Source organism: Candidatus Eisenbacteria bacterium (assembly GCA_026388185.1).
Lineage (GTDB): Bacteria > Eisenbacteria > RBG-16-71-46 > JAFGJU01 > JAFGJU01 > JAPLKG01.
The window spans coordinates 230,686-288,356 of the sequence record JAPLKG010000008.1; the positions used below are offsets into that span (position 1 = coordinate 230,686).

49 protein-coding genes and 2 tRNA genes (2 of these 51 only partly in view) are annotated in these 57,671 nt (G+C 56.8%); 46 read left to right on the top strand and 5 right to left on the bottom strand.

Going from position 1 to position 57,671, the window contains the following annotated elements; genetic code table 11:
• Nucleotides 1–825, bottom strand: partial view of a GAF domain-containing sensor histidine kinase gene (locus NTX17_03820; protein MCX5800495.1) — the 5' portion only. The gene continues 792 nt to the left of window position 1, outside the view; the window shows 825 of its 1,617 coding nt (coding positions 1–825); its start codon is at nt 823–825; the stop codon falls past the left edge of the window.
• Nucleotides 826–1,246: 421 nt separating this feature from the next.
• On the opposite strand from NTX17_03820, the gene NTX17_03825 reads away from it, so the two are divergent.
• The 5 genes from NTX17_03825 to NTX17_03845 all read left to right on the top strand — a co-directional run bounded on the left by NTX17_03825 (nt 1,247) and on the right by NTX17_03845 (nt 10,079).
• Nucleotides 1,247–2,797, top strand: a complete 1,551-nt coding sequence (locus NTX17_03825; protein MCX5800496.1) for a hypothetical protein — start codon at nt 1,247–1,249, stop codon at nt 2,795–2,797.
• Nucleotides 2,798–3,057: 260 nt separating this feature from the next.
• Nucleotides 3,058–8,160 (top strand): C25 family cysteine peptidase, encoded by a 5,103-nt coding sequence (locus NTX17_03830; protein MCX5800497.1) that lies wholly within the window; start codon nt 3,058–3,060, stop codon nt 8,158–8,160.
• A 162-nt stretch (nt 8,161–8,322) separates the two neighbouring features.
• The gene (gltX, locus tag NTX17_03835; protein MCX5800498.1) at nt 8,323–9,822 is read left to right on the top strand and encodes a glutamate--tRNA ligase; all 1,500 of its coding nucleotides are present in this window, start codon (nt 8,323–8,325) and stop codon (nt 9,820–9,822) included.
• A gap of 84 nt (nt 9,823–9,906) precedes the next feature.
• Nucleotides 9,907–9,980: transfer RNA gene (locus tag NTX17_03840), tRNA-Gln, on the top strand.
• A gap of 24 nt (nt 9,981–10,004) precedes the next feature.
• Nucleotides 10,005–10,079, top strand: a tRNA-Glu gene (locus NTX17_03845).
• A 41-nt stretch (nt 10,080–10,120) separates the two neighbouring features.
• Here the strand turns inward: NTX17_03845 and NTX17_03850 are convergent.
• The gene (locus NTX17_03850) at nt 10,121–11,587 is read right to left on the bottom strand and encodes a PEGA domain-containing protein (GenBank protein MCX5800499.1); all 1,467 of its coding nucleotides are present in this window, start codon (nt 11,585–11,587) and stop codon (nt 10,121–10,123) included.
• Between the two features lie 193 nt (nt 11,588–11,780).
• Here NTX17_03850 and NTX17_03855 point away from each other — a divergent pair, with 193 nt between their 5' ends.
• From NTX17_03855 to NTX17_03865, 3 genes are read left to right on the top strand one after another with little or no spacing between them, the layout of a single operon-like run.
• Nucleotides 11,781–12,392 (top strand): queuosine precursor transporter, encoded by a 612-nt coding sequence (locus NTX17_03855; GenBank protein MCX5800500.1) that lies wholly within the window; start codon nt 11,781–11,783, stop codon nt 12,390–12,392.
• Complete coding sequence (locus NTX17_03860; protein ID MCX5800501.1) at nt 12,392–13,120, top strand: hypothetical protein; 729 nt, start codon at nt 12,392–12,394, stop codon at nt 13,118–13,120. The genes NTX17_03855 and NTX17_03860 overlap by 1 nt, the downstream gene beginning before the upstream one ends.
• Complete coding sequence (locus NTX17_03865; protein MCX5800502.1) at nt 13,117–13,815, top strand: ATPase; 699 nt, start codon at nt 13,117–13,119, stop codon at nt 13,813–13,815. The genes NTX17_03860 and NTX17_03865 overlap by 4 nt, the downstream gene beginning before the upstream one ends.
• Here NTX17_03865 and NTX17_03870 read toward each other — a convergent pair.
• Both NTX17_03870 and NTX17_03875 read right to left on the bottom strand, forming a co-directional pair.
• The gene (locus NTX17_03870; GenBank protein ID MCX5800503.1) at nt 13,812–14,342 is read right to left on the bottom strand and encodes a hypothetical protein; all 531 of its coding nucleotides are present in this window, start codon (nt 14,340–14,342) and stop codon (nt 13,812–13,814) included. The genes NTX17_03865 and NTX17_03870 overlap by 4 nt on opposite strands.
• 78 nt (nt 14,343–14,420) lie before the next feature.
• Nucleotides 14,421–15,158, bottom strand: a complete 738-nt coding sequence (locus NTX17_03875) for a hypothetical protein (protein ID MCX5800504.1) — start codon at nt 15,156–15,158, stop codon at nt 14,421–14,423.
• Nucleotides 15,159–15,408: 250 nt separating this feature from the next.
• On the opposite strand from NTX17_03875, the gene NTX17_03880 reads away from it, so the two are divergent.
• From NTX17_03880 to NTX17_03890, 3 genes are all read left to right on the top strand, one after another.
• Nucleotides 15,409–16,704, top strand: a complete 1,296-nt coding sequence (locus NTX17_03880; GenBank protein ID MCX5800505.1) for a GWxTD domain-containing protein — start codon at nt 15,409–15,411, stop codon at nt 16,702–16,704.
• Nucleotides 16,705–17,801: 1,097 nt separating this feature from the next.
• Complete coding sequence (locus NTX17_03885) at nt 17,802–19,115, top strand: hypothetical protein (GenBank protein MCX5800506.1); 1,314 nt, start codon at nt 17,802–17,804, stop codon at nt 19,113–19,115.
• 18 nt (nt 19,116–19,133) lie between these two features.
• A complete protein-coding gene (locus NTX17_03890) occupies nt 19,134–20,480 on the top strand; it encodes a rhomboid family intramembrane serine protease (protein ID MCX5800507.1) in 1,347 nt (448 codons plus the stop codon).
• Between the two features lie 85 nt (nt 20,481–20,565).
• On the opposite strand, the gene NTX17_03895 is transcribed toward NTX17_03890, so the two are convergent.
• On the bottom strand, nt 20,566–21,099 hold the full coding sequence (locus tag NTX17_03895; GenBank protein ID MCX5800508.1) for a hypothetical protein: 534 nt from the start codon (nt 21,097–21,099) through the stop codon (nt 20,566–20,568).
• Between the two features lie 266 nt (nt 21,100–21,365).
• On the opposite strand from NTX17_03895, the gene NTX17_03900 reads away from it, so the two are divergent.
• The 35 genes from NTX17_03900 to ptsP form a co-directional block, all read left to right on the top strand.
• Nucleotides 21,366–22,403: a rod shape-determining protein gene (locus NTX17_03900; protein MCX5800509.1), complete on the top strand. Its 1,038-nt coding sequence runs from the start codon at nt 21,366–21,368 to the stop codon at nt 22,401–22,403.
• A gap of 7 nt (nt 22,404–22,410) precedes the next feature.
• Nucleotides 22,411–23,265, top strand: coding sequence for a rod shape-determining protein MreC (mreC, locus tag NTX17_03905; GenBank protein ID MCX5800510.1), 855 nt, complete (start codon nt 22,411–22,413; stop codon nt 23,263–23,265).
• Nucleotides 23,266–23,322: 57 nt separating this feature from the next.
• Nucleotides 23,323–23,868 (top strand): rod shape-determining protein MreD, encoded by a 546-nt coding sequence (mreD, locus tag NTX17_03910; protein MCX5800511.1) that lies wholly within the window; start codon nt 23,323–23,325, stop codon nt 23,866–23,868.
• Nucleotides 23,828–25,705, top strand: a complete 1,878-nt coding sequence (gene mrdA / locus NTX17_03915; protein ID MCX5800512.1) for a penicillin-binding protein 2 — start codon at nt 23,828–23,830, stop codon at nt 25,703–25,705. Before mreD ends, mrdA begins: the two co-directional genes overlap by 41 nt.
• Nucleotides 25,692–26,918 (top strand): rod shape-determining protein RodA, encoded by a 1,227-nt coding sequence (gene rodA / locus NTX17_03920; protein ID MCX5800513.1) that lies wholly within the window; start codon nt 25,692–25,694, stop codon nt 26,916–26,918. The genes mrdA and rodA overlap by 14 nt, the downstream gene beginning before the upstream one ends.
• Before the next feature lie 66 nt (nt 26,919–26,984).
• Entirely contained in the window at nt 26,985–27,764 is a 780-nt protein-coding gene (gene lgt, locus NTX17_03925) for a prolipoprotein diacylglyceryl transferase (GenBank protein ID MCX5800514.1), read from the top strand.
• Between the two features lie 56 nt (nt 27,765–27,820).
• A complete protein-coding gene (locus tag NTX17_03930; GenBank protein MCX5800515.1) occupies nt 27,821–28,558 on the top strand; it encodes a ComF family protein in 738 nt (245 codons plus the stop codon).
• 298 nt (nt 28,559–28,856) lie between these two features.
• Nucleotides 28,857–31,478, top strand: coding sequence for a TIGR03960 family B12-binding radical SAM protein (locus NTX17_03935; GenBank protein MCX5800516.1), 2,622 nt, complete (start codon nt 28,857–28,859; stop codon nt 31,476–31,478).
• 46 nt (nt 31,479–31,524) lie between these two features.
• On the top strand, nt 31,525–33,063 hold the full coding sequence (locus NTX17_03940) for an Rne/Rng family ribonuclease (protein ID MCX5800517.1): 1,539 nt from the start codon (nt 31,525–31,527) through the stop codon (nt 33,061–33,063).
• A 74-nt stretch (nt 33,064–33,137) separates the two neighbouring features.
• Nucleotides 33,138–35,426: a glycosyltransferase family 4 protein gene (locus NTX17_03945; protein MCX5800518.1), complete on the top strand. Its 2,289-nt coding sequence runs from the start codon at nt 33,138–33,140 to the stop codon at nt 35,424–35,426.
• Nucleotides 35,423–36,403, top strand: a complete 981-nt coding sequence (locus NTX17_03950; GenBank protein MCX5800519.1) for a glycosidase — start codon at nt 35,423–35,425, stop codon at nt 36,401–36,403. Before NTX17_03945 ends, NTX17_03950 begins: the two co-directional genes overlap by 4 nt.
• A gap of 59 nt (nt 36,404–36,462) precedes the next feature.
• Complete coding sequence (gene rplU / locus NTX17_03955; protein ID MCX5800520.1) at nt 36,463–36,777, top strand: 50S ribosomal protein L21; 315 nt, start codon at nt 36,463–36,465, stop codon at nt 36,775–36,777.
• A 128-nt stretch (nt 36,778–36,905) separates the two neighbouring features.
• Entirely contained in the window at nt 36,906–37,160 is a 255-nt protein-coding gene (gene rpmA / locus NTX17_03960) for a 50S ribosomal protein L27 (GenBank protein MCX5800521.1), read from the top strand.
• Nucleotides 37,161–37,316: 156 nt separating this feature from the next.
• Nucleotides 37,317–38,168, top strand: a complete 852-nt coding sequence (locus NTX17_03965; protein MCX5800522.1) for a fumarate hydratase — start codon at nt 37,317–37,319, stop codon at nt 38,166–38,168.
• Nucleotides 38,169–38,257: 89 nt separating this feature from the next.
• A complete protein-coding gene (locus NTX17_03970; GenBank protein MCX5800523.1) occupies nt 38,258–38,815 on the top strand; it encodes a Fe-S-containing hydro-lyase in 558 nt (185 codons plus the stop codon).
• 102 nt (nt 38,816–38,917) lie between these two features.
• Nucleotides 38,918–39,709 (top strand): 3-deoxy-manno-octulosonate cytidylyltransferase, encoded by a 792-nt coding sequence (gene kdsB, locus NTX17_03975; GenBank protein ID MCX5800524.1) that lies wholly within the window; start codon nt 38,918–38,920, stop codon nt 39,707–39,709.
• 10 nt (nt 39,710–39,719) lie between these two features.
• Complete coding sequence (locus NTX17_03980) at nt 39,720–41,354, top strand: CTP synthase (GenBank protein ID MCX5800525.1); 1,635 nt, start codon at nt 39,720–39,722, stop codon at nt 41,352–41,354.
• A gap of 53 nt (nt 41,355–41,407) precedes the next feature.
• The gene (gene kdsA / locus NTX17_03985; GenBank protein ID MCX5800526.1) at nt 41,408–42,214 is read left to right on the top strand and encodes a 3-deoxy-8-phosphooctulonate synthase; all 807 of its coding nucleotides are present in this window, start codon (nt 41,408–41,410) and stop codon (nt 42,212–42,214) included.
• Nucleotides 42,215–42,358: 144 nt separating this feature from the next.
• A complete protein-coding gene (locus NTX17_03990; protein MCX5800527.1) occupies nt 42,359–42,907 on the top strand; it encodes an HAD hydrolase family protein in 549 nt (182 codons plus the stop codon).
• An 11-nt stretch (nt 42,908–42,918) separates the two neighbouring features.
• On the top strand, nt 42,919–43,893 hold the full coding sequence (locus tag NTX17_03995) for a KpsF/GutQ family sugar-phosphate isomerase (GenBank protein MCX5800528.1): 975 nt from the start codon (nt 42,919–42,921) through the stop codon (nt 43,891–43,893).
• 120 nt (nt 43,894–44,013) lie between these two features.
• Nucleotides 44,014–44,961 carry a lysophospholipid acyltransferase family protein gene (locus NTX17_04000; GenBank protein ID MCX5800529.1) on the top strand — a complete coding sequence of 316 codons (948 nt, stop codon included), beginning with the start codon at nt 44,014–44,016 and terminating at the stop codon, nt 44,959–44,961.
• On the top strand, nt 44,943–45,518 hold the full coding sequence (gene lptC / locus NTX17_04005) for an LPS export ABC transporter periplasmic protein LptC (GenBank protein MCX5800530.1): 576 nt from the start codon (nt 44,943–44,945) through the stop codon (nt 45,516–45,518). The genes NTX17_04000 and lptC overlap by 19 nt, the downstream gene beginning before the upstream one ends.
• Before the next feature lie 25 nt (nt 45,519–45,543).
• The gene (gene lptB, locus NTX17_04010; GenBank protein ID MCX5800531.1) at nt 45,544–46,266 is read left to right on the top strand and encodes an LPS export ABC transporter ATP-binding protein; all 723 of its coding nucleotides are present in this window, start codon (nt 45,544–45,546) and stop codon (nt 46,264–46,266) included.
• A 20-nt stretch (nt 46,267–46,286) separates the two neighbouring features.
• The gene (gene rpoN, locus NTX17_04015; GenBank protein MCX5800532.1) at nt 46,287–47,696 is read left to right on the top strand and encodes an RNA polymerase factor sigma-54; all 1,410 of its coding nucleotides are present in this window, start codon (nt 46,287–46,289) and stop codon (nt 47,694–47,696) included.
• 38 nt (nt 47,697–47,734) lie between these two features.
• Nucleotides 47,735–48,616 carry a lipoyl synthase gene (lipA, locus tag NTX17_04020; GenBank protein ID MCX5800533.1) on the top strand — a complete coding sequence of 294 codons (882 nt, stop codon included), beginning with the start codon at nt 47,735–47,737 and terminating at the stop codon, nt 48,614–48,616.
• Entirely contained in the window at nt 48,594–49,112 is a 519-nt protein-coding gene (gene raiA, locus NTX17_04025) for a ribosome-associated translation inhibitor RaiA (GenBank protein MCX5800534.1), read from the top strand. Before lipA ends, raiA begins: the two co-directional genes overlap by 23 nt.
• 1 nt (nt 49,113) lies before the next feature.
• On the top strand, nt 49,114–50,082 hold the full coding sequence (hprK, locus tag NTX17_04030; protein ID MCX5800535.1) for an HPr(Ser) kinase/phosphatase: 969 nt from the start codon (nt 49,114–49,116) through the stop codon (nt 50,080–50,082).
• A complete protein-coding gene (rapZ, locus tag NTX17_04035; protein ID MCX5800536.1) occupies nt 50,079–50,990 on the top strand; it encodes an RNase adapter RapZ in 912 nt (303 codons plus the stop codon). Before hprK ends, rapZ begins: the two co-directional genes overlap by 4 nt.
• Nucleotides 50,991–51,090: 100 nt before the next feature.
• Complete coding sequence (locus tag NTX17_04040; GenBank protein ID MCX5800537.1) at nt 51,091–51,468, top strand: hypothetical protein; 378 nt, start codon at nt 51,091–51,093, stop codon at nt 51,466–51,468.
• 22 nt (nt 51,469–51,490) lie between these two features.
• Nucleotides 51,491–51,973, top strand: coding sequence for a PTS sugar transporter subunit IIB (locus NTX17_04045; protein ID MCX5800538.1), 483 nt, complete (start codon nt 51,491–51,493; stop codon nt 51,971–51,973).
• The gene (locus NTX17_04050; GenBank protein ID MCX5800539.1) at nt 51,960–54,173 is read left to right on the top strand and encodes a DUF1926 domain-containing protein; all 2,214 of its coding nucleotides are present in this window, start codon (nt 51,960–51,962) and stop codon (nt 54,171–54,173) included. Before NTX17_04045 ends, NTX17_04050 begins: the two co-directional genes overlap by 14 nt.
• A 3-nt stretch (nt 54,174–54,176) precedes the next feature.
• Nucleotides 54,177–54,878, top strand: a complete 702-nt coding sequence (locus tag NTX17_04055; protein ID MCX5800540.1) for a PTS sugar transporter subunit IIC — start codon at nt 54,177–54,179, stop codon at nt 54,876–54,878.
• A gap of 8 nt (nt 54,879–54,886) precedes the next feature.
• A complete protein-coding gene (locus NTX17_04060) occupies nt 54,887–55,648 on the top strand; it encodes a PTS system mannose/fructose/sorbose family transporter subunit IID (GenBank protein ID MCX5800541.1) in 762 nt (253 codons plus the stop codon).
• 29 nt (nt 55,649–55,677) lie between these two features.
• Nucleotides 55,678–55,947: an HPr family phosphocarrier protein gene (locus NTX17_04065; protein ID MCX5800542.1), complete on the top strand. Its 270-nt coding sequence runs from the start codon at nt 55,678–55,680 to the stop codon at nt 55,945–55,947.
• A gap of 12 nt (nt 55,948–55,959) precedes the next feature.
• Nucleotides 55,960–57,671, top strand: partial view of a phosphoenolpyruvate--protein phosphotransferase gene (ptsP, locus tag NTX17_04070; GenBank protein ID MCX5800543.1) — the 5' portion only. The gene runs 49 nt beyond the window's last position; only the first 1,712 of its 1,761 coding nucleotides appear in the window; its start codon is at nt 55,960–55,962; the stop codon falls past the right edge of the window.

Consider the following 57,671-nt stretch of genomic DNA (forward strand, 5'->3'; position numbering starts at 1 on the left):
GAAGAACAGTTTTCTCGCGTCCACCTTCTCGTACACGAGAGCCTTTCGGATGACGCCCGCGATGTTCTCACCGAAAGCACAGAGCAGGCGCAACTGCGATCGCTTGAAGCGTTCGTTCGAACCGACGCGGGTGACGTTGAGCACGCCGACGGTCGTCTTTCTTAGCTTTATCGGCACGCTCATCGCGGAACATATATCGTTGTCTGCTTTTGTGTAGGGCAGGAACCTCCCGAGCTCGTGTCCGTGCAGCAAGAGAGGCTTTCCGTTGGCCGCCACCCAACCTGCGATTCCCTCTCCCACGGCGACTCTGTGGTTCTGCATTCTCTCGCTGTCGAGGCCCCAGGCAGCCTTGCACTCGAGCATACCCGTGGACGGGTTCACTATCATGAGCGAGGCCCTGTCGGCGCCCAGGCAATTCGGGAGCCTGCGCACGACTATCTTGATGATGCCGTCGAGCTTCAATCTCATGTTTATGGCGGTGCCGACCTCGAAGAGCGCCGAAAGCTCGGACAACTGAGCCTGCAGGGTCGCGGCGTTGACCTTCTCGTTGAAAAGCCTGGTCCTCAATTGTGCCAGGTTCGTCTGGCCCTGAAGCATGTACAGGCAGAAGAGAACGACAAGGCCCGCCAGGCCCAGAATCACCGTGCTGCCGCCCTGAAGAACCGGAACCGTCGAGTCGGTCAAATCCTCAGTAGCCGACAAGTAGAGGAGTCCAGTGGCCGTGGCAAACGCACTCAGAAGAAGAAACACAACGATCCAGTGTCGAATGTTGGATTTCTCGACCGGACCGAATGGTTTCCTGCTGCCTCTCTCCTTTGATTCCATCACTAAAGAAGATCCTCCATGGGAAGGGGATTCCATTTCTTGTCCGCACGGCGTACACGAACAATCACCAGCGACAAGCGGATCACGCTGTCGCCCCGGACGGGCTTTCTACGTATGCTATCGTCAGGCTCTCGGTGATACTTTAGACAATACTGGTCACAGGATGGAGGCCTGCGGTTGTCTCCTTGCGGCAAGCGAAATGCGCAGTCACACTATACGAGCCTCCCCGTAACCGTGTGCGGCGGGGCCGGGCCCTAACGGCCGGGAGTGTGTTGACTCGGCCGTCCTCAAGCCTTAGACTCGCCGTGTCCGAACGTGAAGTCACAGTACCCCCGTGTGCGAGCGTAAGCTGTGCAGGCCGTGGACCCAGACCGATCGCGCCGGGGATCGTTGCGTGCGAGGACCACTCCGTGAGGCGCTTGTGAGAGACAGATACTTCATTCTACTCATTGTTCTTCTTATCGCCCTGGTTGAACTCCCCTTCGTGGAGTACATAACCGACGACACTTTCATCCACCTTCAATTCGCCAAGAATCTGGTCGCCGGAAGGGGGTTCTCCTTCAATCCTGGAGAGCCGACCTACGGGTTCACGAGTCCGCTCTGGATACTCCTTATTTCTGCCGGCGGCCTTGCAGGTGCGGAACTCCTTGCGATTGCGAAATTGCTTGGCCTCGCTGCACTGATCCTCTCAGGAGTCTTTTTCTACCTTCTCTTTCTTCGCGTATCGTCCGATCGCCATCTATCTCGGGCGGCTACCCTGGTCTGGATTCTGAACGGCTGGTCAGTCAGATGGGCTCTTTCCGGAATGGAGACCAGTCTCATGACGGCGTGGGTGATCTTGTCGCTCTACTATTTCCATAGAGACACAGAGTCCGGAGTGCCTCGCCACTCCGTGTGGATTCTTGCTCTCGCGAGTATCGTGAGGCCGGAGGCCATCGCACTTCTCTTGATCTGTGTAGTGGCTTCCTTGCTCCCGAGTGTGTGGAGCAGGGTGCCGGGCGGGCGGGCCGGTGGACGAAAAGTGGGCTTCTCGATTCTTCTCTCCGGTGGTGCTGTCTCTCTCGCCTGGTTCGCTTTCGCGCTGATGCAGTTCGGCCGAATGTCGCCGAGCACCGTTGCGGTCAAGGCGGGGAGATTCATATCGCCGGAAGGTCTCTGGAAGAGCGTGATCGTGGTCGGCAAGATCGTGGGCTCCACGAACGGATTAGAAATGGCACTGATGGCGATGGTGCTGATGACGGCGTTGGTCAAGAAAAGCCTCCCCGGTCGTCTAAGCAGTTTTCATGTGGCTGCGGTCGGATGGCTCGTGGCTCTACCTGCTCTCTACGTAGTGCGCGACGTTCAGGTCGTGTCGCGCTACCTCGTTCCCGTCCTTCCGGTGGCTGTTCTCTACGGTTTTCTATCTCTTCGCCGGATATGTGAGGCGGCAAAGCTGACCCCGCGCTCTTTCCGCTTGAGCGTATCAGCGGTTTCCGCCGTTTGCATCGCGCTGAACGTTTTGGTGCTGACGCTGGTGGCCTATCCGCACACCCACAGTTTCAGCAGAGACATGAGAGGTTCGCTCGTGTACCTCGGCGAGTGGTTCTCGGCGAATACTCCCGCGGCCACTTCGGTGGCAATCCCGGACGTAGGCGCGTTTGCTTACTACTCTGACAGAAAGGTCGTGGACCTGGGAGGACTCGCGACTCCGGCGATGATCCCGATCCTTCGTGAGCACGACCTTGATGAAATTCTCACGCATTTTCTCTTCGCGCAGGTGGCGCGTCCCGACTACGTCGTTGACAGAGCCAGGTCGCCCAGGAGACTTCTTCGCGTGGAAGGACTGCGAGACGCCGTCACGCCGGTCGTTACGACCAGCGTGAGTAATCTGGGCATCACGAGGCCGGGAACGTTCTACTACACCGCCTACAGAATTGAGTGGGATAAGATCGCGCCCGGAATTACGGCCGGAGAAGGGACAGCCAGCAAGTGAGCAAGCATGAAGGAGTGGGCGATAACCCAATCACAGCCGAGACAAGTGGTTAGACGGCACTCGCAATCCCGACAAGTCCTCATAATTGTGTTGACATGGCCTCATTCTTCTGGTATCATTGTCTCGATGGTAATTCGTTCCTTGGTGTGGTGTTGAGTGGTGTCCGCAGCGCTGCTGAAACTCCCCTTTTCAGTCCAGAAGGTGGGGTTTTTGTGTTTTGAGGGCCACTTCCTGAGGCGACTTTCCGCGGAAGGTGAACGATGAGGAACATGCATCTGTTCTGCTGCCTATTGGTCATTTCTCTTGCAATGCTCTCTGCACAAACAGGGTACGGGGCAACCGGCGGACCCACCGTAAGCGTTTCGAGCGGTACAAGCTACGTCAAGGTGGGCATCTCATTTGCCGGTAGCTTACCCGCAGTCGTGGACGCCAGCGGCGGAGCTCGCGTTACCCTCACAGGGTGCCTTTCTGGTTCTGCCCCCGGCTATCCCGATCTCCCCGTATATCTGCTGAGGGTAGAGATTCCCACGGACATGAGAGTGGACAAGATTGATTATGAGGCCGTAGAGAGTATTGGCCTTGAAGGCGCCCGAGAGCTCTCTTTGACTCCCTTCCCGCTTTCCACGGCCCCCGAGGAGAAAAGGCCCGTGGCAGGCGAAGCCACATTCGACAAGAATGAGTGGTATCCCGTGACGCCTGTCAAGGCCACGGGTGAAGGTTTCCTCGCTGACCATCGAATCGCCACTTTTCTGGTCTATCCAGTTCAGTACAAGGATGCCGAGGGAAGGCTGAGATTCGACAAGAGCATGAGCGTCACAATCGAGCTTGCCTCCGACACGGAACGCCCGCTCGAGAGGAAACGCATTCTCCCTACCTCCGAGCGCGAGATCGCCGCTGTCGTGAGTAAGCTCGTCGTCAATCCGCGTCTCACGAAGATCGCGAACGCCGGGGTCTTCCAGACAACCTCGAGCCAACCGTTCCAGCCGTCGTTTTGTCCCTCGCTGGACGGAAGTCCGGTGCAATATGTGATCATTACCAACGAGGCGATGGAGTCTAAATTCCAAGTGCTCGCCGATTGGAAAACAAAGAGTGGCACTCCCACTGTCGTCAGAACCGTTTCCTGGATACGCGAGAACTATCCCGACGGGTGCGATGTTGCCGAGACCATACGAAAATTCATTCGAGACGCCTACACGAACTGGGGGACGACTTGGGTTCTGTTGGGAGGGGACAGCGATGTGATCCCGGCCCGGTACGGATGGTCAACCTATACCGGCGGCGAGGGCATTCCCACCGACCTATACTATCAGTGCCTCGATGGCAACTGGAACGACGACGGCGATAACTATTTCGGAGAAGGATGGCTGGCGGAGTCTTACCCCGGCGATTACGCGGACCTCTATCCCGAAGTCTGGGTGGGACGAGCGCCGGTGAACACTGCAGAAGAGGCACAGTTATTCGTCGACAAGACGCTGGGCTACACCAAGAACCCACCCGCAAACTTCGCGACCCATTCTCTCTTCTTTTCGGAAGTACTCTTTCCCAAGACATACGTTCCGAGCGGGACAAAATGCGACACGGTGTCACTGGACGGCACAGCGCTTTCGGAGACGGCCGTCTCATACCTGCCCTCGTCCTTTCACGTTGCAAAGCTCTACGAGAACTATCTCTGTTTCCCGGGAGCCTATTTGGAGACGAAGCAGGCCGTGAAGGACTCGCTCAATGTCGGATATGGATTGGCCGAGCACGTGGGACATGGTTACAGAAACACCCTTTCCGTGGCAAACGGCACCTTCGTGAACGCTGATGCCGATGCGCTTACTAACGGTAGCAGGGTTGGGATCTTGATTGCCGAGAACTGCACGTCTGCGGCCTTTGACTTCAACTGCATTGGAGAGAGTTTCATTCTCAACGAGAACGGGGGGTCGGTCTGCTATCTGGGTTCCACCAGATTTGATTATCCGACCACGGCTTGGGTGTTTCAGGATGAACTCTTCAGGCTCATCTTCCAAGAGGGCGTTACGTGCATCGGTCAAGCCTTGGCCGTCTCGAAGGTTCCATTCATCTCCCTTTCGCAGTCCGACGCCTCGTATAGGTGGACGCAGTTCGTCCTGACTCTGTTGGGTGACCCTCAACTGTCCGTCTGGACCGCCGAGCCCGACACCATGACCGTGGCGTACGACGCGGAGATGGTGGCCGGTTCTCCTTACTTCGAGGTGGAAGTTATGTCGCACGGCTCGCCCGTGGACAGCGCGCTCGTCTGCCTTTCGAAGGCCGATGAGGATTACAAGACGGGCTACACGGACGCCGATGGAATCGCGCAGATTCCGTTCGCTCCGGACACTCAAGGTACCTTTACGGTCACCGCGACGAAGCAGGATTTCAGACCGTTCGAAGGGGCGGCCCAGGTCGTGCTGCCGTCAGCGCCCTACGTGCGCAAGTATGCGGACGGAATTGATGACGACACTGCCGGTCTAAGCGTGGGAAACGGTGACGGCTACGTGGACGCGGGCGAGACAATCGAGTATTCGTTACTTCTCAAGAACAGGGGCGGCTCCACTGCCGAGTCGGTCACCGCCGTCGTCGGGAGCACTGACAGTTTTGTGACTTTCCTCGACGAGGCCGCGAGCTACGGAGACATGGCGTCCGGAGCAGTTGCGCCTCCGGACACGGTATTCCTGCTGCAGGTTTCGCGTGACTGTCCGGACCAACGCGAAATCGTGTGCACTGTCGAAGCTCGCGATTCTGCCGACAGCGTTTGGACCGACGTGTTTGTTCTCAACGTGCGTGCGCCCGAACTCTGGCACGCCTCTCATACGACCGTGGACACTTTGAGCGGTGGAGACGGGGATGGGCGGATCGACTCCGGCGAACAGATAGAGTTCTTCGTGACGCTGAGAAATCTCGGCGCCGGCAGCGCCAACCAGGTGGTGGGTCATCTCAGTACTCCTGATGCCAACATCACGATACTTGACAGTCTTGCGGTTTTCGGGAGCATCCCTGCGTGCTCCTCGAGAACTGGCGACGAGTTCAGATTCGTTTGTAGTGACTACGAGGATCATTTCTTCTACCTCAGACTTACGGACACGCTCGGGCTCAATCAAGTCTCGCTGTTTGAGCTCAGTGCTCCGGCGGGGCCTTACTATCTCCAGGCTACCGGTAGCTCCTCTTCCGTGAGCCTTGTGTGGACGCCCAACGCCGAAACGGATCTACGCGGGTACAACGTGTATCGTAGCGGCAGCGTCTCCGGGCCCTACGAGAAGGTGAACGAATACATCGTCGAACGGACTTCCTACTTCCTTGACGACGGGCTTCTCCCGTACCAGAAGTACTATTACAAAGTCGCGGCCCAGGATTCCTCCGGTAATGAAAGCGAGCTGAGCCAGTACGTTTCGGTGACCACGAACCCGCCGCTCCACGCGGGTGCGCCGTTCGAGTTGGGCGCGCAGCTCACGTCCTCTTCGCCTGCCATCGTGGACCTCGACAAGAGCGGAACGCTCGAGATAGTCGCCGGCTCGGACAAGATCTACGCGTTTGAGCACGACGGCGCCGAGTACATTAACGGCGACGACGACTTGTTGACGTGGGGAGTCTTCGCGTCCGAGGGAGAGAAGTTCTCTTGTTCCGTGACCGCCGGCGACCTGGAGCGGAACGGCTCCACCGAGATCGTCTGCGTTGACTGGAATCTGCAGAAGGTTTACGTGTGGAATTCAGACGGTACGCTCAGGCAAGGGTGGCCGCAGACCGTCGGGATGAACCCGTGGTCCACTGCGGCGCTCGGCGACATAGACAATGACAATTCCCTGGAGATAGTCGTCGGAAACGCCGACGGGAAGGTCTACGCGTGGAATCCCGATGGGAGCGAAGTCATCGACGGCGATCAGAACCCGAGTACAACCGGAGTGTTCGCAGTGACTGGAAGCGCGTGGCTTTACGGCTCTGCCGCCATGGCGGACATAGACGGAGACCAGGTCCCGGAGATCATCATAGGCGGCAGGGACGGCAAGCTGTACGCCTGGAATGGTGACGGAAGCTTGGTTCCGCACTTCCCGTACGTAACGAGCGGGTTCATAACGAGCTCTCCCGCGGTCGCTGATCTAGACAACGACGGCGCACCTGAGATAGTGTTCGGTTCGGGAAACTACAAGGTCTACGCAATCAATACAGACAGCACGCTCGTCATGGGTTGGCCGAAGACGGGCATCAATCTGTCGGGAGACATGCAACCCTCTCCCGCGCTAGGCGACATGGACGGCGACGGGCAACTTGACGTCGTCATTGGAACGTCCAACGGCTACGTCTTTGCGTGGAGGGGATACGACGGTGTGGCGTTGTCCGGTTGGCCGGTGTTTGCGACCAGCTTGGGTAGTCAGTGTTCGCCCGTGCTCGGAGACATAGACGGTGACGACAGACTCGAGGTGTTGTTCGGGGCCGAAGATGGTCGTCTCTACGGGTGGAATCACGACGGGACCGAGGCGGCGGGCTTTCCCATCCAGATGAGCGGTGAGGTGAGGGGACCGGCAATCATATGGGACATAGACGGTGACGGATACGTGAACGTGATCTGTCAGAATTGGGACAGGACGTTGTACATTTGGGACATGCCCGGCGAGTTCAACTACAGTAGGGCAAGCTACCCGTGGCCCATGTTCAGACACGACGTCGGAAGAACCGGCTATTTCGTCAACTCCATCCTGACCGCCGTGGAACTCTCTTCCTTTGCGGTCACGCCTTCACCGATCGGCGTGGTGCTCGAGTGGTACACGAACCTGGACGACACCCTCAAGGCTCAGTGGAACGTGTATCGCAAGGAAGTGGATCAATCCGATCCCGTGACGACAAGCGGGAGCAGCGGCGTGGCTGCTCTCTCCGGCAGCATTCCCGCAGGGTACGTTCAGGTGAACAGCGAACCGGTCGAGCCGGTGGCTCCGCACCGCTACAGTTTCACCGATCCGACCGCCGAGGGTGGTCATTCGTATTTGTACCTGCTTGCGAAAGTCACGCAGAACGGCGAGATCGTCTTCGGACCGTACGCCGTCCTTGTTCCGGCGTCTTCGGTTCCTCTTGCGCCTGCCCTGGCGCAGAATTTTCCCAATCCCTTCCAGCCTCACACAGTTATCGCGTTCAACGTTCCTGCCGGTAAGGCGGGTTCTTCTGCACCGACGCACGTTGCGGTGAGAATATTCGATGTGACCGGAAGGTGCGTGAAGACACTCGTGGATGGGCCAAAGACTCCAGGCTTTTATTCCGTTCACTGGAATGCCACAGGGGATGGTGGCGAGAGAGTTGCTGGAGGAGTGTACTTTGTGAGAGCGACGATAGGAGAGTACGCAGCCTCCAGAAAAATGGTGGTGTTGGACTAGAGGGGCTTGTGTCATTTCCGCTGAAGTGAGCCACTGGTGGTCGCCAGTGGCTCACTTTTTGGAGAGCTTTGGACTGGACAAGAGGTCAGGTGAGATGTAGCTTCACTTGAACTCAGCTAGATCACGCTAACTCTGAGTGAGTACCGGTCCCCACGCGCGAGGATGCCACACGTGTCCGATCTTCCGAGAGTGAGATTTGCACCAAGTCCGACAGGATATCTTCATGTGGGCGGTGCGAGGACGGCGCTCTTCAACTGGTTGTTTGCCCGTTCCAAGTGCGGCACGTTCATTCTCAGAATCGAAGACACGGACTCGGCGCGTTCCACGGAAGAATCTCTGGGCACGATCCTGAAGACCATGCTCTGGTTGGGACTAGACTGGGACGAAGGGCCTGGCAAGGAAGGTGCAGCGGGTCCTTACTTCCAATCCAGGAGGATGGATACCTACCTTAGGTTCGCGTCCGTGCTCCTGGCGTCTGGACATGCTTACAAGTGTTTCTGTTCGCTCGAGGAGCTCAAAGAGAGAAAAGCAGAGCTGCTGGCACAGAAGCACGCCTCCCACTACGACGGAAGGTGCAGCGCACTCTCGGCAAGTGAAATCGCTTCTCGAGAGAAAAGGGGAGAGCCCTGCGTTTTGAGGTTTCGGGTGAGGGCAGGCTCGACGGCTTGGGAGGATGCTGTCAAAGGTCGAATAGAGTTCGCCAACACCGAGCTCGATGATTTCGTCATCCTGCGTTCGGACGGCACCCCCACGTACAACTTTGCCGCCGCGGCGGACGACATTTCCATGCGAATCACGCACGTCATCAGGGGTGACGAACACGTCTCGAATACTCCCCGGCAGCTTCTTCTCTACGAGGCCCTCGGCGAAACCCAACCCATTTTTGCCCACATTCCTATGATTCTGGGGCCGGACGGGACAAAGTTGAGCAAGAGGCACGGAGCGGTTGCCCTTTCGCACTACGAGAGACAGGGTTTCCTTCCCGAGGCAATGGTGAACTTCCTTGCCTTGTTGGGTTGGTCTTACGACGGAAAACAGGAGATCTTCAGCACGAGTGAACTAGTGGAGAAATTCTCTCTGGAACGGGTGGGTTCAAACCCGTCGGTTTTCGACCAGGAGAAACTCCTGTGGTTGAATGGGCAATACATGAAGAGACTCTCGCTCTCCGAGAGGACCGACTTGGTGACGCGCTATCTGCGCGAAGTAGAAGGAATGAATGGGGTGGATGAGACGAAAGACTGGATTGCCGGCATAACTCAAGCGTTGGGAGAAAGGCTCAGGGTCGCTTCACAGATAACCGAGCAAGCGGATTTCTTCTTCCTCGAAAGGGTGCAATACGATGAGAAGGCGAGAGAGCTACTCCTATCAGGAGAGGGAACTCGAGAACTCCTGATTGCAGTGGCCGATGCGCTGGAATGTCTCGGAGACTACAACGCCGGCTCCATCGAACAAGCGGTGCGAAGTCTGGCGGGAAGGATGAACCTCAAGGCGGGTGAGCTCATCCATCCAGCAAGGGCAGCTCTCACCGGCAAGACAACAAGTCCTGGAATCTTCGAGATCATGGAGCTTCTTGGAAGGGAACGATCGGTATCTCGCTTGAGGGAGGCCGCGCTCTTCGCGGGCGCCAATTCTGCTCCCAGCGAGCCGGGCGAACACGCGTGAGCGCCGTAGGTTACTGCCCGCGCAGCGAGCGCACAAAGAGGTTGAAAAGGGCCGGGCCGTGTGCTAGGTTACGCAGGACGACACTGGGGAGTCGTCCAGTGGTAGGACGGCAGACTCTGGATCTGCTTACTGGGGTTCGAATCCTCACTCCCCAGCCAAGATCGCATCGGAAGACCTTCATTGGCGCCATCGTCTAGTGGTTAGGACAGGTGGTTCTCAGCCATCAGACCGGGGTTCGACTCCCCGTGGCGCTACCAAGCTTGCCGGGCATCCGGGCCCGGCGTATTCTTTTGAGGCGCTAAAACGGGAAGTTCGTGGCAAGCCAGAGAGAGTAGCACTCCTCCTCGGCATCGGGCACGGTGAAGCACAGAGCCGTGCCGTCAGGTCTCCACGCAGGCCAGTTCGCGCCGGTGCTCGTCAGTTGGCCCTCGACCGGTGTGGGAGTGGCATCCAGGAATAGAATCCAGACGTTTTCCGTTCCATCTTGCGAAGAAACGTAGGCCACCTTATTTCCGTCCGGCGACCAACTCGGATGTACACCGGCGACTTGAGAAACCTGCGCCGGAGTTCCTCCCGCAGAGGGAACTGTGAAAAGATACGGCTCGCCCCCCACGGTCTTCGAGAAAACGATTTGGTCTCCGTCCGGCGACCATGATGGTCTATCCTCCACGACGTCCGTTGCAATCGGCGTCGCAGATCCGCCTAAACTCGACATGACCTTCAACGAAAAGCTTCCGGCTTCGTCAGCCACGAAGGCGATTTGGTTGCCGTCCGGGGACCAGACCGGGTAGTTGGCCGTTCCCGTGTAGACGAGCTCCGCCTCCCCTCCGTAGGGATAGCCGCATATCGGCACTTTGTAGATTAGGCTCACGCCCGTGCGCGATGAAGCAAAGAGAACCGCACAATCGGCGGGGCGCCAAGACGGGCCCCAGCTTTGCTGGGCGCCAGTGCCTGTCTGTATCACGTCCTCCACGGCGTCCGGCCAGGACGATTCGAATATGGCCAGAACGCGGTAACCCAGAGCGACGTTTTCTGTGCCGCAGGCCACTTTTTCCCCGTCGGCCGACCACGAGCTCTGCGTAACGCAGTCATTGCCGGTCATCTGCGTCATCGACATCGCTTCTTCGTTCAACTTGAAGCGCACGCGGACGATGCTTCCGTCAGTCACCTCCACGCTGCTCGCATTCGGGGAGTAGACGTAGGGTGACCTCTCTACTTCCAGAAGGTAGCTTCCCGCAGGGGCGTCGGACATTGTGAAAGGCGTTGAGTACGGGGTGGGTTCAGAGTCGATCAGTATCGTCGCGCCTTGGGGAAAGCTCTCTATCACGAGATACCCAACGCCCACGGGGACCGCGCGCGTCATCGAGACCTCGTTTGCCTCGTCGCTGATGTGAACCGTCAACGTACACGTCGCGGCCACAGAAGGCGCTATCCACTCGACCGATTGACCGAGGGAATCTATCAACGTGCCGGCGCTCGCCCTCCACAGGAAAGTGAGCGGTTGGCCCTCCGGATCGCCGGCGATTGCAGCAGCCGTGATGGTGTCCCCCGGCGCCGCTCTTGGTGGAGTGAGCTGGATCGCGTTTATCGAGGGAGGAAGGTTTTGAGGGGCGACCGTCTTTTCGTTACCGGAGCAGCCCGCCAGCATCGTGGCCGTGACGAACACGGCGGCTGCAACAAGCAAGATAACAAAACCACGCAGCATGTGTTGTGCGGACGATTGTGAACGGAAACCGAACATTCTGGGACCTGCAGCGTACCTCATTCTTTCTCCCGCGTTCTCGGTCTTGCACTCGCCTCCCAAGGCAATTGCGAAACAACGTTACCACATATCCGAGCTTCGTTCAACGCTACCCGTTCCCCGGCATGGCGCGTGCACCGTCCTTGAGTGACCGGCCGAGGCATGTTGCCTGACTCGGATCTTTCTGATAGCATACGGTAGCGAGAAGAGGAGGCACATGATACTGATTATTGCTCTGTACGTCGCGTGCGAGCTCACGGCCAACGTTACGGCTTCGAAGCCGGTTGCACTGGGTCGCATCGTCGTCCCTTCTGCAGTCTTCATCTACACGATGACCTTTACTCTCATAGACCTGATAAACGAGAAGCTGGGGAAGAAACGCGCGCGGCAGGTGATTTACAGTACGTTCGCCGCAAACATTTTGCTTGCGCTCTACTTTCAACTCGCGATTTCGCTACCCTCTGCCTCGTTTTACTCCAACCAGAGAGCCTTTGCCTCCGTGCTCGGAGCAACGCCGAGGATCGTCGCTGCGAGCCTCACGGCTTACCTGATGAGTTCCCTCATCGATACACAGGTATTTGCGTGGTGGAGGGAGAAAATAGGTGGGGCCAGATGGTTGAGGGTGCTCATAAGCAATTCGATCTCGACCGCCGTCGACAGCGCGTTGTTCATTACTCTTGCTTTCTACGGCCTCATGCCGTTGCTTGCTCTAATTGAAGGCCAGTACCTTGTCAAGATGACCGTCACTGTGGTGAGTCTTCCGTTGATATATCTGGTGAAGAGCAGAAGGACCGGCGCGGAAGGGAGTGGAGTGTCCTGGGACGCGTAGTGGGAATAGTGGGAGTTCCTCCCATCGAAATAATCGAGAGACTCGTCAAAGGAAGGGACGAGATCGTCGACCTCGACGCCACCGTTTCTCTTGTCGACGTGGAGGCAGAGGCGAGGCTGATCCCTCGTTACTACTGTGCGATATTGAGAACTGTGCTCTCCAATGCGCTCAGACTCGAACTTGACGAAATCTTCGTGGACGTCGGCCACGGTAAATGCGATGGCGCTCGTCACATAAAGGAAATTCTTGAAAGAGAGCTTCCGATTCCCATCACGGAAACTGAAAACGACGACGGCGACAGACGCGGCAATCCCATCTGCGTTTCTTCGATGTCACTCGCTCAGAAGTTTGAGAAGATTGTTGAGAGCGTGAAACATCCGGGTGGGCTGAAAGGCGACTTTTTTCCGTCCAAAGCCACGTGCGGGTTCTGGGGAGTGCCGCCGAGAGACTTTGGCTTGCTCGAGCTCTTTCCGCCGGAGACTCACGTTTTCGGATGGACGCGATGCATGGAAAACAAGACCCCCGCTGACAGAGAACTCGAACTCACGTTCGATCCTTCAATACCGACCGTCTTTTTTGCCCAATCCTTCTGCGCGAAGAACTCTATCGCGTATTATCTTGCGCGCGCACACCCCAGAGGATTCTACGTGGATGGAGACTTCGACATCAGCGCGAGCACCAGAGCAAAGGTGGAGGCTTTTCTCGAACTCAACGGAGTCAGACGTTGATAATAGGGGATTTCGGAACTTCCTATACGAAACTCTGGGAACCAGGTTCGACCCGGGGCCCTCAGGTGATCAGAAGCACGGAACTTGCCCCCCACGTGAGAGCGGATTACGGAACCGGTCACAACGCGGCTTTGAGAGCGGATCGAGTGGTGAACGAGCTCGTAGCACTTGCGACCGGAGCGAGGAAGCGCATCGAAGCTCCCGACTTCCTCGTTCTTGACTGTGGCAGCAGAGACGTCAAATTTGTGGTTTTCGAGAAGGGCAGATTTGAGAGAGCCGGCTGGAATTCTGAATGCGGATCTTCCATGGGGTTCTCGATCGAGCTTCTCGAGATGCACTTCAAGCTTGACTACAAGGACATCCCCGTGCCGTACGAACATCTGCCGGTAGCCTGTGGAGTCTTGGGCGTGAGCGCTGTCTTTGACGCCGTATCGAGGGGAGAGGAAGTCGAGCAAGCGGTGGCCAAGTTTGTCAAGGGGATAGCGGTGAATGCTCACAGATTTGCTGGCTGTCCCAGGACGGTTTACCTGTGCGGAGGCCTCTGCGAGAATCCACTCTTTGTGAGAAGTATGCCCGCCCGCGTGGTGTCACTGGGAAGATTCCTGCTTCTGGAAGGATTGGTCGAGCTGGTGAAACGGGAAAAGGGTCCAGACGCGCGTCGGGCGAGAAACGGGGCTGCCGACAAAGGCTGCTAATCCAGGAGGAGCGACAGGCCGGCTCGAAGCGTCGTCGTGCTCACGTCGGGGGTCGCGAATTCTCGCGTGTAGCGCAGCTCCAAACGGACGAGGCCCGACTCCGTGACGGGCAACCTCAACCCTGCCCCCAGGTTCAACATTCCGTTTGTCTCATCTCCTTCGTATTCAAGACCGCCCCTTTCCCATTCGCTGTGAGACCTGGCAAACCCGAACCCGGCGAGCATGAAGGGGTAGGGAGCAGAAACCGTCTCAAAGTTGTAGATGAAATCAGCAAGAAACGCGAGCCTGGAATTGGAGAGCCCGTCCGACGTTCGTGAATACCCCATCTCGAACTCCAACTCGGACCCGGGAGCGATAACTACGCCGAAGCGCGGTCCCAGGTAAATGGAGGAGCCGTCTTCTGGAAACGCAATCTCGGCGCTGCCTCCCAATTCGTGCGTTCCGGGAGGCAGGATGTCTGCACTCGCACAGAGAGAGAACGAAACCGACAGGAAGCACACACCCAGAAGTGCAAGTTTCTTTCGCAAATTGCACCTCCAATCAACGAGTGGGCTTTGCTTGAGCAGACCCAAGACGAAGGCCGATCTGGTCATCCAGTTCATCTATTACAAATGGAATCTGATGCAGGAGTTGAAGCAGATCCCGCTGAAGTCCAGGCTCATCTTTTGTCCGTTGCTCATGAGCACAGGCGCACCGTTGTCGTTGTAAGTCAGCTCGGAGATCTTTGCGTGTCTGTAGAGAAGTTCTCCGCCAACCGAAACCCACGGTCTGACGAAGTATTCCACGCCGCCGCTTGCCTGCAAGCCAATGCCGTCCCCATCGGCCGTTCGCAAGTAGGGGCTGGGGAAATAGACGGGGATTGTCTCGGCAGACTCTGTCTTGAGTCTACCCAGCCAGAGATAGGATATGCCTGCGCCCACCGTGTAGACGAGTTTCGGATTCTTGGCGTTGCTCACTACGTAGAGCACGCGACCGGTAACAGGGACAGTGCTTGCATGTATCTCCAGTTCCCTGAATGTCTCGCCCACTATCTCGAGACCCACTTTGGTGGACTCGTAGAGATACTCAATCGTGGCTGAGAGGGCAATATTCGGCAGCGCTCTTATGCGGAGCTCCCCTCCGCCGGAAGGACCGCTTCCAAAGTCGTTGAGCTCGTCGAAGTTCCGGGGCGCCAGCACGTCGTTTACCTCGTTTACGGCCACGTTCATGTCGCTCATCGTGTAGGTGCTAAAGCCTCCCCTGATGCCGATGGAGATTGGAGGAATAACAGACTCGGCTACTGCCAAAGCCTGGCAAGAGAGAAGCATCGAGAAGAGCAAAGATGCAGCTACAACGTACTTCATGATTTCCTCCTGTATCCTCTCAAAACACCCCGCAGGAGTTGACACACACGACTCTCAGAGGGCCACACTCTTCAAAGAGCTAAAATTTATACCAAACCGGCCGCCGTTGCAACGAATTTGTTTGAATCTGAATGTGCTACCCGACGAGCGCGACCGGCGCGCCGGAACTGGGGCGTTGAATCCACGCATTCTTTGTGTTAGATTCCGCATGAGTTTCTTGCAATCAGCTTGCGAGTAGGAGACATTGCTCATGAGGTTGAACCACTCTCTTCTTGTGGCGATTCTCGCCTCGACGGTTGCTGGTCTCTGCTTGGTTGCCCTTCCGCCTCCGCTCCTTGCGTCGGACTTCGGGTTCGATTCTCAAAGAGCAAGAGAGTCACCCCACTTTTACGCAGATGCGACCTTTTTTCCGTCTCTGGAGAAGGAAGGGACGCTGGAGATTCATTACGACATCTCGTACAGCCAGCTCAAGTTCCTGAAGAGGACGGACGGATTCCTCGCCCGCTTCGAGGTTCAAGCGGTGCTGTACGATACCAAGGGCAAACAGGTGGGAGGCGACTCGTGGCGAAGGAACGTGGCGTGCTCCTCATACAAGGAGACGATTTCTCCGGAGGGCTCCTACCAGGAAACGTTCAGGCTCGAGGTGGCCGCGGGCAGATACAACCTCTTGGTGAGAACGGAGAATCTCGACGCCGAGGAAAGATCTTCGGTCTTGCTCAAACTCGATCTTGAACCCTTCAAGTTTCTTCCTGCGATAAGCGATCTCCTCATCGGCAGGTGCCGCGCTGACTCAGCAGATTCAGGCCAGCTGCGTTCGAGGCTCGTTCCTTTTCCCAGGGCCAGGTTTGGCGAGAGGTTTCCCACTGTCTGCGTCTACGGGAATCTCTACGATACTCCCGCGGAAGGGGACACCGGGGTCGCTCGGATCGCGTGGAGGGTCTTGGATGAGGAGGGTACCGTCAAATTGCAGGACACCCTCAACGTCACAAGAAAGGGCAGGATCTCGCCCTTTCTTGTGACGTATTCGGTAGACAACCTCACCATGGGAAGGCACACGCTTGAGCTCTTTCTCGGCCGCATGAAAGGAACGCCCAGCGCACGTAGAACGTTTGAAGTGGATGAGAGCAAGTTCGATCTTGACAAGAAGATCGATGACACTCTCGCCCTTCTCAGCTACATCGCGCCTCGCTCGGAGACAGAGGCTATCAAACAAGCCGCCGGCGCAGAAAGGAAGCGTCTGTGGATCGAGTTCTGGAAGAAGAAGGACCCGTACCCTGAGACACCGGAAAACGAGTTCCTCATGGAGTTCTTCGACAGAGTTGGATATGCGAATGAAAATTTTTCCTCCATACAACGAGGTTGGAAGACTGACCGGGGAAGAATCTACATAAGAAGGGGGGCGCCGGACCAGATCGACAGCAGGCCCTTCAATGCCGCGGGGCCTGCCTACGAGGTGTGGTACTACTACCAGCAGAACCTGGCGTTTGTATTTGTCGACAGGATGGGATTGGGCGACTACGAACTTGTGGGGCCAAATCGCGAATGAACGCAGGGAAGCTTCTAGTCTGCGTCAGCCTGGCGGATGTAAGACGCCGAAGTTCACACAGTTCTGAGCTTCTGACGCAGGCCGTCCTCGGGGTCGAGCTGGAGGTGATACGCACGACTCGGGACCGCACTTGGCACTTGGTCAGGTTACCGGACGGCTACGGTGGCTGGGTCAGGAGTTGGTCGGTCGTCCCGGTATCGGATTCGGAGCTACTCAAGTGGAAGGTCGGAGCCCGCTTCCATGTAAGCGCCAGAAGCCTTGCGCTCAGGCAGGAACCTTCGCGTCGCTCGATGGTGCTTTGCGAGCTCGCGTTGGGAACCCGTGTTCCGCGAGTGGCCAGTCGTGGGAGGTGGGTCAAAACCACTCTCCCGGACGCTACGCAAGGGTGGCTCGAACGCTCGGGACTTGAGCCGGTCCGTTCTCCTTCGCAGACCCCTTCGTCCGTCGTCAAGACTGCTCTTCGCTTCATGGGCGCTCCCTACCTATGGGGTGGGACGACTCCGTGGGGTTGCGATTGCTCGGGCCTTGTTCAGAGTGTCTACTCGTTCAACGGGGTAGCACTACCCCGTGATGCCATAGATCAGCTTCGGGCCACGCGAGACTGCGCCGTGGATGTCGGGGCTGGACGATTTCGTGCAGGTGACGTGCTCTTTTTCGGAAGTAGCCTCGGTGACATTTCACACGTGGCCATCTCGACCGGGGGCTTCTCCTTCGTTCACTCCCGTGGTTGCGTCCGCCAGGGTAGTCTTGAGAAAGGCGAACTGGGTTATTCACATGAGCTTTCAAGGCTTCTGCGTGCCGTGGCCAGACCCCTCGAGGCGGCCAAAAAAGATGTTGACAAAAAAAAGGGGTTACAATAGAGTGTGCCGCCGAGTGCTATAACGCTCTGTTCTGCTTTCCGTTATTCGGGAAGTAGAGCTTTTCTATCGCGACGGCACTCAACAGTTAGACGGATTGAGATGACCGAGCATGAAAGGGGGTGTGGAACAAGAATCTCTAACCTCTTCTCTATGTGGATAGTCCGGGGTGGTGCCAGAGGGGAGGGCGCAGAGTCCAAAGTCATTTAAGAAAGAGAGTGGAAAAAGGAGGCTTTCTCAATGCATACCAGAAGAATCTTACTGTTTACGGTGTTGCTTCTGATGACTCCCGTTCTTGCAACGGCTTCTACTGCAAGACTGGAAGGTCTCGGGGTAATTCCGGACTTTGTCGAAGACTACGCCAACATGTTTGCTTATCCTGTTTCGATAGCCAGATACCCAGGCGTAGTGATTGGTGAGCTGGGTGTGTACGGCTCCTATGATCGCGGTTTTGGTGCGACCATGGGGCTCGGGCAGGACTACAAGTACGGTGTGTTTGGCATCATGCTCAGGGAAAACAGCGGCTTTGCTCCCGTTCCTGGGTGGACGGGATCATACGGCAGCCAGTTTGACCTTCTCTGGGGCATGAACTTCGGCAGGGCTGCTTTCGGCGTCCGCGTTGACAATAGCTCCAGCGAGTTCGGATACAAGGTGGGCGACGACTATAGCTACACGATCAGTCCTCTCTATTTCCTCTATATGTATATGGAGGATATTGTCCCGAGCGATGAGAACAACACGGGAATCACACTCAGCGCAGGGTTTGACGTTCGCGAGACCGACAAGGTCGAAGCCGCGTTTGAGTACAGGACGCTCAATTTCGAGATAGATGCGAGGAGCGGTGCCTCCCACGAGAAGATCCAGGACGCCGGGAACGCCTCGTACGGCTTTAGGGGTCGTGGGTTCTTCAACGTCGCCGAGAACATAACTCTCGTTCCCATGGTCGGATACAGCAAGTATGATTGGGGTTGGGAGATTACGAGTACAGTTCCGGATGATGAGGATTCTGGCGACCAGGCGCTCACTACCATGACTGGCGGCCTGGGCGTGAAGGTGGACGTAGGCAGCATGTTCATGATCGGTGTGGGATTCTCCCAGACCAAGGCCACGACCGACTTCACATACGCGGAAGCCGCACCGGCTGCAAGCTATCCCGAGACGTTCGAGTTCACCAGCACCGCGGCCCCGTTCCTGTTCGGCTGTCTCGAGACACCGATAAGGGACTGGTTGACCGTCAGGTTCGGCGCACAGAAGAAGCTCGTCAACGAGAAAATGACGCTCGAATTCGTGGGACCCGGCTATGAAAAGTGGGATTTCACGACCAAGAACGGCGTGATTCCGTCCGAGTTTCGTACCTACGTCTATGAGGACGGCGGCGTGACAATGCCGTACTTCAACGAGCCGTTCACATTCTCGTTGGGCGTCGGATTCAAGTTCGGCAACCTTGACATCGATGCCACGATGAACGACTACTATCCGTTCACCGGCATGTACTGGTTGAGTGGCGTTGCGAGCACTCCGTTCTCGAGGATCAGCGCGACCTACCACTACTAGAAGATTCGCTGAGGCTCTTTGAGCCGCAGAGTGGGAAGGGGGAGCAGCGAAAACTGCTCCCCCTTTGTATTCCCTGTCCAGCAAGCCCTTCCAGGTAGACTCATGTACTACTTCTATTTTCTGCCGGTCGGTACCGAGATCAGGCTACGCAAGGTTCCTCTCGTGACGCTGGCTCTCTTGGGGGGTAACGTTGCCGTCTTTGTCGCCCTCCGCCTTCTTGGTACGGATAGCCGCTTCCTCCTGCGGCTCGCCTTTGTCCCGGCACGTTTTGAGATCCATGCGCTGTTCACTTCGTGTTTCGTCCACCTGGATTACCTACACATAATTCCGAACCTCTTGTACTTGTGGATATTCGGCTCCGTCCTGGAGGATCGCATGGGACGGCTCCACTACCTCGGGGCCTATCTGGTGTGCGGCGCGCTTTCCATGATGGCCCAGGCCGTCGCCGTAGCGAATCTCGTGCCCCAAAATTTGACATTCCCTATCATCGGTGCCTCGGGCGCCATCTCGGGACTTCTCGGCCTGTTCCTTGTGAGGTTCTACTACGCTCGCATAAAGGTGGCGTCGCTGACCCTTCTCTTCTTCCAGGGAGTCTACCGCGCCTCAATCTCCAGGCTCAACGCCGGAGGGGCAATGCTATTGTGGATTCTCATCCAGCTTGCCTACGGTCTGTCTTCCTCTTCGAATCCGGTTTCCACGACCGCTTACTGGTCGCATGTGTCGGGCTTTCTGTTCGGTCTTCTCCTGGGCATCACCGGCGGACTCGGGAAGGAGGCGAGCCTGGAGAGGAAGCTTCTCAAGGGCAGGAGGTACTTCGAGGAGGGCAAGTGGTTTGCCGCAATGGGCGAGTTGATAGAGTTCCTGCAAACGAGGCCCCTTGATGCCGAAGCGAGGGCACTTCTCGCGAGGACGTTCTTGCTGACTGGGCAGAGGACCAAGGCAGTGGCCGAATATTCAAAGGCCGTCGTCGGTGAACTCAGCGCCGGCGGCTTCAGAGTCGCGGCGGAACTCTACGAGGAAATGAAGAGGGTCTCCGACGAGGCGAAGCTTCCTTCGTCTTTTCAGTTGTTGATGGCCAGGCACCTCGAGGAGAGCAATCGTCTTGACCTGTCTGCGGAAGCCTACGCCACGTTTGGCGGCGCGAACCCGGGAATGGACAAGGCGCCGGCCTCGCTGCTGAAGGCGGCAGGAATCTACGCAACCAAACTCAATGACCTCGACAAAGCAGGTGAACTTTACCAGAGAGTGAGAGGTCTATATCCGCAGACCCGCTGGGCTCAGATTGCAAGGAAAAAACTGGCAGAGATAGGGAGAATCGCGGCCAGGAGAAGCGCCTTCCCACAGAACGGCTTCGTCTCATCTTGAAGTCTAGACCTGCCCGGCGTTTTTCGGTAGGCGGCCGGGCGCACGTCGCACGGGCGAAAATGCCCTCATGGAGCCGCGGAGGCTCTTACTCGGAGACTTGCGTCCCTGAAAGACATTCAGACTGCGCGATTTGCCTATTCCTCGTCGCAACATCAACCATCTGCACGTTGAATTCCAGGAATGGCTTCACCTGCACTCTCGGGATGCAAGGAGAAATCAGGTGTGAAGCAAGAGAGGCCTTACTCTCATGAAGCACGACGGTTTTTGATACCCACTCGGTCCCCGGCGCCACGTACCAAAGCATGATGGTCTTGTCCTTGCCGATGTCGATGATGTACTTCATGTTGTAGGCGCCGACCCCGTCGGTCTGAGTAGAGGCAACGACGACGCCCTCGATGGACAGCTTGACCATCACGTCCTTGAGCGGTTTCTGGTTCTGGTCCCTCACCGCGCCGCTTATTGAAGTCTCGCCTTGAACCGTACGGACCAACTCGGGCGGTCCTGGCTGCTTCTTGTCCTCTGGAGGCCTCGGCGGGCCAGCGGGCGGGATAGCAGATGCAGTCCACGTCATAGTAAGGGCAAGCGCGACTGCTACGAAGGTCACACACAGCTTTTTCATTAGAACTACCTCCTTCAAACAGGTAGCCTCGCAACGCCGAGTCGAACCTATCAATCCGCGGAGTCAATGTCAAGGATAATGGGTGTGCCTCGGGAGCGGCCGGAACAGAACGCCGCGAGATTGCCACGATTCTCGGTTCGCTCCTCCTCGTCCTTTTCACAAAAGAATTGATTAGGTTTGGGACTTTTGGTAAATTAGGACATGATCTTTTTGCGGGCCCTGAGGCTTGGGCAGTCCCCGAGGTCTCAAATGAGAAGGGATTCAACATGTTTTTCTTAAGGAAGCTCAGATTTCTTTCCAACGACATTGCCATCGATCTGGGCACTGCCAACACTCTTGTCTACTTGAAGGGAGAGGGCATCGTTCTCAACGAGCCGTCGGTCGTGGCGGTTGACAAGGGGACGGGTGAAGTGCTGGCAGTGGGAGCCAAGGCGAAGGAGATGCTCGGCCGGACGCCGGACAGGATCGTTGCCGTCAGACCTCTGAAGGATGGCGTGATCGCCGACTTTGAGAAAACCGAAGACCTCCTCAGAGAATTCATAAAGCAGGTGCTCAAGAACTGGCGTCTGATGAGACCCAGGATAATGATATGCGTGCCTTCCGGCATAACTGAAGTCGAGAGACGGGCAGTGGAGGACTCCGCGCTCAGAGCCGGAGCCAGGGAAGTATTCCTTGTGAAGGAACCCATTGCCGCGGCAATCGGCGTGGGGTTGCCGGTGGACAGACCAACCGGCAACATGATAATCGACATAGGAGGAGGCACTACCGAGATCGCCGTCATGGCCCTGGATGACATAGTGAGCCACGTTTCCATTCGCATAGCGGGCGACGAGATGGATGACGCAATAGTGCAACACGTCAAGAAAGCGCACAATCTTCTGATAGGAGAACAGACCGCCGAACAGGTCAAGATTCGCATCGGTTCCGCCTTCAGGCTCGAGAAAGAAGAGGAAATGGAAATCAAGGGTCGTGATCTCGTGGGCGGTATTCCGAAGACAGTCAAGATAACTTCGGTGGAAGTGCGCGAAGCTCTTCAAGAGCCAATCGGCCAGATTGTTGATGCGCTCAAGCTGTCTCTGGAAAAGACGCCGCCCGAGCTCGCTTCAGACATTGTCGACAGAGGAATAGTCATGACGGGTGGCAGCTCCCTGTTGAGAGGATTGGACGCGCTGTTGAGGGAGCACACCAACCTTCACATTGAGGTCTCCGACGAACCGTTGACTTGTGTGGTGCTGGGCACGGGCAAAATACTGGACAATCCTAAGAAGTACCGTAACGTGATAATGAAGGGCGAGAGTCATTGATCGTGCCATGCACAAGATTGAAGATTTCCTCGCCGCCTCCCTCCGTGACAGGTCCTTGCAGGCCCTACTGATCTGCATCGTAATCTCCGTTGTCTTGATGACGAAGTACCAGGGCGATCCCTGGCTTTCTACTCCCAGAGCAAACATCGACAGGACAGTCGGGCAGCTCACAGGCCAGGTAGGCTGGTTTGCACGGTCGATCTGGCTCGCCGAGGAGTATCGGGTTCTGTATTCCCAGATCGCAGATCGCACTTTTGAGCTCGAAAGACTTGAGGGACTGAAACGAGAAAACGAACGACTTCGCGCGGAACTCGGCTTCAGTCCCAGAAGCGAATGGGAGTTTCTGCACGCCGAAGTGGTCGGGAAGGAAACCGACAAACTGGGTGCGGTGATTCTTGTCAACCAAGGTTCTCTGGCGGGAGTCGGGAAAGGGTGGATCGCTTACTCTCCGCAGGGCCTCGTGGGCAAAGTGGAAGGCGTGGGGGAAGAGTTTTCGAGAGTTCAGCTCATTACGAATTACAACTCCCCCGTGAGCGTGAGAATCGACAGAAATGAAGTGGAAGCAGTCGTCGAGTGGAATCCCTCTTTGCCGAATCGACTTGTCATGCGGTTTGTTCAACCCGAGACCGACGTCAAGATCGGCGACGTCGTGATTTCTTCGGGGTTGGGTGGCGTGTACCCGGCAGGTCTGAGAATCGGGAGAGTCTCCAAAGTGACGCTGGAAAAGGGACGCTGGGAGCTCTACGTAGAGGTGAAACCGTTCGCTGATTTCTCTCGCCTGGTGGAAGTTCTTCTCATAGCACCGGAAAGAATAAAGGTCAAGATGCGCGAGAGCGGGCTTTTCAATCCGACAATTGATTGAAACATGTGAAATCGAATTGCGAATCCAACGATCGACGAGACGCAGGGAGCGCATTGATTGAAAAAGGACAACTTCTCAGATATCGCCTACGAGATCGTATATCTGGTGGTTGCATTTCTTCTGCAGGGTTCGATCGTCGGCTTCGCGGCGATCGGACCGGTGCGGCCCGATCTCCTTCTGGGTTCCGTCACATACATCGCGCTCCGCAAAGGACCGTTTCATGCAACCGTCGCAGGTTTCCTGGTGGGTCTCTTTCAGGATCTCAGCTTCGGCGGCGGGCTCGGTTTGAATTCCTTCTGCAAATCAGTGATCGGTTTTGCGGCGGGTCGCGTCTCCTCGGGTTTGTACAAGGAAAGATATTGGACTCAGGTCGTCGTAATCACCTGCTCCGTTGTGGTTCACGATCTCATCTACTTTGCCATACTTCATCCCGGCAACATAAGAGAACTGGCTTTCAGCATCCTGAGAGTCTCGATCGGGTCGGCCGTCTACACCGCCTTGGTGTGTTCCGGCTATGACTACCTGATGCAGCGGATTTTTTCCCGCAAAGAGACGGTCGTACGTGAGACACCAGTCGTTCCTCCCGAGCAGCAAGCATTCTAGGGCGCGAGTACTCCAGACGATAGCGATCGTTTTGCTCGCCGTCATTGTCGGCAGGCTGTTTTATTTTCAGGTCTGGCACGGCAAGGCCTACGCTGAACAAGCAAGAAACAACAGAGTCAGACTCGAGATGTTGCCTCGCATACGCGGGAGAGTCCTTGACAGGAACGGGAAGGTCGTTGTCGAGAACACGATGTCGTATTGTCTGCTCTTCGATCCCTTCGAGAAGGAATTCGTGTCCAAGAAGATCCAGGTGGACGAAGTGCTCAGGAGCATCTCCAACCTCCTTGCGACGGACGGCGTAGACGAATGGAACGCCTTGGTGCAGAAGGGTAAGGAGACTCCGTTCAGACCAGTGACACTTCTTCACAATCTCGACATTGCACAGATCTCGATCCTGGAAGAACACCGCGAGGAGCTTCCTGGCACCAGGATTGAAGCGCGGCCCAGGCGCTCTTATGAATACGGGGAGCTTGCATGTCATCTCGTCGGTTACATGTCTGAGGTGACGAAAGAGGAGATCAGGACCTGCGTCGAGGACGTCTACCAGCCCGGAGACATGGTGGGAAGGGTGGGCGTGGAAGGCAGGGAAGAAGAGGATTTGAGGGGCAGGAACGGAAAGGAATACGTTGAGGTTGATGCACGCGGCCGACGTGTGGAGCCCACTCCTGACAGGCCACCACTCCCGCCGCAAGAGCTTCCTTCGGCAGGAATGGACCTCGTCCTCACGCTTGACGTGGAACTTCAGAAGGTCGCAGAGGAAGCACTGGGTGAGGGCAGAACCGGTGCGATTGTCGTGATCGACCCCAGAGATGGGGCCATCCTGGCGATGGTGAGCAAACCCGGGTTCGATCCCAACGTCTTCTCGGTCGGCCTTTCCTCTCAGGACTGGGAGAAGCTGAACTCGGACCCCGAGCACCCATTACTCAACAGAGTGACGCAGGCTCTCTATCCACCCGGTTCAACGATGAAACTCCTGACCGCAGCCGCGGCTCTGGAGGAGGGTGTCGCAGTGCGTGACACCCAATTGGAGCCCTGCACAGGTTCCTACAGGTTCGGCAGAAGGAGCTTCGGATGCTGGAGACAGGGAGGTCACGGAAAACTAACTTTCTTTGAAGCCATCGAAGCGTCGTGCGACGTCTATTTTTACCAGCTCGGCCTCCGCTTGGGCATAGACAAGCTCGCGCGTTATGCAAACAGATTCGGTCTCAACCAGCGTACGGGAATCAAGCTCGCAGGCGAAAAATCGGGCTTTTACCCAAATACCCAGTGGTACGACCAGAGATACGGGAAGAGAAAATGGGGGAAGGGGGTCCTTCTCAATCTTTCCATCGGACAGGGTGAGATTCTTGTGACTCCGATTGGGCTTGCCAGTTTATGTGCGGCCGTCGCCAACGGTGGCTACCTCTATGAACCTTACGTCGTTGCCGCCAGGCGTCCCTACGGGAGTGGGAATGTCTCCTCGACCAGGCCCCTTCGCAAGAAGCCCAGATCGCTCGCCGGACTGTCCAAGAACACGACGGCAATTCTCAAGGAGGCGATGGAGGCGGTAGTGTCCGGGCCCACCGGGACTGGCAGAATGGCCGCGGTGCAAGGCGTTCGTGTTGCAGGCAAGACGGGTACCGCACAGAACCCACACGGCGGGGACCACGCCCTCTTCGTAGGATTCGCTCCGGTCGACAACCCGGAAATAGCGTTTGCAATTGTTGTGGAGAATGCCGGTCACGGCGGCTCGGTCGCCGCTCCAATTGCGAGAGAGATTGTCAGATTCTATTTCTATGGCCCCGACACGTTGAAGGCAGCTTCTCCGAGTGTGGAGGACACCCTTGCGACTGAGTGAGATCGGAAAGAAGGTTGACCTCACATTAATATCGTGTGCTCTGCTTCTTTCGGTCATCGGAGTCGGCCTCATTTACAGTACGGGACAGGGTCCTCTGTCTGCAGCCAGAACCAGCTTGTACCTAAAACAGCTCGCGTGGCTTGGAGTCGGAATTTTCCTTCTTTCCTCTGCCGCCGCTCTGCCTCTGAGGTTCTACGACGCGCTTGCTAAATTCGTCTACGTAATCTCGATTCTACTGCTTGTCGGCGTTCTTGCGGTCGGAGAAGTGAGGTTCGGAGCCAGAAGATGGTTTCAGATCGGGAGCTTTCTTTTCCAGCCCTCGGAGTTTACAAAGATTGCCCTCATACTGCTCATGGCGCGAATCCTTTCCAACAGGAGAACCGATTGGACAAGATTCGGAAGCCTCACTCTGCCCGTAGTGCTCACACTGATTCCGATGGCGCTCATAATCAAGCAACCGGACCTTGGGACGGCCGTTTCCTGCATCGCGATTCTCTTCGGAATGCTCTATTGGGCCGGCGTACCCGCCATCAATCTGGCGGTGCTGCTTCTCCCTCTTGCAAGCATGTTGTGTTCTTTCTGGTGGTGGATTTGGCTGATCTTCTTTGGAGTGCAGTGGCTCGTTCTTCACTATTCAACGCTTTCCTTTGTTCATTCGGTTTTCGTCATGATCGGCACAAGCGTTGTTGGAGGGGGCGCGCACGAGGTTTGGAACAAGCTGGAATACTATCAGAAGGAGAGAATAGTCTCCTTCCTGAGCACCGGCGCCAACCAGCTTGGCACCGGCTATCAGGCGGTCCAATCGAAGATCGCCATCGGATCGGGCGCCGTGCTTGGGAAGGGTTTCCTCAAGGGGACTCAGAAGTCACTTGCTTTTCTTCCTCAACAGCATACAGACTTCATCTTCGCCGTGCTCGGCGAAGAATTCGGTTTTGTTGGTTGTTGTGCGGTAGTGTTTCTGTATGCCGTCATAGTCTGGAAGGGCATCTCCATCGCCGTGCGCACAAGGAGCAGGTTCGCAAGCCTCATGTGCGTGGGGATAGTGAGTCTCTTGCTCTATCATGGCACGGTGAATATACTGATGACCCTGGGTCTCGCGCCGGTGACCGGAGTTCCCCTTCCGTTCTTGAGTTACGGGGGCTCCGCCCTGATTACGAGTCTCACCGTGGTGGGGGTCATGGCTGGAATCGCTGGAAAGGTCTACGAATACTGAGGGACGGCATGCCGGAAAGGCAAGCGCCGATGGCGGTGCCGATCGAGAGAATGGCGGGGAAAACCAATGCATCCTGAGATTCTGCACGTGGGGATACTGCATCTGAAGTCGTACGGTCTCGCCCTTACTCTGGCTTTTCTTGTCGGAACGCACATCGCGATGAGGCGTGCGAGAAGAGTGCAAGTGCCCGAAGACTTGGTAGTGTGGCTTGCCCTGATAGTTCTGTTTCTTGCTGTGGCGGGTTCACGGACCCAGTACGTGGTGACGCACATGAGTGAGTTTCGGGGGGACGTTGCCGGCGTCTTCATGATTTGGGCGGGTGGGCTCTCGATGTACGGCGGATTGATAGCGGCCGTTATTGGCGGCCTCGTGTTCATCAGGTGGCAGGGCTATTCAACGTGGAAGGTCGCCGATGTGGTCGCTCCTTCCATCGCGTTGGGCGAAGCCATCACAAGGATAGGTTGCTTCATGAACGGCTGCTGCTTTGGGACGCCGACGTGCCTGCCTTGGGGGATCGTTTTTCCCGACGATTCGTTCTCGGCGACCGTTTCTTGGGGCACGAGAATTCATCCATCGCAGCTTTACTTGTCTTGCCTTGCCCTCGTTATCTTTTTCTTTCTCCTCTGGTACGAGAGGAGAAAGAAATTCCAGGGGCAGCTTTTCTGGACGTGCCTCCTCGCTTTGGCGGTGGCCAGAGTCCTGATCGACTTCACGAGATACTACGACGAGGGCGATTACATAGGCCGGTTGGGAAACCTGCGATTCAACAACAATCAACTTATCGCCGCCGGCTTCATCACCGCCTCAATTGTGATGATGCGGATTCTCCGCCGTAGGGCAAGATAGCCGGCTTCCTTTCGTTCGGCACGTGGCTGGCCGACTTGTTCATGGGGGGTGTTGGGATGATGGGAGAGAGAATGTTGGCCACCGCAAGGTCAATCGGGGCGGCGTTTGTCGAGTGTTTCCTACCGCAGTTTTGTGTACTCTGCGAGACGAGAATCTTCTCAGGTGTAAAGCTCTGTTCGCGCTGTGGAGGCTCGCTCGGGGCCGACCCCGTCTTTTTCTGCCCGCTCTGCCGTTTCGAAGGGAGAAGAGGAGGGGGCGCAGAGAACGAATCTTGCGCCTGCCGGGAAGAGTCACACAGTTTCATAACTGGACGGGCCGCCGTCAGAGCGAGAGCAGAGATACTCGATCTCGTCCACAAATTCAAGTACTCCGGGGAAAGAGAGCTTTCATCGGTCCTGGCCCGGCTCATCTTGGATTCGGGCATCGTCGACGAAGATTTCAGGAATTTTCAGCTCATGTGCCCCGTTCCTCTCTTTCGAGCGAGACTGAGAGAGAGGGGGTTCAATCAGAGCGCGGAAATCGCCAGACAGTTGGAGGCTCACTCGGGGGTTCCCCTGATCACGGATCTTGTGTCGAAACTACGGCCCACAGCCGAGCAGGCCAAACTGACCGGGGACTCAAGAAGACGTAATCTGTTGCACAGTTTTGTCGTGGCCAAAGAGAGCGTGGCGTGCGGCAAGAGCGTCATACTCGTAGACGATGTCGTTACTACCGGCTCGACAGTGGCGGCCTGCGCAGAGGCTCTGAGAGCGTCGGGTGTTCGTAGGGTCCTCGTGGTGGCAATCGCTGCCTAGGAAGCTCTGTGATCGCAGTAGCTGTTTGAGAGCATGCCACTGGTGGTAGGGGAGTGGGGCCGCGAGTTCCCGTCGCGGCCGGGCCGGCACCGGCTGATAGTCACGCAACAGTTTACCTGTGAACGCGTTACACGTTTCCGCTTGAGCAGGGCGAAACAACCTGCTATCATGGGCGAAAGCTTCCAGAAAACCGGGCAGTCTGTGGTTTCTCTAGGTTTCGCTGGTCGGGTCGGGACTTTGCCGTAAGCCTTTCTCGGTTCAGACTCCCCTTTTTTTTTCGCACGTCCTGTTAGAACAGATGAAAAACTATTCAACGACCCTCGAAGAGCTGATTCTGCCTCTGGTTCGCAAGCCGGGCAGGTACGTAGGTGAGTTCGTCACCGGCTGTAGGGACATGCCTGCTGGCAAGGAGCTCAAGGTGGCGCTGGTGTTTCCGGACACCTGTGAGGTGGGCGTTGCAAACTTGGGGCTGAGGATTCTGGGAGCCGCGCTCAAGGAGGTAGGGGGCGTCTTGCTCGATTATTGTTTTGCGCCCTGGCCGGACTTTGAAGCTCAACTCAGAGGAAGATGTATCCCTCTCTTATCTCTATGTCACTCGCTTCCGATGAAAGATTTCGACGTGGTCGGGTTCTCGCTTCAATACGAGCTTCAGTGTGCCAACGTTCTCAACATGCTTGACCTGGCCGGGATCCCGTTGCTTGCTTCCGAGAGAGACGAGTCTCACCCTCTCGTTGTGGCAGGCGGAAGCTGCGCCTTGAATCCGGAACCCCTCTCTGACTTCATCGACTGCTTCTCAATTGGTGATGGGGAAGAGACGATAGGCCAGATTTGTTCGATCGTCAAAGCTCACAAGAAGAGAAGAGACAGCAGGGCGGAAGTCCTCGAAGAGCTCTCGAAGTGCCGCGGCCTTTACGTGCCTTCCTTGTTTTCAATCAGGAGCGCCGAGGACGGAATGAGCACAAGATGCACTTCCGGGCGGAGCGTGGTGAGAAGCGCCGTCACGAAGAGCATCGAACGTCACGAGCCGATAATTTTCACGCCCCGCGTGCAGGTGACGCACGACAGGCTCAACGTGGAGGTCATGAGGGGATGCACGCACGGATGCAGGTTCTGCATGGCGGGCTACACGTACAGGCCTGTTCGCGAGAAGAACGTGAATTCGGTCCTCGGTGAGGCCATCAAGGGTTTTGCGAACGCTGGCCTCGAAGAGATTTCCCTCGTTTCACTTTCGACTCCAGACTATTCCGGATTGCCGGAGTTGTTGCCTTTGCTGGACGATGCCTTTGCCGAGAGAGGAGTTGACGTCACGTTACCCTCAATGAGACCCGACACCCTGACGTTCGAATTGGCAAAGGATCTTGACAGGTTCAAGAAATCGGGGATGACTCTTGCGCCGGAGGCAGGCACGAGGAGACTCAGGGACGTCATAAACAAGGGGATGGACGACGAAGAAATAGTGACGGCCATCACCGTCGCTTCAGAATTCGGATGGAATCTGATCAAGCTCTATTTCATGATAGGTCTGCCTACCGAGACCGAGGAAGACATCCGGGCGATTCCTCGTCTGATTGAGAAGGCCCTGGGAGCGGCCAGAAAAGTGAATCCACGAGCGAGCTTCAACGTCAGCATTTCGCCCTTCATACCCAAGGCGCACACTCCCTTTCAGTGGGAAAGGCAAGATTCGCTCGAAGAGATGGCCTCCAAAACCAGAGCAATCGTTGACCCGTTGAGGCGGCTTCCAATAAAGGTCAGATGGCGGGATCCCGGTGTTTCATTTCTCGAGGGCATCATCGCGCGCGGAGACAGGAGGATCGGGGAGGCGATTCTTCTGGCCTGGAAGAAGGGGGCAAGGCTCGACGCCTGGTCCGATTTCTTCAGGTTCAATCTGTGGCAAGAAGCTCTCGACGAAAGCGGGCTGAGCACGGAATCCTACACCGGGGCGAGGTCGACTGACCGGCCCCTTCCCTGGGATCACGTGGAAGTTGTTAGCAGGGAATTCTTGCTCAGGGAGAGAACCGCGGCCTACGAAGGTCGACTGACCGAGGACTGCAGGAGAGGCGCCTGCCATTCGTGTGGCGTGCTGGAAGGCACAGGCTTGACTCCGGAGGCGACGTGCTTCGTTTCCACGAAGGAAAACAAAGCGGAAAGGAAGGCGGGCACTCCCGTGCCGCATTCCGTGGAGTTGAGCGCGGGAGCGGAAGCCCTCACCGGAGGAAAATATAGACTGCAATACGAAAAGACGGGGAAGGCCAGATTCCTCTCGCATCTCGACCTCGTGAGGATCTTCACGCGCGCACTCAGAGCTTCGAAACTGCCCGTCGCTTATTCATCAGGCTACAGAGCCAGACCGCGTGTTTCGTTCGGGCCGCCCCTGCCGCTCGGTTTTGTGAGCAGGAGCGAGTATTTCGACCTGGAGCTTGAAACGGCTCCGCAAGAAGACCCCGGAGCGGCGCTGAATCCTTTTCTCCCCGAAGGCATACGCTTTCTGGAATGGAAACGCCTCGCGCCGGGAGAGAGATCCCTTTCGTCCGTCTGCACTCTGGCAAGATACGACATAGGATTTCCGGAGCACTTCGTGGCCCCGACCGGCATGAGTCTGGAAGAGATAAGCAACCTCCTTTCTGGCGCGAAGGATTACCTCGCGAAGAAGGGCAAGGTGACTCTTGAGAGGGGAGCGGACTCCAAGCGCCGGGAAATAGAGCTTGCAGGAGCAGTGAAAGAGATAGAACTTTCTCACGGAAAGCGGCCCGTTCTACAAATGCTGCTTTCAATTCAGGGTACAGATGTGGTAAGACCGGATGAGGTTGTTGGCATACTTCTCGAAGACTTGGGGGACGACAAGATCGAGAAGAGGTACCTCTCCATAGAGAGGACCGGACTTTACGTGAGTTCCTCCAAAGGTATTCAAACCCCGATGTGAGTCGGGCGTCGACGTTAGGGAACTTCAGTGCGAGGTGAAACTAGTCGTGATTAGAGAAATTCTCATAAACTGTGATCCACACGAAACAAGAATAGCCATTCTTGAAGACAAAGAACTTGTCGAGCTGCTCGTTGAGAGGGCCGACCGGCGAAGAAGGGTGGGTGACATACACAAGGCACGGGTCAACGCCGTGCTGCCGGGGATGCAGGCGGCCTTTGTCGACATAGGTCTCCCGAAAACCGCCTTCCTTCACGTGTCCGACCTCGTGGAGTCCCTCGTGGACTTCGACGATCTCGAGGGCGACTCTCGTGACGACGACGAGGAAAAGCGGCGAGACGTCAGGCAGGCCGTTAAGATCGAGGACCATCTGAAGAAAGGCCAGGAGATCCTGGTCCAGGTCACGAAGGAATCAATCGGCACGAAGGGGCCTCGCGTGAGCGGACAGATTTCGCTTCCGGGGAGATACCTCGTCTTGTTGCCGTGCGCAGACCACGCGGGCGTCTCGAGGAGAATAGAAGACAGGGGCGAGCGGTCGAGACTGAAAGGCATACTCTCGGACATAAAGCCCCCCGGTTCGGGGATAATCGTGAGGACGGCGGGCGAAGGTAAGACGAAGAAGCATTTCGTAGCCGACGTCAAGTTTCTGACCCAACTCTGGAAGAGAATCGAAATCAAGGCGAGCAAGGTCCGCGCGCCCGCACTTCTTCACAGAGACATGGAACTGGTGGCCGGTCTCATCAGAGACATTTTTACGGACGACGTGCACAAGCTTGTGATTGACTCAAAGAGGGAGCACGCGCAGATCCTGTCGTACGTCAGATCGTTTGCTCCGGAGCTCAGGAACAGGGTGAAGCTCTACACGGGCAGGACCCCCATCTTCGACTGCTTCGGGATAGAGCCGGAAATAGAAAAGGCCATGGACAGAAAGATATGGCTTAAGAAGGGCGGCTACATCGCGATAGACCAGACCGAGGCGCTCGTGGCCATAGACGTGAACACCGGACGCTACATAGGTCGCAAGGATCAGGAGGAGACGGCCTTCAAGACCAACATGGAGGCCGCTCACGAGATCGCCAGGCAGCTCAGGCTGAGGGACATGGGTGGCATAATCGTGATCGATTTCATAGACATGGAGCACGAGAATCACAAGAAGGCCATCCTGGACGAGCTTCGATCCGGACTCAGGAAGGACAGGGCGAGGACCAAGGCGTTTCAAGTGAGCGATCTCGGCCTTGTTGAGATGACGAGGCAGCGTGAAAGACCCAGCCTCCTCCACTACTTCAGCGAAGAATGCCCATCGTGTGGCGGGGTTGGAAGAGTTCTCTCCCTCGAGTCCATGTCCATGAAGATAGAACGCATACTCAAGAGAGCGGCGGCGGAACTGGGCGAGAAAGAGATGCGGCTTAAGGTGTCGCCCCAGGTCGCGGTCTACCTTCTCGAGGAGAGAGGCGCGAGGCTTGAACAGCTTGAGAGAAGGCTCGGGCTCGAACTCGACATAGTGGACGACCCATCGCTCAGGAGAGAAGACTTCAGGCTGGTCCTGAGACGGGGAAACAAGGACGTCACGTCGCAGTTTGAGGGGTGAAGGGGCTGAGAGGTGCGCGCAGGGGGTGCGGTGGGGACACACTGCAATATCACGCTAGAACGTAGGATTGCATGATGGAACAAAGCGTAGCGAATTCAAAGATCAACCGCATCGCATTCATCGGCAACTACTCGCCGCGTCAGTGCGGCATCGCCACATTCACCACGGACTTGTGTGAAGCCATCGCCGGCGAATATGGCGGAACAACGTGCATTGCCCTGCCCGTCAACGACATCGAGGCGGGCTACGACTATCCACCTCGCGTTCGATTCGAACTGACGGAAAAGGATATTGATTCTTACCGTCGTGCCGCCGACTTCCTGAATATCAACAACGTCGACCTGGTGAGCCTGCAATTCGAATACGGCATCTTCGGCGGGCGGGCGGGCAGTTACATCCTGGCCCTCTTGCGTGAATTGCGCATGCCGGTCGTCACGACATTGCACACCATCCTGCGCGATCCCGACCCGGATCAGCGAATGGTGCTGGAAGAGGTCGCGGCCCTGTCCGATCGGCTGGTTGTCATGAGTGGGCGCGGCGTGGAGTTCTTGCAAGAAGTTTACCGTGTGTTGCCGGAAAAGATTGATTTGATCCCGCACGGTATACCCGATGTGCCTTTTGTCGATCCGAGTTTCCACAAAGACTTGTTTGGAGTCGAGGGCAAGATCGTCCTTCTCAGTTTTGGCCTGCTCTCGCCGAACAAAGGGATCGAGAATGTCATCGCCGCTTTGCCCGCCATCGTGGCCCGGTATCCGAACGTGGTTTACATCATCCTTGGCGCGACCCATCCCCACGTGATTCAGCACGAAGGCGAAACGTATCGGCTGTCCCTGCAATGGCTGGCCCAAGAGAAAGGCGTGGAAGGTCACGTGATCTTTTACAATCGGTTTGTCAGTCTGGAGGAACTTGTTGAGTTCATCGGCGCGGCGGACGTCTACATTACGCCCTATCTCAACCCGGCGCAGATCACCTCCGGTACACTGGCTTACACGCTGGGGGCGGGCAAGGCCGTGATTTCAACGCCGTATTGGTATGCGGAGGAGATGCTGGCCGGAGAGCGGGGAGTGCTGGTGCCCTTCCGTGACCCGCCGGCGCTGGCCGAGCAAGTAATCGACCTCTTGGACAACGAGGCCAAGCGCCACGCCATGCGCAAGCGAGCCTACCTGTTTGGTCGGGCGATGATCTGGCCGCAGGTGGCACACCGCTACATGGAGAGCTTTGAACGCGCCCGAGCCGAACGCCGGCATTTCGCCACCCCCGGCTTCGCGGTCAAACCGCTCGACAAGCGTCCGGGCGAACTGCCCCCCCTCAAACTCGATCACTTGCGTCACATGACGGACGAGACCGGCATCTTGCAGCATGCCATTTTCACTGTGCCCAACTATCGTGAGGGTTACACCACGGACGACAACGCCCGCGCTCTAATGGTGAGCGCCCTCCTGGAGGAACTGGGTAGTGGAGAGTCATTCGAACTGACTTCCCGCTATCTGGCCTTCGTCTGGTATGCCTTCAATGCCGAGACCGGACGCTTCCGCAACTTCATGGATTACCAGCGGCGCTGGCTGGAAGATAGCGGCTCAGATGATTGCCACGGTCGCGCGTTGTGGGCGTTGGGTACGGTGTTGGGTCGTTCCAACACGCCGGCCCTACAGAGTATGGCTGGCCGGTTGTTCGAGCAGGCCCTGCCTGCCATTCTCAACACGACCAGCGTACGGGCCTGGGCCTTCGCGCTCATCGGCATCCACGAGTATCTACGGCGGTTTGCCGGTGATCGAATGGCAGGCCAGGTCCGGGAGGAATTATCCGGGCGTTTGTTGGGGTTGTATCAGAGCCATCGTTCGGCCGAATGGCTCTGGTACGAAGACACGCTGACCTACTGCAACGCCGCGTTGCCGCACGCCTTGCTCATGTGTGGGCAATTCATACCGAATACTGCCATGATCGAGGCCGGACTGGAGTCGCTCAGTTGGCTGGCCCACTTGCAGCACGCCGACGTGGGTGGGGGACATTTTGTTCCCATCGGATCCAATGGCTTTTATCAGCGGGGCGGCGAGCGTTCCCGGTTCGATCAACAACCTGTGGAGATACAAGCCATGAGCTCCGCCTGTCTCGAGGCCTACCGGATCACGGGTGACAAGCGCTGGCGGAAGGAAGCCCGCCGCGCCTTTGAGTGGTTCCTTGGGCGTAACGATCTGAACCTGCCCATCTACGATCCGACGACCGGTGGTTGTCGAGACGGCCTCCACCCCGACCGTCCGAACGAGAATCAGGGCGCCGAGTCTACGCTCGCCTTTCTTCAGACCTTGCTGGAGCTGCGTCTTGCCGAGAATAGCATTGTATCCGTGGAGGCACGATCTCAATGAGCAATCAACACGTCGAGCTCTTTAGCCGGTATAGGCTCAATCCCATATTGACCGCCGCAGATTGGCCCTACCCGGTCAACAGTGTGTTTAACCCCGGCGCCGTATTGCTACCGGACGGAACCACCCTGCTCTTGTGTCGGGTGGAAGATCGGCGCGGGCATTCCCACCTTTGCGCTGCTCGCTCCGCCAATGGCGTGGACGGTTGGCAGATTGACCAGCGGCCGACCCTGTTGGCTGACCCCGAGCACTTTCCAGAAGAACTGTGGGGCATTGAAGACCCGCGCATCACCTACGTCCCCGAGTCAAGTAAGTATGCCATCGTTTATACCGCCTACACACGCGACGGACCCGGCGTGGCATTGGCGTTCACGGAAGATTTCTGCCACTTTGAGCGCTATGGAGTGGTCATGCCACCGGAAGATAAGGATGCGGCTTTGTTGCCTCGTCGTATTGGCGGCAACTGGGCCCTGATCCATCGCCCGGTCAGTTCTCCAAGGGCACACATGTGGATGTCCTATTCGCCCGACCTGCGGCACTGGGGCAGCCACAAGCTGATGCTGGAAGCCCGGCGTGGCGGATGGTGGGATGCGAACAAGATCGGCCTCTCCCCCCCGCCCATCGAGACCCGGGAAGGTTGGCTGGTGATTTACCATGGTGTGCGGCAGACAAGTGCCGGTGGTTTTTACCGACTCGGGCTCGCTCTGTTTGATTTGGAAACACCTGAACGTTGCCTGAAGCGCGGCGACGAGTGGGTCTTCGGCCCAGAAGAACCCTACGAGCGGCAAGGGGACGTGAACAACGTCGTCTTTCCTTGTGGCAACACTATTGCCCCCGACGGCGACACCATCCGCCTGTACTACGGCGTAGCGGATAGGTGCATTGCCCTGGCCACAGGCAGTGTTCGGGCTTGCCTTGAGTGGCTGGAGCGCCCCCAAGCATTTTCAGAGAATCTTGCGCTTGACACCCGGCCGCAGTAGTGGTATCTATTAAGGGTTATTTCTTCGGAGGCGGTTATCCATAGGATTGGTGGAGCAAGATGTACGCAATAGTAGAAATTTCCGGTTTCCAGTACAGGGTCGAGCCTGACACCACGATAAAGGTCCCCAAACTCGAGAAGAAAATCGGAGACGAAGTGACAATCTCCAACGTGATGCTCTTTTCTGACGGGCAGCGCGTCAAGGTCGGTAAGCCGTTTCTCGAAGGCGCCAAAGTGACGGGAGTGGTGGTGTCGCAGGGCCGCGGCGAGAAGCTCATCGTGTTCAAGTTCAAGCGACGCAAAGGGTACAAGAAAAAAACGGGTCACAGACAGGATTTTACGGAGATAAAGGTTTCTTCCATAGAGGCCAAGTAGCGTGAGGGATCCGTTGAGGGATCCTTACGGGCCAAGTGGTGCGCGAGGCCGGTGGGGGAGGGGCCGACAACAAGCGGCCCGTCGGCGAAAGGCCGACCTTGAGCCACAGGGTAGCGAGGTGAGTTGAGTTGGCACACAAGAAAGGCGTTGGTAGTTCCCGCAACGGCAGAGACAGCCACGGCCAGAGGCTTGGGGTAAAGATGTACGGCGGCCAGTCTGTGAGCGCCGGCAGCATCATTGTGCGGCAAAGAGGCACGAAAATTCACCCCGGCATAAACGTCGGCATGGGTAAAGACGACACTCTCTTTGCCCTGATTTCGGGTAAGGTTGTCTTTTCGAGGCTGGGACGTTCCAGAAAGAAGGTCAGCGTACAGACCGTCTAGGGGTGCGATCTTGAGGCCGTGCGCCGCCGTCTGACGGTCGCGTGCGTTGCCTGTGCCGCGTGCCGCGCCGTTTTGTTCGTTGTCCTAATTCCTGTTCAAACGCAGTCTCGGCATTCTGCTACGGAGTTCTTGTCTAACCTCAATCCGAGAGAGCTTATGGCAAAAAGAACAGTCCAAACGAGTGAAGTCACCGAGAAATTGAAAGAGCTTTGCATGTCCGCCAGCTGGGACCTGGACGACGATCTCATCGGCGCGATCAAGGAAGGTTTGCGCGTTGAGGAATCTCCCACGGGAAAGCAGATACTGGAGCAGATTCTGGAGAACGCCCGCATTTCCCGCGAGACCAAACTTCCCAGCTGCCAGGACACGGGATTCGCCATCATTTTCCTGGAAATCGGTCAGGACGTGTGTCTCGAAGGCGGCGACCTTACGGAGGCCGTCTACGAGGGCGTGAGACAGGGTTACGGCGAGGCCTACTTGAGAAAGTCCATCGTGGACGATCCCGCAATTGACAGAAAGAACACCCGCGACAACACGCCCGCGGTCATTCACACCGAGATTGTCAAGGGTGACCGAGTGAAAATCACGCTTGCCGCCAAGGGTGGCGGTAGTGAGAACATGAGCGGCGTGGCGATGTTGAAGCCGGCCGACGGCATCGAGGGCGTGAGAAGATTCGTGGTCGAGAGAGTCAAGAAGGCCGGCGGTAATCCCTGCCCGCCGATAATCGTCGGCGTCGGGATTGGTGGCACCTTCGAAAAATGTGCCCTTCTCGCCAAGAAGGCGTTGTTGCGGCCGCTGGGTTCGCACCACCCCGACAAGAGATATGCTGCTTTCGAAACAGAACTTCTCAAGGAGATAAACTCGAGCGGGATCGGACCCCAGGGTTTGGGCGGAAGAGTCACGGCCCTGGCAGTGCATGTGGAAACCTTTCCTTGTCACATCGCCAGCCTGCCTGCTGCCGTTAACATAAATTGCCACGCCAGTCGTCACAAAGAAGCGATCATCTAGGACGAACGGGGCCGGGCGATCACTTGAGAAGACGCTGTTAGGAACTTGCTCGTGCGGATCTAGCGTTCAACTCTCCGGGAAAGGATGCGATCGTGAAAAGGGTTTCAGCACCGCTCACCGATAACGTGGTACAAGACCTGAGAGCCGGGGACGAAGTTTTCATCAGCGGAGTCATTTACGCCGCCAGAGACGCTGCTCACAAGAGAATGGTCGACCTTCTCTCGAAGGGCGAACCCCTGCCTTTTGATATCAAAGGACAAGTAGTCTATTACGCAGGTCCCACTCCCACCAGACCCGGGGAGGTCATCGGCTCGGCCGGCCCGACGACGAGCTACAGAATGGACCCCTACGCACCCATCCTCATACAGCACGGGCTCAAGGGCATGATAGGGAAGGGCCAGCGCACGGAGCCTGTAGTGGAGGCGATGAAGAAATTCAAGGCCGTGTACTTCGCGGCCGTCGGAGGTGCGGGAGCTCTCATTGCGCGAGCCGTCAAGGCGAACAAGATTGTGGCTTACGAGGAACTGGGGCCCGAAGCTGTAAGAATGCTCGAGGTCGTCGATTTTCCCGTAATTGTTGCTCAGGATTGTCACGGAGGCGACCTGTTTGTCGAGGGAGTGAAGAAGTACAGCCGGCCCTTCCCCTAAAGAGGGCTCGCCGTTTACCCGTTCTTCTCTCTGAAACTGCGTGGCTGTTTCTGTGGCGGTTTCTCAGGTTGCTGAACTTACCTGAGAAGGATTTTGAATCCAGTGAGAGTGGCAGGAATCATCCCGGCCAGGTACGCTTCCTCGCGATTCAACGGCAAAGCCCTGGCTCTCATAGAAGGCAAGACTCTGATACGCCACGTTTATGAAAGAGCCCTGTCCTCGCGCTGCCTCAACGAACTCATGGTGGCGACCGACGATTCACGCATTGCCCGCGAAGTCGAAGGCTTCGGCGGAAAAGCCGTCCTCACCTCTCCCGAACACAAATGCGGAACCGAACGCGCTGCCGAGGTAGCGAGAAAGCTTGATGCCGACTTTGTGGTGAACATCCAGGGTGACGAGATGATCTCCGCCGGCGAGATGATTGACGAGTGTGTTTCTCCCCTTCTCGGAGACTCTTCGCTCAACGTTTCCACTTTGGCAGTGGAGATAAGGAACAAGTGCGACCTCAATGATCCTAACGTGGTCAAGGTGGTGCGCGGCCTGAACGGAGACGCGTTGTTCTTCTCGCGCTCCCCCATACCTTACGCGCCACTTGCGTCCTTGGGGACAGTGCGCGCGGAGACGGGTGTCGAGCAGGGCGTCGAGTTCCTGAGACACGTGGGAATATACGGTTTCAAGCGGACGTTTCTTCTTGATTTTGTCAGGCTCGGGCAAACACCTCTCGAACTTGCCGAGTGTCTCGAGCAACTCAGAATCCTTGAACGTGGGCATAGAATTGCCGTCGTTCTGACGAATCACTCGTGCGTCGGAGTGGACGTGCCCTCGGACATCAAGAAGGCGACGGCCTTCTTGGCGTCGCTCGCCGGGCCGGTGCATAAAGGACGTGTACACTAGTGGCGGATCTATGAGTGCAAAATATGTTTTCGTGACAGGCGGAGTCGTCTCCTCGCTCGGAAAGGGCATCGCAGCCGCTTCGCTGGGTTTTCTTCTGAAGAACAGGAATCTCAACGTCACTCTTCAGAAATGCGATCCCTACCTCAACGTGGACCCGGGTACGATGAGTCCTTTTCAGCACGGAGAGGTGTTCGTGACCGAGGACGGTGCCGAGACCGACCTCGACCTGGGACATTACGAGAGATTCACCGGCATAAACATGAGTAAGAAGAACAACGTGACCGCGGGGCAGATCTACGACGCCGTGATCACGAAAGAACGCAGAGGCGACTATCTCGGAGGTACGGTTCAGGTAATTCCCCACGTGACCGACGAGATCAAGAGACGCATTCTCGAGGTCGGTTCCTCGGACGGCGCGGACGTTGCGATTATCGAAATAGGCGGCACGGTCGGCGACATCGAGAGTCTGCCCTTCCTGGAGGCCATCCGCCAACTGAGACTCGACTTGAAGAGGGAGAACACCGCCTTCATCCACGTCACGCTCGTTCCGTTCATGAAGGCCGCGAGAGAAACCAAGACCAAGCCGACACAGCACAGCGTCAGAGAGCTCAGGGAGATCGGTATTCAACCCGACGTTCTACTTTGCCGAAGCCAGGCCAAACTTTCTTCCGAGGCCAGGGAGAAGATCGCTCTGTTCTGCAACGTGTCGCACGAGTCGGTCATCGAGGCGCTTGACGTTGACTCCGTCTACGAAGTCCCTCTCATGTTCAGCGATGGTGGATTGGATGAGTTGATCGTCAGGCTTCTCTCTCTCAAGTGCGGCCCGTCGCACCTGGAAAGATGGAGCGAGATGGTCAGCGCGGTAAAGCACGCCGACAGGGAGGTCTCCATCGCCGTTTGCGGGAAGTACGTCCATTTGAGGGACGCATACAAGAGCATTTCGGAGGCCATCGTTCACGCGGGGATGGCCAACAAGGCGAGAGTGCAGATAGAATGGATTGACTCCGAGCAAGTCGAGAAGGAGGGCGCCGAGAATCTCCTTCGCAACGTGTCCGGCCTTCTGGTTCCCGGCGGTTTCGGACAGAGGGGGATCGAGGGGATGGTCCGAGCCATAGGCTACGCCAGAGAGCGAGGCGTGCCGTTCTTTGGGCTCTGCCTGGGACTGCAATGTGCCGTCATAGAATTTGCCAGATCGGTTTGCGGTCTCGAAAATGCAGACAGCTCCGAGTTCAACCCCTCCACGCCCCATCCCGTCATAGCTCTCATGCCGGAGCAGTCCAAGGTGCAGGCGATGGGAGGAACCATGAGGCTCGGCGCGTACGGATGCGATCTAAGAGAAGGATCCGTTGCCAGGAAGGCATACGGTTCGGACCACGTCAGCGAACGCCACAGACACAGGTACGAGTTCAACAATGGCTATCGCGCCGTTCTCGAGAAGCACGGTGCGTTCTTTTCCGGCGTGCAGACGGAACGCAACCTCGTTGAAATAATGGAACTCAAAGGGCATCCCTGGTACGTGGGTGTCCAGTTTCATCCCGAACTCAAATCACGACCTGACGCGCCTCACCCGCTCTTCCGCGAATTTGTGAAGGCCGCGCTTGAGTTTTCGAAAACGGTATCACTTCAAGAGAAGAGCGACGCCTGACACATTTCACCACGGAGGGATGTCTGAACCTCACGCTTGAGAAGAAAGTGCGAGTGGGTGACGTAATCTTCGGCGAGAGTCAACTCGCATTGATAGCCGGACCGTGCGTTATCGAGTCCAGAGAGCACTGTCTCGAGATTGCCGGGCGAATCAAACTGATTGCAGACGGACTCGGAGTGCCATTCGTTTTCAAGGCATCGTATTCGAAGGCCAACAGATCCTCCGTCCGTTCTTTCAGAGGGCCCGGTCTTGAGGAGGGCCTCGAGATCTTGTCCGCCGTAAGAGAGAGAATCGGAGTTCCCGTGCTTTCGGATGTTCACTGCCGGAGTGAGGTGGAACGAGCCGCGCGGGTGTTGGACGTGATTCAGGTTCCGGCCTTTCTCTGCCGCCAGACCGATCTTCTCCTGGCGTGTGGTGCCACTGGCAAACCCGTGAACGTGAAGAAGGGACAGTTTGTCGCGCCGGAGGACACAAAGTACGTTCTCGAAAAGCTTGCCTCTTCGGGATGCAGGAACGTCATACTCACGGAACGAGGGACGTGTTTTGGTTATCATAATCTTGTTGTTGACATGAGAGGCATAACGACCATGCGGTCGATGGGAGTGCCCGTCGTCTTTGACGTCACGCACAGTCTACAGCGGCCCGGCGGGGAACGCACGTCCGGCGACACGGCCTTTGCGGCAACCCTGGCCAGAGCGGCCGTTGCGGCTGGCAGTGACGCCCTCTTTGTGGAGACGCACGAGAAGCCTGATGGCGCTCCTTCTGATTCGGAAACCATGCTGCCCGTCTCGTCTCTCAAGAGATTTCTGGAGGACATGATTAGAATTCGGGAAGCCTTTCTGAAGTGCTCACTGAGTTGAAGGGAAGACGCCCAAGTCTTGAGTGGCTGGAGCGGGGAGCGAGGCACAATTCGGGTGTTTCTTGCACTCGCGCGGCGGTGCCGCGTGCGACGAGAGAGAGCAGAAGCGATCGGACAGGCGGAGTGCGAGCAGGAGCGAGGGAACGTGAGTGAGGGAAACAGTGAGAAGAGACTGGAAGCAGGTCTGGACGGGCGGATGAGACGCATCAAGGCCGTCTTCTTCGACGTGGACGGAGTCCTCACCGACGGAAAAATTTACCTCGGACGCCGGGAGGACGCTAAGGCCTATTCCACAAAGGACGGTTTCGGAATCCTCGTGGCAGGCACGGCAGGCTTGGAAGTCTCCCTCGTGACGGGCCGCAGTTCGGCGAGCGTCACGCGCAGAGCCGGCGAGCTTGGAATCAAGGCCTTTCAGAACGTGGAGGACAAGCTCGCGTGCGTGAGGACCATCTGCGAGAGAACCGGTCTTGGGCTCGACGAAGTCGGTTTCGCCGGAGACGATCTTAACGATCTCAAGGTCATGAAGGAAGTCGGAGTGGCTTTTGCAGTGGCCAACGCCGCGGACGAGATCAAGGCAGTCGCTCATCTCACGATTTCAAAGAACGGTGGGGAAGGAGCGGCGAGAGAAGTGATCGAACGAATACTCAGGAGCCAAGGAAAGTGGGACGAGGCCGTCAGAAAGTTCGTCGGCTAGACAAGACGTCGATGTCAGCGCTCGACGTGGCAAGGCAGGTCTTGAGAAAAGAAGGCGAGGCCGTTCTTTCTCTTGCGGAGACGATCGGATCCGAGTTCGAACGTGCCGTTGAGACGGTAATTGCCGGCAAGGGCAGGGTGATCGTGACCGGTGTGGGTAAGTCGGGCATAATTGCCAGCAAGATAGCCGCCACCCTGACCAGCACCGGCACGCCGGCCTTCTTCATACATCCCGGAGACGCCGCCCACGGAGACATCGGTGTCGTGGAGAAAGGCGATGTTGTGATCTTTGTGTCCAAGAGCGGTGAGACTGCGGAGCTGACGCAACTCCTCCCGGTGCTCAAGAGACTCGGCGTGACCCTCATCTCCATAACGGCCGCGAAGGATTCTCCGATCGCCCGGGCGAGCCACTGCGTGCTGGAAACTGGCGCCGTCTCCGAGGCCTGTCCGTTTGACGTGGTTCCCACGACGAGCACGACCTGCGCGCTTGCGGTGGGAGATGCTCTTGCCGTAGCTCTGTTGAGGCTCAAGGGTTTTACCAGGGAAAACTTCGCCTTCTTTCATCCGGGCGGACTCCTTGGGCAGATGCTCAACCTCAAGGTTGAGGACGTCATGCACGCCGGGGACGAGCTTCCCAGGGTGGGAGAAGGCGTTTCCATGAAGGACGCAATCCTGGAAATAATGAACAAGGGGTTGGGTGTTACCACGATCGTTGATGCGGGCGGAAAGCTGTCCGGTATCGTGACGGACGGCGACATCAAGAGGATTCTCCTGAAATCACGCGACATTTTCACGCTGAAGGTGGGAAACGTGATGTCGAGCAAGCCGCGCACGATTGCCAGGGACGAGCTCGTTGCCACCGCGGTCAAGAGGATGGAAGAAAACCGGCCTTCTCCAATTACCTGCCTGATAGTCGTCTCGTCTTCCGGCGAGCCGGAAGGAGTCGTCCATCTTCACGACTGCCTCAGGGCAAGAGTCACTCGCTGACGTGATTCCGCCGACAGATATCTTGTTGATGTCTCGCCGATTAGCCTCGACCGCCTTGGCATGGTCTATGCTTGACGCCTCCCGCCTTTTTTGCTAACTTGCCTCAGGGGGAAGACGACTTTGGGTAAACAGCTCAGGTGGGCAACGGTGTATGTTCTTGCCAGAGGTTTGATGCTGCTGGGCCGCGTTCTTCCGCGCTCGGTGGCGTTGAGATTATTTGGTGGGCTCGGCGCGGCGGGTTTCCTTCTGCTGCGTAGAGACAGGACGAGAGCTGAGGTCAATCTGTCTCTCGCGTTCTCCGAGTATTCAAGGAAGGAGATTCGCAAGCTCGCTCGCCGTGTTTACGTGGAGCTTGGAAGAAATTGTGTGGACGTCTTCGGGCTGTCTGCGTTGAAGTGGCACGAACTGGATGACTTCGTTAGTGTGCAGGGTGTGACTCACTTCGATGAAGCCGTGTCGCGCGGGAAAGGCGTAATAGCCGTAACGGGTCACATCGGTTGCTGGGAGCTCTTGGCGGCGTACTTTTCAATGATCGGATATCCGCTGGCCGTTATTGTTCGACCGCTCAGGGATCGGAAGCTCGAGAAGTTGATCGACGACTTGCGGAGGTCAAAGGGAATGAAACCCATCTCGAGAGTGAGCAACGTCAAGGCCGCGTACAGTTGGCTTAAACGCGGTGGAGTACTGGGGGTGCTCATCGACCAAGACACGTCGGTCAAGGGTACATTCTGTGATTTTTTTGGTCGTCCGGCGTTCACGCCTGTCGGGCCCGCCTATCTGGCTCTGCGTACGGGCGCAGCGATCGTGCCGATGGCCATTCAAATGGAAGAAGATGGCACTCACACGATACGAATAAGAGAGCCTATCGACGTTCCTCGCGACCTGGACACGGAGACGTGCGTGCATTCGGTCATGCAGGCGTGCACGCAGGCCATAGAGGACTACATCAGACGCCGGCCGGCCCAGTGGGTCTGGATGCACGAAAGATGGAAGACCGCGTCCGCCCCGGCGAACGTGAAGGCCGAAAGCGAGGCTTCGCGAGGAAAAGGATGCGCCGTTCAAACCTGAAGTATTTTCTCCTGATTGCCGTTTTCTGTTGCGCGATATGCGTGAGCGTGGCAGGCTGCGAAAAGCACTCGAGTTCGAGTCCCGAAAAGACTCCCGCAGAGACACCGGATCAGGAAGTGGGGAATTTTTCCCTGACCGAGAGCCTGGAAGGCACCAAGAAGTGGACTCTTTGGGCAGAGTGGGCAGCCATTTACAACGAAAAGGCGAAAGTTCATGCGAGAAACGTCCGAATAGACTTCTTTGAGGAGGACGGCACCAAGTTTTCCGAGCTGAAGGCCGACTCCGGGATAATTGACCAGAAAACCAACGACATGGAAGCTCGGGGGAACGTGTTCGTAAAAACTGAGGACGGTATCACTCTCGAGACCCAATCCTTGAGTTGGCTCAATCTTGCTCAGAAAATACTGTCCGACGATTTCGTGAAGATAACTCAAGGGAGAGACGTACTTACCGGCTTCGGTCTAGTTAGTGATCCCAGCCTCAACGAGTTCGAGATAAAGAAGAACGTTCAGGCCTTCGTGATCGACAAAGAGGGTAAGCTCGTCCCGAAGGGATAGCCAGGAGGCGGCAGTGGGGGAAGCGATGAAAGTTCTCAAAGCCGAGGGGCTTGTAAAGAATTTCGGGAGGTGGACCGTGGTGAACGACGTGAGCCTTGAGGTCGGGCAGGGCGAAGTCGTGGGGCTTCTCGGGCCAAACGGAGCGGGCAAAACGACCACGTTCCACATGATCGTGGGTCTCCTCAGACCCGACGCGGGCAGAGTCATGCTCGCTTCTGCAAATGTGACTCGCGTCCCCGTTTTTCGCAGAGCCCGCATGGGACTTGGCTATCTTTCCCAGGAACCCTCCATTTTTAGAAAGCTGACCGTGAGGGAGAACATCCTCTCCATCTTGGAGACCCTGGACCTCACCCACAAGGAGCGAGAGACCAGGGTCGCGAGTCTCCTGGAAGAACTCGGAATCTCTCACCTTGGTGATCGGAGTGCCTACAAGCTCTCCGGAGGGGAGAGAAGGCGAGTGGAGATCACGAGGGCGCTCGTGAGTAATCCAAGTTTCATGCTGCTGGACGAACCCTTTGTCGGCATAGACCCCATCGCCGTCGGCGAGATTCAAGACATCGTTCTCAGACTGAAGCAGAAAGGAATAGGGGTCCTCATCACGGATCACAGTGTCAGGGAAACTCTTTCGGCCACGGACAGGGCGTACGTCATGTTCGAGGGGAGAATACTGCTCTCCGGCACCGGAGAACAGTTGGCCGGCGACCCTCTTGCCAGGAAGATATATCTGGGCGATAAATTCAGGCTCTAGCGCAGGGATTGGAACGTGACATGGAACTAAAGCACAGTCTTCAACTGACACAGAAGCCCACGTTGATAATGACACAGAGGCTTCAACAGGCACTGAAGCTACTGCAAGTGCCCACGCTCGAGCTTCAACAGATCTTGAAGCAAGAGCTTCTTCAGAACCCTCTCCTGGAAGAAGTGGACGAAGAGGAAGAAGTTCAAGAAACGTCCAGCTCCGAAGAGGAGACGAGCACGGCGGACGAGCCCGAACCCGTGGAGAAAGAGGATCCGCTTGAGTGGGCCGAGTACTATCAGGAAGGCTACGATGCATCTCCGGGCAGACCCGACAACTCCGCCGATCTGCCCGAACGGGTCCCGATCACAGTTCCCACACTGCGCGAGCACCTGCAGAGTCAGTTGAGAATCTCCACCGACGATCCCGAGCTTACTGAGATTGGGGAGTTTCTCATAGGTTCCATCGACGACAGGGGATTCCTCACGATTACCGCCGAAGAAGTGGCGACGTTGATTGGAAAACCCGTGGAGAGGGTTGAGGAGGCCATCAAGTTGGTCCAGTCGTTAGAACCTCCGGGCATCGGCGCACGGGATCTGAGGGAATGCCTCCTCATCCAGTTGAGTCGTGAGGACGCGGCCGAGAGTCTGGCCGCCAGAATAGTCAGAGATCATTTCGATTCCCTCAAGGATAGAAAATTCGCCGAGATCGCAAAGAAGATGCGTGTTCCGATCGTACAGATCCAGGCAGCGGGCGACATAATCTCGAGACTCAATCCGAAGCCGGGTTTCTTGATATCGCAGGAGGAACCGAGGTACGTGGTTCCGGACCTGGTTGTGGATAAGGTCGAGGACAAGTACGTCGTGTTTCTCAACGACCGCCACGTTCCGAGGCTTCGCATCAACCCTTCGTATCGAGACATGTTGCGGGGAGAAAAGGCTCGGAAGGACAAGACAAGAGAGTACATCATAGGCAAGCTCAACTCAGCGAAATGGCTTATTCAGACGATAGAACAGAGACGAAAGACCATGGTCAAGGTGATGAAATGTATCGTGGACAGTCAGGAGGAATTTCTCGACAAAGGGATCGCCTTCTTGAGGCCTCTGACTCTGCAACAGGTGGCCAATCAGATTGGAATGCACGAATCAACCGTCAGCAGAGTCACAAACAACAAGTATGTGCAAACCCCGAGAGGGGTGTTCGAGCTCAAGTTTTTCTTCTCGAGCAAGTTGCAGACCGATGCCGGCGAAGATATGAGCGCGAAGAGCGCGAAGGACATAATCTCCGTGCTGGTGGAGGAAGAAGACAGGTCGGATCCTCTGAGCGACCAGAAGATTGCCGACATCTTGAGAGATAGAGGTCTCAGGATCGCAAGGCGCACCGTGGCAAAGTACAGAGAGCAGCTGAGATTACTACCGGCTCGCTACAGAAAACGACACTAGCCGTTCTTGTGTCCACGTTCCCGCAGGGGTAAACGTTGATGGCAGTTGCCAGGCTTCCCCTCTGGGCCAGAAAGCCGTTCGCCGAAAACAATGCGACGCGTGAAGTCGACCGTCTGTTGGAGACGCTCGGGCTGAACACAGTCTGCAGGAGCGCGCGATGTCCCAACAGGTGGGAATGCTATTCTTTGCCTTCCCTCACTTTCATAATCCTTGGCACAGTCTGTACGAGAAAATGTGGGTTCTGCGGCGTCTCGAAAGGAGAGCCTGGAAGCGTCGATGCCCGAGAGCCGTTCCGCCTCGCGCAGGCCGCGAGGAAGCTCCGGCTCGATTTCGTGGTGCTCACTTCCGTAACGAGGGACGACCTGTCGGACGGCGGGGCGTCTCATTTTGCCAGGTGCGTGGAGGAACTGCGAGGGATAGAGACCGGGCCGGGAGTCGAAGTTCTGGTCCCTGATTTCGGAGGGGAAAGCCGATTCTGTTTGCTTGTGCTGGAGGCACGTCCTGATGTATTCTCTCACAACGTGGAAACCATACCCAGGCTTTACCCGACGGTGAGGCCCGGCGCCGATTATTCTGTTTCGCTCAAGCTTATCGAAACTGCCGCGCTTCGTGCCTCAGGCAGCGTCGTCGTCAAATCGGGGTTCATGGTCGGTCTTGGTGAGAAAGAGGAGGAGGTGATGGATGTTCTGAGAGATCTTAGGAATGCGGGCTGCCGGTCTGTCACAATAGGGCAATACCTCAGGCCCACGTTGCGCAGCCTGCCCGTCAGAGAGTACGTTTCCCCTGAACGTTTCCGCCACTATGAGGAGACGGGAAAGCGGTTGGGATTCGACGCCGTGTATGCTGGCCCCCTGGTCAGAAGTTCATACAAGGCTTTTGAGATTTGGAGGAATGTCAATGGAGATCACGACTCGAAGTAAGAATTTCACTGCAAGCCCCGCAATCAGGAGTTATACCGAGGAGAAACTCTCCAAGCTGGAGAAGTACTCGAAAAAACTCGTTGAGGCCCACGTGATGTTCTCTCTCGAAAGATACAGGCACATTGCTGAAGTCGTGCTTAGGCTTAACGGTGGTGATATCACGAGTCGCGCCGAAAGCAACGACATGTATTCTTCCATTGATACGGTTGTTGATAAGCTCGAAAGGATGTTGAATAAGAGGAAAGACAAGGTCACGAGCAGGCGCCAGAGGGGCTCTTTGAAGGAGTCTGGGGCCAAGCTCGAGACGTTAGGGAAACTCGCGACCCTCAGGCCGAAAAAGGTCGTGCCTCGACAAATGACCGTGGAAGAGGCCATGGACGCTCTGGAAAGAAGTCGCGAGGACATTCTGATATTCGTGAATGCTGCGACGGAGAGAACCACGGTGCTTCAAAAGAGAGGCGACGGAAACTTCGCTCTGATGGAGCCGGTGAGCTAAGATGCACGGAATCACAATTAGCAGATTCTATGATGATAAACGTGAGGATCTTCATCTGGAACTCCTCACCAAATCCCTCGAGTCCAAGACAGAGATCACGGCGAGTGACGTGAATAGACCGGGCCTCGCTTTTGCAGGGTTCGTCGGGAATTTCCTCCACGAAAGGGTTCAAGTCCTCGGGCAGACGGAATCACTCTATCTGGGCACGCTTCCGGCCGACAAGAGGAGGGAGGCAATCGGGAGGCTGTTCAATTTCGCTCTCCCTTGCATCATCGTGGCGAAGGGGCTGGACGTGCCGCCCGAATTCATCGAACTCGGAAATGCTCATTCCGTGCCCATTCTCAGGACCTCCCTCACTACCACTCCTTTCATACGTGAGCTGACGGCCTATCTTGACGACGTGTTTGCTCCGCGCACGGTGGTGCACGGCTCTCTTGTGGACGTCTATGGCATAGGGCTTTTGTTCACCGGACGGAGCTCCATCGGTAAGAGCGAGTGCGCGCTTGACCTTGTGGAGAGAGGTCACAGGCTCGTGGCCGACGACGTCGTGAACGTCATGAAGCGGCACGGCAATTTCCTCATAGGTATTTCCTCGGAAATCTTGCGGCATCGCATCGAGATCCGAGGACTCGGAATAATCGACGTGAGAAGCATATTCGGGATCCGATCCGTCAGACTCCAGAAGAGAATCGAAGTGGAAGTCAGGCTCCAGGATTGGAGTGACGCAGATGACTACGAGAGAATAGGGCTCGAAGATAGGATGACAAACGTACTCGACGTCGAGATTCCGATTGTCACGGTACCGGTCGTGCCCGGCAAGAACATCACTGTCATCGCAGAGGTGATAGCCCTCAATCACATTGTGAAGATCTACGGATATCATCCTGCCAAAGACTTTGATGAGAAGCTCATGCAGGCCATGCATCGCAAGAGCTTGCAAGACAGGCTCGTCAGCGGTGATTGGGAATGACGGAGGCAAGTTCTATCAAGACCCAGGACGAAGGCGCATGCGAGACGAAGGCGCCGCGATTTGTGGTGATCACGGGCGTGTCGGGGGCCGGAAAGAGCTACGCGATCAAATGCCTCGAGGACATCGGATTCTTCTGCGTGGACAACATGCCCGCCACGCTGATTCCCGTTCTTGCCGATCTCTGCCTTCAGTACGGTGACAAGATTTCTAACATCGCCCTGGTCGTTGACATACGAGAGAGGGATTTTCTTGACAACATTGCCGGCAGCCTTTCCGAACTGCGCGGCAAAGGAGTCGAGTACGATCTCCTTTTTCTTGACGCGACGGACGAGGCACTTCTGAGGAGGTTCAGGGAGACTCGGAGGAAGCATCCGCTCGGCGAAGGAGTGGGTGTGCTCGAGGGCCTCCACGAGGAGAGAAGAAGGGTGGCCTTCCTGAGGGACTCTGCAAGAAGGGTGATCGATACTTCTGCAATGACCCCGGGAGAGTTGAGGGACGTCCTGTTCGCCGCCTTCGCCACGTCGGACACGAAGCCGGAGCTACTCACGACGATAGTCTCCTTCGGGTACAAGTTCGGCTTGCCTCTTGATTCGGACGTGGTTCTTGACGCTCGCTTCCTGCCCAATCCCCACTACGTACATGAGCTGCGGGCTTACACGGGCAATGACAAGAAGGTCGTCGCTTTTCTCGAAGCGTGTGACGTGACCCTCGAGTTCCTGGAGCGCCTCGAGAGCTTTCTCGGATTTCTCCTGCCGCGGTTCGAGAAAGAGGGCAAATCCTATCTCACGATCGCCGTTGGGTGCACCGGAGGAAGGCATCGCTCCGTCTACGTCGCGAACAAGATCGCGGATGTGCTCGAGAGACAGGGAGTCGACGTGCGGGTGCAGCACAGGGACGTGAACAGATGATCTGAACGGACGGCCTGGGGTTGCACCTGGCCTGGAAACCGATCACTCGGCTGCCCCATGTTTTTCGCGACAACGGGGTGAGGGAGACGCAGCCTAGGAAATGACAAGGGCATTATTGGTCACTCACGGAAACCTCGGAAGTGAACTGGTCAACACCGCGCAGCTCATAGTGGGCCCGCAGACCGGCGTGAAAGTCCTTTCGAATGAAGAACTCTCCTCCGAGAGCCTGTGCGAGGCCGTGCAGGGTGAGGTGCGCACGTACGGCCAGGACGATACGGTGATTTTCGTGGACGTGGCTGGAGGCAGTTGCCTCACGGCCTGCAAGTCGGCGCAGAGCGAGTGCAAGAGAATCAAGGTAGTTTCGGGTGTAAACCTGCCGATGGTGCTGGAATTCTTTCATTACAGGAGCAAACTCCCGTTTGACGAGCTTGTGGAGAGGATTCTCGCAAAGGGCAGGGGCGGCATCCAGGCCTTATAGGCGTTTTGTGAAGCTTGTTTTGATGAGGATAGACGACAGGCTGCTTCACGCCCAGGTGGCGGTGGGCTGGGTCGGCGCGCTCTCGCCGGACGTCGTCATCGTGGCCGACGATGACGCGGCTTCGACGCCGGGCCAGGCAAAGCTTCTGGGCATGGGCCTGCCTGACAATGTTGAGCTTGTGGTAGCGAAGGTGGGCGAAGCGGCAGGCATATTGAAGGAAAGAGCCCTCGACACGAAGAAATGCATCTTGCTTGTGCGGGATCCTCTTGGCGCACTTCAAATTCTTGAGGCCGGGCTCTCCGTGGAATGGATCAACGTCGGCGGAATGCACTTCGGTGAAGGAAAAACGAAACTCCTTCCGTACGTCTTTGTGGACGGGCGGGATTCTGAAATTCTGCAGGAGCTTGCCGCCGGAGACGTGAGGCTCGTGGCCCAGGATGTGCCTGGGAATCCGTCCTACGACGTTGTCAAACTACTCAGGAAGGGCAAACTTGAAGAAGACTAGCTTCGTATTCTGTGTACACAATCACCAACCTGTCGGGAATCTGGACTTCGTGCTGGAGGATGCTTTCGAGAGGGCCTACCTGGCCTTTCTGAACGTCTTGGCCCGACATCCGTCCATCAAGACCGCGTTTCACGTGAGCGGGGCGCTCCTCGAGTGGATTGAGAGGCATCATCCCCAGTACTTTGACCTGGTGCGTTCACTTGTGACGCGAGGCCAGCTCGAAATCATGACCGGCGGCTTCTACGAGCCGGTGCTTCCCTCGGTACCCGACGAGGACAAGATAGGACAGACAAGAAAACTGACTTCGTTCGTGAAAGAGAAATTCGGTTTTCAGGCCAGGGGCTTGTGGCTTGCGGAGAGAGTCTGGGAGCCGTCGCTGGCAAGCGCAATCGGGAGGGCCGGCGTTGAATATACGGTCGTGGATGATTCCCATTTCAAGAGCGCAGGTCTACCGGAAAACGAGCTCCTCGGATACTACCTGACAGAGGATCAAGGTACGGTCATCAAGGTGTTCTCGGGTAGCAAACGTCTCAGATACCTGATTCCGTATGCCGATCCCCACGAAACGCTGGACTACCTGCGCGAGAAAGCCTCCGAAACCGAAGACACTCTTCTCGTTTTTGCGGACGACGGAGAGAAATTCGGGATATGGCCCGGGACTCACAAACTCTGCTATGAAGACAAGTGGCTAGAGAGATTCTTTACAGCATTGGAAGCAAACAAGGAATGGGTGAGCGTTGTCACATTCTCGGAATATATCTCGCAGCACAAACCCCTCGGTTGGGTTTTTCTTCCCGCGGCGTCGTACGCGGAAATGATGGAGTGGAGTCTTCCCGTCGAGGCTCAGCTCAGGTATCACGAATTCCTAGGAAAGCTGAGTGCGAGCGGTGAATTCGAGAGATACGAGAGCTTCGTGAAGGGAGGATTCTGGCGCAATTTTCTTAGTAGGTATCCTGAGAGCAATTGGATGCACAAGCGCATGCTGTACGCAAGGCGTAAGGTGTTGAGAGACGTCCCTTCGGAGCTTCGGAAGGCGTCTTCGGAATCGAGGAGGCCACTCGGGTCGGCCGGGGCTCGCGAGGTCGCCCTCAACGAAATATGGAAGGCGCAGTGCAATTGCGCGTACTGGCACGGGGTCTTCGGCGGTCTCTATTTGCCTCATCTGAGAGAGGCCATCTACAGGCACATCATCCGAGCGGACAAACTGGCGAGTGAGGTGCCGGGGAATGTCGCGCCCGCGCCGACTGTTGAGCGAGTCGATGTTGACGGAGACGGTGCGGAGGAGATCGCGATCTCGAACGGCAAGCTTGTGTGTTTCATCGCTCCGGCCAGGGGAGGGACCGTCGTAGAGATTGATGACGTGGCTCACGAGATAAACCTCGTCAACACTCTGGCCCGTCGCAGGGAGGCGTATCACAGTCAGATCAAGACCGGCGCCGGCGATAAATCCGGTGAGAAGGTCGCCAGTATTCATGACGCGGTCGTGGCGAAGGAGGAAAAACTGGACGAGTTCCTCTTCTACGACAGGTTCCCCAGGGTTTGCCTGCTCGACCATTTTCTGTCGCCCCGGACTTCGCTCAGCGAACTCTTTGAAAGCAAATTCGAGGACCTGGGGAATTTCGCGGGTGCTCCCTACACCGAGAAATCACCCTTCAGGGATGGGCGAGTCGTGTTGAGCGCCTCGGGGATGGTCCGTTCGGCGACCGAAACGGCACGCTTGACCATCGACAAGACTCTGTCTGTTCCAGCCGGTGTGGCTTCACTCCAGGTGTCCTACGATCTCAGTTTCGGAAGCCAGAGGGGCGCGGAGTTGCTGTTTGTTCCCGAACTGAATCTATTGATTCCCTCCGGCCGCGGAGCCCAGGGCAAGGTTGACACAGACGCGTTGGGCGCGCGGGTTGTAGAACTCTCGAGTCCCGGCGAATTTCTTGGCGTCAGAGGGTTGACATTGACTGACGAACGCGTGGGACTCTCGGTGACGATCTCGATGGGAACGGCTTGCAAACTCTGGCAATTCCCCGTCGAAACAGTTTCCCTGTCCGAGGGCGGCCTCGAGAAAATCTATCAGGGCACGTGTGTCATGCTGGCCTGGCCGCTGCCCGCGGGGATCAGGCAAGCGAGCTTCGATATTCGTATGGAGTTCAAAACCTCGGACGCTAAGCACGCTCTGACAAGCAGTACGCGCGCGGCCGGGAGATAAGGAATGTTGAGGGAGATTCTTCTTCTCTGTCTGGCCGGCGGAGTGTGCGCGCTCGACACGGCCACCGCCTGGCAGCTCATGCTGAGCCAGCCCCTCGTGAGTGGGACGGCTGCGGGCTTGTTGGTCGGCGCCCCCCACGCGGGGATCTTCATAGGACTCGTGCTTCAACTCCTCTGGTCCGCCGCCATTCCCATGGGAGCCCGCCCCATGCCCGACGCGCCTGTCGGATCCGTGAGCGGGGTCTGGTTCGCCGTGACTCTTCTTGAAACCAATTGCCTCGCTTCGTCTTCCTTTTGCTATCTTCTCGGCCTGATTGCCGCCTTGGCCGTGGCGCTGTTGGGGAGACGGACAATACTGCTCGAGCGCGAGATCGGTCGAAGGCTCTTCAAGAGATTCGTGAAAAATGTGAACGACGGTCGGGACGCCCGCCCGGAGAAGGCGGTCTCGCTTGCCGTGGCGATCGGCTTTGCGCGGGGCTTTCTCCTATGTCTTCTGGCCATGGGTGCTCTGACTCCACTGGCGCTCTTGCTTGCGGAGAATCCCGGCCTGTCAGCGCGTGACTACAGTCTCACGCTTCTAGTTCTTGAGGCCCTGGGGGTGGGCGTCCTCTTCTCCGTTTTTGTCGGCAGGTCAAGAGCTCGCCTCCTCACCTTCGGGGGTGGTGCGGCCTGGGCTTTTCTCATCATGAGCGTTTTTCGCCGATGAGGTGTCAAGTGGGCGAGAGGAACCTGGGCAAGTTGGATCTTGTTCGGTTGGTGCTCCGTTCCTTCTATCTGCAGGCGGCGTGGAACTACGAAGGCCTGCAGACGTTGGGGTTTGCGTATGTGATGTTTCCCGTGGCCCGCAAGCTCGGTTGTGGAACGACCGCGACACGGGAATTCGCAGTGCGACATCTCAGGCTTTTCAATACGAATCCTGTTCTTGCTTCGTACATCATCGGGGCTACTGCAAAGCTGGAAGAAGAGCGTGAAAGGGGGAAGGTGAGCGCCGCCGACGTGGAAGCGCTAAAGAGCTCGCTCGCCGTTCCTCTTGCCGCCGTCGGTGATCGTTTCTTCTGGGCAAGCATGAGACCACTTTCCGGAATGCTGGGTGTGCTGATTGCGGGTGGGTTCGGGGTCCTGGGCGCGGTTGCGTTGCTCGTGCTGTACAACGTCTTCCACATCTACTACAGGGTGAAGGGTGTGCTCAGAGGATACACGTTGGGCGCCGGTGTCGTCGGAGAGATTCCGAAGCTTAGGCTCATGACACTGAGCCGGACCGTCGGATGGGTTGGGGCCGCGACAGCGGGCATTCTGCTCGTGGGGGTCGTTCATGCCTGGAGCGGTGGGTGGAAACGGGAGGCCCTGTTGCTGCTTCCTGTCGTGGCGATAGCGAGCGGGCTTCTGCGAGAGTCGTTTCAGAAGAGAATCACCGAGGTCGCCATCGCCGTTGGAGCCGCGGGGCTTGTTTTGACAGCCAGCGGGATTTTCGGTTAGTATCACGTGGAACTTGTTTTGGAAGAACAATGCTTGTGACAACGCTTACAATCACTAACGACCCGGGTGTTCACCTGCGGGCTGCGGCGATATTCGTGAAGGAAGCCAGCCGGTTTAGGTCGGACATTTGGGTGATGAAAGACGACATCGAAGTCAACGGCAAGAGTATTCTCGGGCTTGTCTCTCTTGTTGCCGAGCGAGGTTCGTCCATCCGTATAAGGGTCCAAGGAGAGGATGAAACCGAGGCGCTCGCGATCCTCACTGATCTCGTTCAGAACAAGTTCTACGAGGACCAATAGCAGGTTTTCCGCATGGCAGTATCCAACTCCAGAATCATCAGAGGCATCCCGGCGTCTCCTGGAATTGCCATCGGCAAAGCTCACATTCTTGAACTCGAAGAGCTCCACGTGAGGGAGAGACAGGTCGAGCCCCAGGACGTTGAGGAAGAAGTCCGGCGATTCAAGGCCGCTCTTTTCACGGCGCGCAAGGAGATGGAAGCGCTGATAGAAACAATAGAGGAAGAACTCGGACCGGAGCAGGCGAAGATATTCGACGCACACTTGATGATACTCGATGACGTCGTGGCTGTAGACAAGACGATGAAGGCGATTCGCGAAGGAAGAAGGAACGCCGAGTTTGCGTACAGAGGAACCCTTTCCGAGATCGCGGAAGGGCTTGACCTCGCCAAGGAAGAGCATTTCAGGGACAGCGCAGCCGACGTACGTGATGTCAAGAGAAGGGTCATAAGACACCTGCTCGACGAACCTCGACGAGGCCTCGGAACGATAAAGGGACAGGTAGTGCTGCTGGCGCACGACCTCACGCCGAGCGAAGCGGTGTTGCTGAGCAAGGACACCGTGCTCGGCTTTGCCACGGACTCTGGTGGCAGGACGTCGCACGCAGCCATAATGGCTCGGTCGAGAGGCATCCCCGCCGTTGTCGGGCTCAAATACGTGACGGCCCACGTCAAGGCCGGAGACACGGTGGTAGTGGACGGGAATAGGGGCTTGGTCGATGTGAATCCCACCGATCAGGCCCTTCAGGAATACAGGAAGAGACAACAGCGGCTACTCGATCTGGAAGGAATGCTACTCGACATAAGAGAGCTGCCCGCGGTCACGACTGACGGACACAGAATAGAGCTTTCGGCAAACATAGAGATGCCGGAGGAGGTGGAGTCCGCCCTGGCAAAGGGAGCGGGAGGCGTCGGACTGTACAGAACGGAATTCTTCTACATGAAGAGTGCCAAACTCCCGGGAGAGGAAGAACAGTACGAGGCATACAAGAAAGTCGCCGAGAGATGTCATCCGTATCCCGTGATAATTCGCACGGTGGACGTCGGAGGCGACAAGTTTGCCTCCTATCTCGGAGCCGCGAAGGAGAACAATCCATTCCTTGGGTGGAGAGGGATAAGGTTCTCCCTGGAGAGACAGGAGATATTCAAGATCCAATTGAGGGCGATTTTCCGTGCGGCCGCGGCCGGCAACGTGAAACTGATGTTCCCGATGATTTCCAGCCTCGACGAACTGAGACAGGCCAACACAATCTGTGCGCAGGTTCAAGAAGATCTGAGGCAGAGAGGCGTGCCTTTCGGAGACAATTGTGAAATAGGGATCATGGCGGAAACGCCCGCATCAGTCATGATAGCTGATTCCCTGGCCGGAGAGGCCGATTTTTTCAGCATCGGTACGAACGACCTCATACAATATACGCTCGCAGTAGACAGAGGCAATGAGAAGATTGCCTATCTGTATGATCCCTTGCATCCGGCCATCCTGAAGTCCATAAAGACACTGGTGGACGCGGGACACAGGCACAACATCTGGGTCGGAGTGTGTGGTGAGATGTGCGGTGATCCTGTCGGGGCAGTGATCTTGCTGGGGCTCGGCCTGGACGAATTCAGTACAAGCCCGTACCTTCTTCCCGAAATAAAAACGATCGTGCGTTCTGTGAGCTACGCGGAGACCAAGGAGCTTGCAGACAAGGCCTTGTGTCTATCGACGGCTGCAGACGTCAGAAGCTT

Coding starts and splice junctions, on each gene's coding strand:
- NTX17_03830 (MCX5800497.1), top strand. CDS start 3,058: ATGAGGAACATGCATCTGTTCTGCTGCCTATTGGTCATTTCTCTTGCA.
- gltX (MCX5800498.1), top strand. CDS start 8,323: ATGCCACACGTGTCCGATCTTCCGAGAGTGAGATTTGCACCAAGTCCG.
- NTX17_03850 (MCX5800499.1), bottom strand. CDS start 11,587: ATGAGGTACGCTGCAGGTCCCAGAATGTTCGGTTTCCGTTCACAATCG.
- NTX17_03855 (MCX5800500.1), top strand. CDS start 11,781: ATGATACTGATTATTGCTCTGTACGTCGCGTGCGAGCTCACGGCCAAC.
- NTX17_03875 (MCX5800504.1), bottom strand. CDS start 15,158: ATGAAGTACGTTGTAGCTGCATCTTTGCTCTTCTCGATGCTTCTCTCT.
- NTX17_03880 (MCX5800505.1), top strand. CDS start 15,409: ATGAGGTTGAACCACTCTCTTCTTGTGGCGATTCTCGCCTCGACGGTT.
- NTX17_03885 (MCX5800506.1), top strand. CDS start 17,802: ATGCATACCAGAAGAATCTTACTGTTTACGGTGTTGCTTCTGATGACT.
- NTX17_03895 (MCX5800508.1), bottom strand. CDS start 21,099: ATGAAAAAGCTGTGTGTGACCTTCGTAGCAGTCGCGCTTGCCCTTACT.
- NTX17_03900 (MCX5800509.1), top strand. CDS start 21,366: ATGTTTTTCTTAAGGAAGCTCAGATTTCTTTCCAACGACATTGCCATC.
- mreC (MCX5800510.1), top strand. CDS start 22,411: ATGCACAAGATTGAAGATTTCCTCGCCGCCTCCCTCCGTGACAGGTCC.
- lgt (MCX5800514.1), top strand. CDS start 26,985: ATGCATCCTGAGATTCTGCACGTGGGGATACTGCATCTGAAGTCGTAC.
- NTX17_03930 (MCX5800515.1), top strand. CDS start 27,821: ATGATGGGAGAGAGAATGTTGGCCACCGCAAGGTCAATCGGGGCGGCG.
- NTX17_03935 (MCX5800516.1), top strand. CDS start 28,857: ATGAAAAACTATTCAACGACCCTCGAAGAGCTGATTCTGCCTCTGGTT.
- NTX17_03945 (MCX5800518.1), top strand. CDS start 33,138: ATGGAACAAAGCGTAGCGAATTCAAAGATCAACCGCATCGCATTCATC.
- NTX17_03950 (MCX5800519.1), top strand. CDS start 35,423: ATGAGCAATCAACACGTCGAGCTCTTTAGCCGGTATAGGCTCAATCCC.
- rplU (MCX5800520.1), top strand. CDS start 36,463: ATGTACGCAATAGTAGAAATTTCCGGTTTCCAGTACAGGGTCGAGCCT.
- NTX17_03965 (MCX5800522.1), top strand. CDS start 37,317: ATGGCAAAAAGAACAGTCCAAACGAGTGAAGTCACCGAGAAATTGAAA.
- NTX17_03980 (MCX5800525.1), top strand. CDS start 39,720: ATGAGTGCAAAATATGTTTTCGTGACAGGCGGAGTCGTCTCCTCGCTC.
- NTX17_03995 (MCX5800528.1), top strand. CDS start 42,919: ATGTCAGCGCTCGACGTGGCAAGGCAGGTCTTGAGAAAAGAAGGCGAG.
- lptC (MCX5800530.1), top strand. CDS start 44,943: ATGCGCCGTTCAAACCTGAAGTATTTTCTCCTGATTGCCGTTTTCTGT.
- lptB (MCX5800531.1), top strand. CDS start 45,544: ATGAAAGTTCTCAAAGCCGAGGGGCTTGTAAAGAATTTCGGGAGGTGG.
- rpoN (MCX5800532.1), top strand. CDS start 46,287: ATGGAACTAAAGCACAGTCTTCAACTGACACAGAAGCCCACGTTGATA.
- lipA (MCX5800533.1), top strand. CDS start 47,735: ATGGCAGTTGCCAGGCTTCCCCTCTGGGCCAGAAAGCCGTTCGCCGAA.
- raiA (MCX5800534.1), top strand. CDS start 48,594: ATGGAGATCACGACTCGAAGTAAGAATTTCACTGCAAGCCCCGCAATC.
- hprK (MCX5800535.1), top strand. CDS start 49,114: ATGCACGGAATCACAATTAGCAGATTCTATGATGATAAACGTGAGGAT.
- rapZ (MCX5800536.1), top strand. CDS start 50,079: ATGACGGAGGCAAGTTCTATCAAGACCCAGGACGAAGGCGCATGCGAG.
- NTX17_04040 (MCX5800537.1), top strand. CDS start 51,091: ATGACAAGGGCATTATTGGTCACTCACGGAAACCTCGGAAGTGAACTG.
- NTX17_04045 (MCX5800538.1), top strand. CDS start 51,491: ATGAGGATAGACGACAGGCTGCTTCACGCCCAGGTGGCGGTGGGCTGG.
- NTX17_04055 (MCX5800540.1), top strand. CDS start 54,177: ATGTTGAGGGAGATTCTTCTTCTCTGTCTGGCCGGCGGAGTGTGCGCG.
- NTX17_04065 (MCX5800542.1), top strand. CDS start 55,678: ATGCTTGTGACAACGCTTACAATCACTAACGACCCGGGTGTTCACCTG.